Source organism: Citrobacter sp. VF227 (assembly GCF_052950715.1).
The window spans coordinates 115,343-172,116 of record NZ_JBRFVF010000006.1; the positions used below are offsets into that span (position 1 = coordinate 115,343).

Here is a 56,774-nt window from a genome sequence, read left to right on the forward strand (position 1 = left end):
AACTCTTTCTTTCGACCTTTACTTCACTTATTGATACCGCCGACTGGGCGACAGGAACGCAAGGAAAAATTGGCATCGGCATGCCCGGCCTTATGGACAGACATACCGGAAAGTTACTGTCATCTAACGTCCCTTGCTTGACTGGACGCCAGGTGATGAACGATCTGGCCCATCGCCTCAATCGTTCGGTTGAACTGGACAATGACTGCTGCTGTTTTGCACTCTCGGAAGCCCATACCCAGCAGGCTCGCCAGTTCTCCAGAATTTTTGGTGCCATTATTGGCACCGGCATGGGTGGAGGGTTAGTCATTGACGGTCAGCTGTATCGGGGCCGCAACAGAATGGCCAGTGAGTTTGGCCATTTACCGCTTCCAGCAACATTTATGCGTCGTTATCACTTGCCGGAACTGAAGTGCGGCTGTGGCTTACAAGGGTGCCTGGAACGCTATCAATCTGGCCCCGGTTTACTCTGGCTCCACAAACACTTCAGTGGTGAACAGCTTAAAATGGAGACATTGCTGGAGCGCTATCGTCATGGCAATGCCAGCGCCGTCACCACCGTAGAAGCATGGATAGATATGTTAGGTTGTACGCTGGCGCAATTGCAGTTGATTCTGGATGTCGATGCTTTTGTTCTCGGCGGTGGGGTTTCCAACATCGAAGAAATTTATACGTTGCTGCCGCAGGCCATGTCACGTTATTTGTTCCCGGGATTAGAACCTGCCCGCGTATTCCCGGCCATCCATGGCGCATCCAGCGGGGTTCGCGGTGCCGCATTGCTGCTGGTTGAACAGGGTACGCAGACCCACTAAAAAACTGCTGGCGGGGGAATCTCGCCAGCAATTTCAGTTATTCATCCGCAATCACCACATCCACCCCAAGCTGGATTAACGTCCGGTGGTAATTTTCTGGGATCCCGCTGTCGGTAATCACCCGGTCAATCCCGCTGATTTCGCTAATCATACAGAAACTTTTGCGGCCAAACTTGCTGGAGTCAGCGACCACCGTGACCTCCTGCGCAACTTCACACATTACCTGATTCAGATGCGCTTCTCCCGGATGTGGCGTGGTAATCCCCGCTTCCAGACAGAATCCGTCAACGCCTAAAAAAAGCTTATCAAACCGATATTGTCTGAGCTGGTGTTCTGCTGAAGGACCATACAATGAGTAGACGCTTTGCCTGACATTCCCTCCAAGAATCATGACATCTACGCGCTCAAAATTCGCCAGTTCCCAGGCAATGTTAAGCGCATTGGTCATCACCACCAGATCGCGGCGATTTTTTAACATGGGAGGAATAAGGGTAGTGGTCGATCCGGAATCGAGTATTAACGTGTCACCATCTTTCACAAAGCTGGCCGCTTTTTCGGCAATTCGCGATTTCACATCGCGGTTCAGCCGGTCCTTATCCTGCAGAGGCCGATCAAGGGCAAAGTGCTGATTGAGAACCGCCCCACCATAGGAGCGCATAACGCATCCCTTCTGCTCCAGATAACGTAAGTCGTTGCGGATCGTGACCGATGACACACCAAAATGGACGCTCAGTGGCTCGACACGAACGCTCCCCTGATCGCACAGCAAATCAATTATTTGCTCGCGACGTCTTAAGTTATCCAGCATTTCTATTGCTCCATCAAATATTCATGTTGTTTTGTTTTAGCGCTTTAGCACTTTCGTTTTCTTTTGAATATATTACATCAGAAGCAATAAGGGGAATTTGTGCGCACAGACTCAGTGTTTAATTTAACCAAAACCGATTATTTCCTTTCGTTTTAACAAATCGAAATAAAGAAAAACGAAAAAACGAAAAGGATAAAAATGGGGGGATGCCAGAAAGAGCCGGGAAGTCTGCAAAAAAACGAAAGCGAGCCTCTGAAAAAGCTCGCTTATGGTTTATTTTTGTTTAATTGTGTGGGATCACATTTTTGAATTTTAGAGTGGGACTACTCTACAATGATCACCTCAACACCGCTGCGGCGTAACTCCTGCAAGCTCTCCTCTGGGATGCCTTCATCAACAATGATGGTATGGATCCTTTGAGTATCAATGATCTTATGCAGACTGGAGCGGTCAAACTTCGTCGAGTCGGTAACGACGATAATGCGCTCAGCCACTTCACACATCCGGCGGTTGAGACGCGCTTCATCTTCGTTATGCGTGCTAACACCACGCTCCAAATCAATCGCATCAACGCCAAGGAACAGCATGTCGAAGTGATAATTTTGTAGCGATTGCTCAGCCTGATCGCCATAAAACGATTGCGACTGACGACGCAAATGGCCACCGGTCATCAGCAGTTCAACCCCTTCAGCTTCCAATAACGCATTGGCGACATTCATACCGTTGGTCATGGCAATGACGTTGGTATGCTGGCGCATCAGGCGGGCAATTTCATAGGTCGTGGTGCCGGAGTCAAGGATGACGCGGTGCCCCGGTTGAATTAACTCTGCGGCGGCTCTGGCAATACTGCGTTTTACTGCAGTATTAAGTGAACTCTTATCTTCAACAGAAGGCTCCACAACAGGCGCATTGCTCTCGCATATTAGCGCTCCGCCATAGGCACGTACCGCAATCCCCTGCTTTTCCAGAAAGGCGAGGTCGTTGCGAATAGTGACCGTGGAGACGCCAAAAAATAAGGAAAGATCGTTAACCTGAACGCTTCCCTGCTGCCGTAACCGCTGGATGATCTGCTCACGTCTTTCGCTGGTGCCAATAACGCGCTTGTCTGCAGAGGACTCGGTGTTACTCATAAGAAATCCTTTAGTTGAACCTTTCGTTTTATTTCGTTTTGTCTATTAACGCCTTTCTTTTACGCGAATGCAAGCCCCGCAAGCAGGGAAGAGCCAGACGAACTTACGCTGAAACCTTTCATTGCGTTTCTTTTGTGAAACAGATCGGAAAACTATTATCTTTCGTTTTATTTTTATAACACCATGATGCAGTATTAAATGAAACAAAACGAAAGATTGATGTCGAAGTTATCTGACCTGGAGAGGAAAGTGAAACATCTAACTAAAATGGTCGAGCAGCATAAACGGGGGAAGGCAAACGGTATTTATGCCGTTTGTTCCGCGCATCCAATCGTACTGGAAGCAGCAATACGCTACGCCCATGCAAACCATACACCGCTGTTGATCGAAGCAACCTCTAATCAGGTTGACCAGTTTGGCGGCTATACGGGTATGACACCAGCGGATTTTCGCAGCTTTGTCTGCCATTTAGCTGACTCGCTTAATTTTTCTCAGGATATGCTTATTCTCGGTGGAGACCATCTCGGACCAAACCGTTGGCAAAATCTACCTGCAGAACAGGCAATGGCCAACGCTGACGATCTGATCAAAAGCTATGTCACTGCAGGTTTTAAAAAAATCCACCTCGATTGCAGTATGTCTTGTGCTAACGACCCGGTTCCACTGACAGATGACATCGTCGCGGAACGCGCCGCGCGTCTGGCAAAAGTAGCCGAAGAAACCTGTATGGCACATTTTGGCGAGTCGGATCTGGTCTATGTGATTGGCACAGAAGTGCCGGTTCCAGGCGGCGCCCACGAAACGTTAACCGACCTGGCGGTAACAACCCCCGATGCCGCACGCGCAACGCTGCAGGCTCACTATCACGCCTTTGAAAAGCGCGGTCTGGAAGGTATCTGGCCGCGTATCATCGCCCTGGTAGTGCAACCTGGCGTTGAATTCGATCACACGCACATTATTGATTATCAACCGCAGAAAGCCGTGGCACTCAGCAAAATGGTGGAAGACTACGACACGCTGGTTTTTGAAGCGCATTCTACCGATTACCAAACACCACAGTCTTTGCGCCAACTTGTGATAGATCACTTCGCTATCCTGAAAGTGGGACCCGCGTTGACCTTCGCTCTGCGCGAAGCGCTGTTTTCACTGGCCGCGATTGAAGAAGAGTTACTGCCTGCAAAAGCCTGTTCAGGCCTGCGACATGTGCTGGAAAGCGTAATGCTTGATCGACCAGAGTACTGGCAGAGCCACTATCACGGCGATGGTAATGCACGCCGTTTGGCTCGCGGATATAGCTACTCCGATCGGGTTCGTTACTACTGGCCAGACAGCCAGATTGATGAGGCATTCGAACGGCTGGTGCGCAACCTGGCGGATGACGCTATTCCACTGCCGCTGATTAGCCAATATTTACCCTTGCAGTACGTAAAAGTGCGCGAGGGAGATCTCAGCGCCACACCGCGAGAACTCATCATTAACCATATTCAGGACATACTGCAGCAATATCACTGCGCCTGCCAGGGTGCTTCAGAGTGTAACGCATAACTAAAAAGAGAAAAAATACCATGCCAAACATTGTATTAAGTCGCATTGATGAACGTCTGATTCACGGTCAGGTTGGTGTGCAATGGGTTGGGTTTGCGGGGGCAAACCTGGTGCTGGTCGCCAATGATGAAGTGGCTGAAGACCCAGTGCAGCAAAACCTGATGGAAATGGTACTGGCAGAAGGGATCGCCGTGCGCTTCTGGTCGCTACAAAAAGTGATCGACAATATTCACCGTGCCGCCGATCGCCAGAAAATTCTGCTGGTCTGCAAATCACCTGCGGATTTCTTCCGTCTGGTCGAAGGCGGTGTTCCTGTTAACCGCATCAACGTTGGCAATATGCACTACGCCAACGGCAAGCAACAAATCGCCAAAACGGTTTCTGTAGACGCTGCCGATATCACGGCGTTCAACGGGCTAAAAGCCGCTGGGGTGGAATGCTTCGTTCAGGGCGTTCCAACAGAACCCGCCCAGGACCTCTATAAACTTCTCTGAGGGATTCACAATGGAAATCAGTCTGTTGCAGGCTTTTGCGTTGGGTATTCTCGCCTTTATTGCTGGGCTGGATATGTTCAACGGGTTAACGCATATGCACCGCCCGGTTGTTCTCGGGCCGCTGGTCGGTTTGATTCTGGGCGATCTACATACCGGTATTTTGACAGGGGGGACGCTGGAACTGGTGTGGATGGGTCTGGCTCCATTGGCTGGAGCTCAGCCGCCAAACGTGATTATCGGCACCATAGTAGGAACCACATTTGCCATAACGACCGGGGTGAAACCCGAAGTTGCCGTAGGTGTGGCGGTACCGTTCGCCGTAGCAGTTCAGATGGGGATCACCTTCCTGTTCTCTGTGATGTCAGGGGTGATGGCTCGGTGTGATCGCATGGCAGCGAATGCCGATACCGCAGGGATTGAGCGGGTCAACTATCTGGCGTTACTCGCACTGGGGACCTTCTACTTCTTATGCGCGTTCCTGCCGATTTATTTTGGAGCGGAACATGCCAAAACCGCTATAGATGTTCTGCCAGCTCGTCTGATTGATGGCCTCGGTGTGGCAGGCGGCATCATGCCCGCTATCGGCTTCGCCGTACTGCTAAAAATCATGATGAAAAACGTCTATATCCCCTACTTTATCCTGGGTTTTGTGGCAGCAGCCTGGCTCAAACTCCCGGTGCTAGCGATTGCCGCAGCTGCACTAGCCATGGCGCTGATCGATTTTCTGCGTAAATCACCTGAACCTACAGCTCCTGCAGCACAAAAAGAGGAATTCGAAGATGGCATCTAATCAAACGACTCTGCCGAACGTTTCCGAAACCGAAGAAACGCTGCAGTCTGGCACAAACGAAAACGTCTACGAAGACCAGAATATCGGTGCCGAGCTGACAAAAAAAGATATCAACCGTGTTGCCTGGCGTTCAATGTTGTTACAGGCCTCTTTTAACTACGAACGTATGCAGGCGTCAGGATGGTTGTACGGCTTGTTACCTGCACTGAAAAAGATCCATACCAATAAACGCGACCTGGCGCGTTCGATGACAGGTCATATGGGCTTCTTCAACACGCACCCTTTTCTGGTCACGTTTGTTATCGGGATTATCCTGGCGATGGAACGTTCGAAGCAGGATGTGAACAGTATTCAAAGCACTAAGATTGCCGTCGGGGCGCCGCTTGGCGGTATCGGTGATGCCATGTTCTGGTTAACGTTATTGCCTATTTGCGGCGGTATCGGGGCCAGTCTGGCGCTGCAAGGCTCTATTCTTGGCGCAGTTGTCTTTATTGTTATGTTTAACGTGGTTCATCTTGGTCTGCGCTTTGGCTTAGCACACTATGCTTATCGAATGGGCGTTGCTGCCATCCCGCTGATTAAAGCTAATACCAAAAAGGTTGGACATGCGGCATCCATCGTAGGGATGACGGTGATCGGCGCGCTGGTTGCAACCTATGTTCGCCTGAGCACTACCCTGGAAATCACGGCTGGTGATGCGGTTGTGAAACTGCAAACGGATGTTATAGACAAGCTGATGCCTGCTTTTTTGCCGCTGATCTACACATTAACCATGTTCTGGCTGGTCCGTCGTGGCTGGAGCCCTTTGCGCCTTATCGCCATTACCGTGGTGCTCGGCGTCGTGGGCAAGTTCTGTCATTTCCTGTAAATACGAGGGGTTGTAGATGTTAGGTATTATTTTGACGGGCCATGGCGGGTTTGCCAGCGGAATGGAAAAAGCGATGAAACAGATTCTGGGTGAACAATCACAGTTCATCGCCATCGACTTTCCGGAAACCTCAACCACCGCCTTACTCACCTCGCAGCTTGAACAGGCGGTGAGTGAACTGGATGCGCAGCAAGACATCGTGTTTCTGACAGACCTGTTAGGCGGAACGCCGTTTCGCGTCGCTTCCACGCTGGCTATGCAAAGGCAAGGCACTGAGGTGATCACCGGCACCAATCTGCAACTACTGCTGGAAATGGTGCTGGAGCGCGATGGCCTGAGCAGTGAAGAATTTCGCTTGCAAGCGCTGGAGTGCGGGCATCGTGGTTTAACTAGCCTGGTGGACGAACTGGGACGCTGTCGTGAGGAAAAGCCCGTTGAGGAAGGGATATGACACAGCTACTTCGCGCCAGACGTCTACTGACCGAACGGGGCTGGTTGGACGATCATCAAATTCACATTGAAGACGGCATCATTGCAGAAATAGAGCCAATTCCCTCCGGCGTTATGGCCCGCGATGCAGAGCTGCTTTGTCCGGCTTACATTGATATCCACGTGCACGGCGGTGCGGGCGTCGATGTGATGGATGAGGCACCGGATACGCTCAACAAACTGGCGATGCATAAAGCACGTGAAGGGGTAGCCAACTGGCTACCCACCACCGTCACCGCTCCACTACCGGATATTCACAAGGCGTTGGAGCGTATCGCGCATCGCTACCATTTCGGTGGACCTGGCGCGCAGGTGCTGGGCAGTTATCTTGAAGGCCCGTACTTTACCCCGCAGAACAAAGGGGCGCACCCGCCTGAGCTTTTCAGGGAACTGGAACTCAGTGAACTGGATGAACTGATTGCGATTTCCCAGCAAACATTGCGCGTCGTTGCGCTGGCACCAGAAAAACCCGGTGCATTGCAGGCCATTGAACATCTGAAGCAGCGCAACGTACGGGTGATGCTGGGACACAGCGCAGCTACCTGGGAACAAACCCGCGCGGCCTTTGACGCCGGTGCTGACGGACTGGTGCACTGCTATAACGGTATGACCGGCTTACATCATCGGGAGCCAGGAATGGTTGGTGCAGGGTTAACCGACCCTCGCGCCTGGCTGGAACTTATCGCTGACGGACACCATGTCCACCCAGCGGCCATGAAGCTCTGCTGCTGTTGCGCCAAAGACAGGCTGGTGCTGATCACCGATGCCATGCAGGCTGCAGGAATGCCAGACGGGCGCTATACGCTCTGTGGCGAGGAAGTGGAAATGTGCAGTGGTGTTGTGCGTACCGCTTCCGGTGGCCTGGCTGGTAGCACGCTCTCGGTTGATGCTGCCGTACGTAATATGGTCGAGCTCACCGGGGTAACGGCAGAAGAGGCCATTCATATGGCCTCTCTCCACCCCGCACGTCTGTTGGGTATCGATCGCCACCTGGGATCGTTAGCAGTGGGAAAACGTGCCGACGCGATCGCGCTTAATAGCGGGCTGCATTTACAACAGATCTGGATTCAGGGTCAGGCTCTCCCCCTTTGACCTTTCATTTTGTCTCGTGTTGGCCTGCGGTCTTCGATCGCAAGGCCTTTCTTTTCCTTTCGCTTATGGAAATACCGATCCACGTTGCAATCAATCTCTTCATTATATATCAACAAGATAACTGCAACCTTCGTTCTCACGATCACAAATTTCGTTTTATTTCATTTTGGATTATTGATCTTTCGATTTCTTTTCTATAGATTTTAATCAATCGACAAGATGAACAAGTGAAACGAAACGAAAGATAGCGACATTTTCGCCAGCGTCTTATGTGGAATTTACGAGACTAAGGACTTAAGTTATGCCAGAAACCTATACCTCTGTTACTGCGGTAACAGGCACCTGGACCGAAGAAGAGATCCGTCAACAGCCAGCCAGTTGGATCCGATCCCTCACGAATATCGACAACATTCGATCTGCCATTGACAACTTTCTCGCGCCATTGCTGCGCAAAAACGATCTGCGGATCGTACTGACCGGGGCAGGAACCTCAGCATTCATTGGCGACATCATTGCCCCCTGGCTGGCAAGCTATACCGGAAAAAACATCAGCGCTGTTCCGACCACTGACCTGGTCACCAATCCGATGGATTATCTGAATCCCTCGCATCCGCTGTTGCTAGTCTCTTTCGCTCGCTCAGGTAACAGCCCGGAAAGCGTTGCGGCAGTGGAGCTGGCTAATCAGTTTGTACCTGAGTGCTATCACCTGCCAATTACCTGCAACGAAGCAGGTAGCCTGTATCAAAACGCAGTCGCAAGCGACAACGCTTTTGCTCTGTTAATGCCTGCTGAAACACATGACCGTGGTTTCGCCATGACCAGCAGCATTACCACCATGATGGCCAGCTGTCTGGCAGTATTCGCCCCGGAGAAAATCAACAGTCAGACCTTCAGTGATGTGGCCGATCGGTGCCAGGCGATCCTGACTTCACTGGGCGATTTCAGCGACGGTGTGTTTGGCAATGAGCCCTGGAAACGGATCGTCTATCTCGGTAGCGGTGGATTACAGGGAGCTGCCCGAGAATCGGCACTGAAAGTCCTGGAACTGACAGCGGGTAAACTGGCCGCATTCTACGATTCCCCGACCGGCTTTCGTCACGGTCCAAAGTCGCTGGTTGATAACGAAACGCTGATCGTAGTCTTTGTTTCCAGTCATCCCTATACACGTCAATACGACCTCGATTTGCTAGCAGAGTTACGCCGCGATCGGCAGGCACTGCGGGTGGTCGCAATTTCCGCACAAACCCATGAAGTGATTGAAGCGGGTCCACATATTTTGCTGCCGCCAGCACGCTCTTTCATTGATATGGAATTGGCGTTCTGCTTCCTGATCTACGCCCAGGTCTTTGCTTTGACGCAATCCATCAATATCGGTAATACGCCGGATACACCTTCAGCCAGTGGCACAGTGAACCGTGTTGTACAGGGCGTTGTTATTCACCCCTGGAACGCCTAAGAGGATCGTTTTATGAGCATTATTTCCACAAAATACCTTCTGCTGGATGCGCAAAAAAAGGGCTACGCCGTCCCCGCCTTCAACATCCACAACGCCGAGACGATCCAGGCAATCCTTGAGGTGTGCCATGAAATGCGATCGCCAGTGATCCTCGCCGGAACGCCAGGCACCTTTAAGCATATTGCACTGGAAGAGATCTATGCGTTGTGCAGCGCTTATTCCACCAGCTACGACATGCCGCTGGCGTTACATCTCGATCATCATGAGTCTCTGGACGATATCCGACACAAAGTGAATGCTGGCGTTCGTAGCGCAATGATCGACGGTAGCCACTTCCCGTTTGAGGAAAACGTAAAGCTGGTGAAATCCGTCGTCGATTTTTGCCATGCCAAAGATTGCAGCGTGGAAGCAGAGTTAGGTCGCCTCGGTGGTGTTGAAGATGACATGAGCGTGGATGCCGAAAGCGCCTTCCTCACCGACCCACTAGAAGCCAAACGGTTTGTTGAGCGTACCGGCGTTGATAGCCTTGCCGTTGCCATCGGCACTGCGCACGGCCTGTACACCAAAACGCCTAAAATCGATTTCCAGCGCCTGGGTGAAATTCGTGAAGTGGTGGATATTCCGCTGGTGCTGCATGGCGCAAGCGATGTCCCTGACGAATATGTTCGCCGTACGATTGAGCTTGGCGTGTGCAAAGTTAACGTCGCCACTGAGCTGAAAATTGCCTTTGCCGACGCGGTCAAAGCATGGTTTGCAGAAAATCCGCAGGGCAACGATCCGCGCTACTACATGCGGGTCGGTATGGATGCAATGAAAGAAGTGGTGCGCAGCAAAATCAATGTGTGTGGCTCATATGAAAAGTTGCTAACTACATTAAATTGTTAATATATATTATTGGTCAAGATAAATAATAAATTAATTACTACTTACCTCTCAATTTATAAAGGTCATGATGAGATATTCATGACCTTCATGACTATACTGATAAAAATAATGGAGTACTCTACATGACACAGGAAAAGTCGTTTAAGTCACGGATATGGGAATTTTTCCAAAGTCTTGGCAAAACATTTATGTTTCCCGTATCGCTATTAGCATTTATGGGATTGTTATTGGGTGTCGGGAGTTCAATTACCAGCCCCTCTACTATAAAAAGTTTTCCATTTCTTGGAGGGGAACTAACGCAATTAACTTTTGGTTTTATTGCTATGGTAGGTGGTTTCGCATTTACCTATTTACCTGTAATGTTTGCTATAGCTATTCCATTAGGTATGGCTAAAAGAAATAAGGCTGTAGGTGCTTATTCTGGCTTTATCGGTTATATGCTGATGAACATGAGCATCAATTATTATCTGACAGTGACACATCAACTCGCGGATACAGCAACCATGAAACAGGTTGGGCAATCCGTTGTTTTGGGTATACAGACGCTAGAGATGGGGGTTTTGGGCGGCATCATTGCTGGCGTAATTACCTACTTCCTACATGAACGATTTCAGGATACGGTGTTACATGATGCCTTTGCATTTTTTAGTGGCATCCGCTTTGTGCCTATTATTACCTCCCTGACCCTGTCACTTGTCGGCCTTGCTATCCCGTTGCTCTGGACCTACGTAGCGATGGGCATCGCCGGAATCGGCCATATCATTCAAAGTACCAGCGTCTTTGGTCCCTTCCTCTACGGAGTCGGTGTACTGCTGCTCAAACCTTTCGGCCTGCACCATATATTGTTGGCGATGGTTCGCTTCACACCCGCAGGTGGTACAGAAATCGTGAATGGTCATGAAATTGCAGGCGCGTTGAATATCTTCTACGCCGAGCTAAAAGCTGGCCTACCATTTAGCCCTCACGTAACCGCATTTTTATCTCAGGGTTTTATGCCGACCTTTATTTTCGGTCTTCCGGCTGTAGCTTATGCTATTTATCGTACAGCAAAGCCTGAGAATCGCCCTATTATCAAAGGGCTATTGCTTTCTGGCGTGTTAGTTTCGGTTATTACCGGTATCTCTGAACCGATTGAATTCTTATTTCTGTTTATTGCACCTGCACTGTATGCTTTCCATATCGTTATGTCTGGTTTAGCACTCATGGTAATGGCAATCCTGGGGGTAACAATAGGTAATACTGACGGCGGGATTCTAGATCTTCTTATTTTCGGCGTGATGCAAGGCACATCAACGAAATGGTATCTATTATTCCCGGTTGGTATCGTTTGGTTTACTGTTTATTTCTTGGTTTTCCGTTGGTACATACTCAAACACGATATTAAAACACCGGGACGTGAAGATTCTACCGACGGCGCTGCGCAAGCCGTTGCTTCTAATACAAAAGCACGCGGGAAATCGAAATACGATCATGGCGTAATATTGAACGCACTTGGCGGTAAGGAAAATATTGATTCACTGGATAACTGCATTACCCGTCTACGCCTTGTAGTCAAAGATATGAGCAAGGTCGATCAACAAACGCTGAAAAGCGCCGGAGCACTTTCGGTCGTCGTTCTCGACGCACACAGCGTGCAGGTGATCATCGGACCGCAGGTACAAAGCGTCAAGACAGGCATTGAAGCCTTAATTTAAATAGGGGTTGGACATGTTCGATTTCGATAATATCATTGAGCGGAAAAGTGATAAATGCCGCAAGTGGGATCATCAGTTTGTATGTTCACGTTTTGGCCGGGTACAAGAGGACTTCATCCCCTTATGGATCGCCGATATGGATTTTACCTCACCGCCGGCGGTAATTGACGGATTTCAGCAGATCGTGAGCCACGGAACATTTGGCTACACCTACTGTTTCGACCAGTTTTACGACGCTGTGGTGGACTTTCAGCGTGAACGCCACCATGTCAACGTTGAACGCGACTGGATAACGCTCACCTACGGCACCGTTTCTACCTTGCATTATCTCGTGCAAGCCTTTTGCCTACCGGGCGACAGCGTCATGATGAATACGCCAGTCTATGATCCTTTCGCCATGGCAACGCAACGACAGGGAGTTACAGTACTGGCAAATCCGCTGCAGGCCACGGATAACCGCTATCAGTTGGATTTTTCGCTGGTTGAATCACAGCTGAAAACTCACAGGCCTAAGCTGTGGTTATTTTGCTCGCCGCATAATCCATCGGGAAGAATTTGGACACAGGCTGAAATACACCAGGTATCCGAGCTCTGTCAACGCTATGGCGTGATTCTGGTCGTCGATGAGGTTCACGCCGAGCACCTTCTTGAAGGGGAATTTACCAGTTGCCTGGCTCCGGGTGCAACGGCGCAGGATAACCTGATCCTACTCACCTCACCCAATAAAGCGTTTAACCTCGGCGGACTGAAAACCTCGTATTCCATCATTCCGGATAGCCGCCTGCGCCAGCGCTTTCGCCAGCAGTTGGAAAGGAACTCCATCACGTCCCCTAATATGTTTGGAGTTTGGGGGATTATTCTGGCCTACCAGCATGGGCTACCCTGGCTGGATGCGCTGAATGGCTATTTGCGGGGCAACTCCCACTACCTCGCCGACGCAATTCATACACATTTCCCAGACTGGAAGATGATGACGCCCGAGTCCTCTTATTTGGCATGGATAGACGTGAGCAGCGGTGGCAAAACGGCGACCGAGGTCGTCAACCATTTTGCCCATCGCGCTAGCGTAATTATTGAAGATGGCAGCCACTATGTTCAGGATGGTGAACGCTTTATCAGAATTAACTTTGGCACACAGCGATATTGGCTGGAACAAGCAATAGAACGGATGCAAAAAAGTTATTAATAACCCCAGCAGATAACTAACGTTATCTGCTTAATTCCACCGATCCTGATAAATAAAATTTACAGACCCGCCACATCCCTGTTTCGTCGCGCCAACGCGTTGCAGTTTGCCTTTTAGCTGCAACGCTTTCAGCGCGTTCTTCCGACATTTCTTCCAACAAACTGGCGATCAATCCAGACGCTCTTACTCTACCTGCTGTTCCAGCGCGTGCTTATACAGCGCATTCTTTTTCACGCCGTGGATTTCAGCGGCCAGCGCGGCGGCCTTTTTCAGCGGCAATTCGGCCTGCAGCAACGCCAGAGTTCGCAGCGCATCAGCAGGTAGATCGTCTTCTTGCGCTTTATGCCCTTCAACAATTAGCACCATTTCACCTTTGCGACGGTTTTCATCTTCCTTGACCCACGCCAGCAGCTCGCCGACCGGCGCACCGTGAATGGTTTCCCAGGTTTTCGTCAGTTCGCGCGCCAGCACCACGTAGCGGGATTCGCCCCAGACGGCGACCATATCTTCCAGGCTATCCAGTAAACGGTGAGTGGATTCATAAAAAATAAGCGTACGTGGTTCAGCCTCAATGGCTTTCATCGCATCACGACGCCCTTTCGATTTGGCAGGCAGAAAACCTTCATAGCAAAAGCGGTCTGAAGGCAGACCGGCAGCGCTCAGTGCCGCAATCGCTGCGCAAGGGCCCGGCAGAGGTACTACGCGGATCCCCGCTTCGCGACAGGTGCGCACCAGATGGTAACCAGGATCGTTAATCAGCGGCGTTCCGGCATCGGAAACCAGCGCAATGTTTTGCCCTTCTTTGAGTTTCGCCACCAGCGTTTCCGCTTTTTGTTGCTCATTGTGATCGTGTAATGCAAACAAACGAGCGTTAATCGCGAAGTGTTGTAACAATAACCCTGTATGACGGGTATCTTCAGCGGCAATCAAATCAACGGCTTGTAAAACTTCGAGCGCTCGTTGGGTAATATCAGCCAAATTTCCTATAGGAGTAGGTACAATAAAGAGTTGGCCTTGAGAATTATCCGCCGATTCGTGTTGTTTCATTGTGTCGTCCGTATTGCCGATTTAATATTGAGCATTGAGTAAAAAAATATCACTGGATACAGTATGGTACCCTCAACATTTTCTCGTTTGAAAGCCGCACGCGCGCTACCAGTCATTCTGGCAGCACTGATTTTCGCAGGCTGTGGCACCCAGGCGCCAGACCAGAGTGCAGCCCATATGCAGGGCACTGCGCAGGCTGATTCCGGCTTTTATCTGCAACAAATGCAGCAAAGCTCAGATGATAGCAAGACCAACTGGCAATTACTCGCCATTCGTGCACTGCTGAAAGAAGGCAAGAGCCAGCAGGCTATCGAGCTGTTCAACCAGCTACCGCAGAAACTCAGCGATACTCAGCGTCGTGAGCAGTCTCTGCTGGCCGTCGAAATCAAGCTCGCACAGAAAGATATCGCTGGCGCTCAGGCCCTGCTGGATGAACTTACTCCTGCCGATTTCGATCAAAACCAGCAGGCCAGATACTGGCAGGCGCAAATCGACGTCAACCAGGGTCGCCCATCGTTGACGCTATTGCGCGCCCTCATCGCCCAGGAACCGCTGCTGGCCGCGAATGCTAAGCAGAAAAACATCGACGCCACCTGGCAGGCGCTGTCATCCATGACCCAGGAGCAAGCGCAGGCGCTGGTTATCAATGCGGATGAAAACGTGCTGCAAGGCTGGCTGGATCTCCAGCGCGTCTGGTTCGATAACCGTAACGATCCGGACATGATGAAAGCCGGTATTGCTGACTGGCAGAAACGCTATCCGCAAAACCCTGGCGCAAAAATGCTGCCAACGCAGTTGGTTAACGTGCAGAGCTTTAAGCCCGCCTCCACCAGCAAAATTGCACTGCTGCTGCCGCTGAACGGTCAGGCCGCTGTATTTGGCCGGACTATTCAGCAAGGCTTTGAAGCGGCGAAAAATATGGGTACTCAACCCGTAGCGATCCCTGCTGTAGCTGCGCCTGCTGAGGATACAACAGCTGCGACAACTGTGGAGCAGCCGCAAACGACTGACGGTGTTGCCAGCCCTTCTCAGGCGTCTGTCAGCGACCTGACTAATGAGACGCCAGCACAGCCAGAAACACCTGCTGCGCAGCCCACAGCACCCGCTCAGCCAACAACCGCCAGCGCACCGGCGAATCCATCTGCAGAGCTGAAAATCTACGACACCTCATCACAGCCTCTGAACCAGATCCTGACTCAGGTTCAACAGGATGGCGCCAGCATCGTGGTTGGTCCGCTGTTGAAAAACAATGTTGAAGAGCTGATGAAAAGCAACACGCCATTAAACGTGCTGGCGCTTAATCAGCCGGAGTCGGTGAAAAACCTGCCGAACGTCTGCTACTTCGCTTTGTCGCCAGAAGATGAAGCGCGCGACGCCGCGCGTCACATCCACGACCAGGGCAAACAAACGCCGCTGCTGTTGATCCCACGCAGTTCGTTAGGCGATCGCGTTGCCAATGCCTTTGCTCAGGAATGGCAAAAACTGGGCGGCGGCGTGGTATTGCAACAGAAGTTCGGCTCCACCGCCGAGCTGAAAATGGGCGTCAACGGCGGCTCGGGGATTTCCCTGACGGGCAGCCCGGTGGCTTCCTCTGTGCCTGCGCAACCTGGCGTGACGATTGGCGGCCTGACGATTCCGGCTGCGCCAACCGATGCGCAGATCACCGGCGGCAGCGGTCGTGTTGATGCCGTGTATATTCTGGCAACGCCAGAAGAAATTGCCTTTATTAAGCCGATGATCGCTATGCGCAACGGCAGCCAGAGCGGAGCAACGCTGTACGCCAGCTCCCGTAGCGCGCAGGGAACTGCCGGCCCGGATTTCCGCCTGGAGATGGAAGGCTTGCAGTACAGCGAAATACCGATGCTGGCAGGGGCTAACGCGCCTCTCATGCAGCAAGCGCTTGGCGCAGTGCGTAATGACTACTCATTGGCGCGTATGTACGCGATGGGCGTCGATGCCTGGTCACTTGCCAACCACTTCTCGCAAATGCGTCAGGTACAGGGTTTCGAAATTAACGGCAACACCGGGGCCTTAACCGCAACGCAGGATTGTGTGATTAACAGGAAGTTATCATGGCTCAAATACCAGCAAGGACAAGTCGTCCCCGCCAGTTAACGAGTAAACAGACCGGTGACGCGTGGGAATCCACCGCGCGTGACTGGCTTCAGAGCAAGGGACTGCATTTTATCGCCGCTAACGTACGTGAACGTGGCGGCGAAATCGACCTGATAATGCGTGAAGGCAACACCACCGTCTTTGTTGAAGTCCGCTATCGGCGCTCGGCCCAGTTTGGCGGCGCAGCGGCGAGTGTGACCCGGAGCAAACAACACAAATTATTACAGACCGCCCGCTTGTGGCTTGCACGCCACAATGGGAGTTTTGATACTGTGGATTGCCGGTTCGATGTGTTAGCCTTCACCGGAAATGATGTTGAGTGGTTTAAGGACGCGTTCAACGACCGCTCATAGTTGAAGATTCAGAGCCTGGTTCTTAAGGATTAGCGTGTTAGATAGAATTAAAGTCTGCTTTACTGAAAGCATTCAAACTCAGATAGCTGCGGCTGAAGCACTTCCGGATGCGATCTCCCGTGCAGCCATGACGCTGGTTCAGTCCCTGCTCAATGGCAACAAAATTCTCTGTTGTGGTAATGGGACGTCCGCTGCCAACGCACAGCATTTTGCTGCCAGCATGATCAATCGTTTTGAAACAGAGCGCCCAAGTTTACCTGCGATTGCACTAAATACTGATAATGTGGTCTTAACTGCGATTGCCAACGATCGCCTGCACGATGAAGTTTATGCAAAACAAGTCCGTGCGCTGGGACATGCAGGTGATGTTCTGCTGGCAATCTCTACGCGTGGTAATAGCCGCGATATCGTAAAAGCCGTTGAAGCCGCCGTGACACGCGACATGACAATTGTCGCGCTGACCGGGTATGACGGAGGGGAGCTGGCCGGGTTACTGGGGCCGCAGGATGTCGAAATCCGTATCCCCTCACACCATAGCGCCCGCGTTCAGGAAATGCACATGCTGACGGTCAACTGCCTTTGCGATCTCATCGACAACACGCTTTTCCCTCACCAGGATGATTAAGGAGTACACATGAAGGCATTTTCGCCGCTTGCTGTGATTATCGCTGCACTGCTGCTGCAAGGCTGTGTCGCTGCTGCCGTTGTCGGAACTGCTGCTGTCGGCACCAAAGCCGCGACGGACCCTCGTAGTGTCGGCACCCAGGTAGATGATGGAACCCTGGAGTTACGCGTCAATACGGCGTTGTCGAAAGATGCCCAGATCAAGAAAGAAACGCGAATTAACGTGAGCGCGTATCAGGGTAAAGTGCTACTGGTCGGTCAGTCGCCAAATAGCGAACTGTCTGCGCGGGCAAAACAGATTGCGATGGGCGTAGAGGGTACGACAGAGGTCTTTAATGAGATCCGTCAAGGCCAGCCAATCGGCCTGGGCGATGCGTCCAACGATACCTGGATCACCACCAAAGTACGTTCACAATTGCTGACCAGCGATCAGGTGAAATCCACTAACGTGAAAGTCACGACCGAAAATGGGGAAGTCTTCCTGCTGGGTCTGGTGACCGAGCGCGAAGCGAAGGCGGCGGCGGACATCGCCAGCCGGGTAAGCGGCGTGAAACGCGTCACGACGGCCTTCACCTTTATTAAGTAAGATGATGACAGATGCCGGATGACGACGTCAGAGCACGTTATCCGGCATTTTATTTAGCCCGTTCGCGCAGCCCGGAAGAGGTCAGTATAGTAACACCTTCCGGTCCTGGTGCCAGCGCCTCTGCCAGCATAGCCCGCGCCACATCACGCGCTTCAATCGACTTCCAGTTACCCGGCAGCAACCGAAATAATGGCGCTAAAAACATTTCATTCGCCCGCTGTTTATCCCGATCCCCCAGAAGCATAGAAGGCCGGGCAATCGTCAGTCGCGGCCAATTCTGCGCAATCAGCGCCTGCTCCATTTCACCTTTCACCCGGTTATAAAAAAAGGGCGAATTGGCATTAGCGCCCATCGAACTCACCACCAACATGTGCTGGGCCCCCAGCCGACGCCCCGTCAGGGCCGTATCCACTACCAGCGTATAGTCAGCGTGGATAAATGCCTCTTTGCTGCCCGCTTCACGTCGGGTCGTTCCCAGACAACAAAAGACGAGATCGACCGGATCGGTAACCTGCGCCAGAGCATCGGTTAGCTGCGGATCGTGGGGATTATAGATGCCAGCCGTATCAGCCAGCGGTCGACGCGTCGGCGCCGTAATGGCATTGACCCGAGGTTCATTCAGCAACATACGCAATAAATGTCCACCCACCAGACCCGTTGCACCGGTTATTAACACCTGGCTCATCGTTTATTTTCCCCTGACGCTTCAATCACTCTTTTAACTATAGATCACGTAGCCAGTGCATCTTTTTACCGAAGCCCAGTGTGTTGTCCGTGAATTTGACTTCATCCAGTCGAATCTCCCACACGGGCGCTGGCAACATTCTGGCGACGGGGAAACGGCGGTTGTAGGCGTTACGCGCGGTGTCACTCTCCTGCCCTTCAAGACGGCGAATCTCCCCCTTAAACTGCACGCCACGAATCAGGGCGACCGTTTTGGGCTGACCATTTACCGTGCCGGCAATCGGCGCGCGCGGCCCGGACATTTGCGCATGGCGCGTTTTATCTTCGGTCAGCACATAGAATGCCATCTTTTGCGCATCAAACAGGTAAAACGCATTGGCGCACCACAATTCACCTTCATGATGAACGCACCAGGTCACGACATGCTGCTTTGCCAGCCAGCGGGTCACCGCAGTCAGTGTTTCCATTTCTGTTCTCTTTTATACTGTAGGCCTGAAAATTATCACGTCGATGGTGACAATGACACCCTGGTATCTGTACCTGATCCGTACTGCAGACAACGCCTTATACACCGGTATAACCACCGATGTGCAGCGCCGCTATAAGCAGCATCAAAGTGGGAAAGGTGCGAAGGCACTACGCGGAAAGGGGGAACTCACGTTGGCATTTGCGGCGCAGATCGGCGACCGTTCGCTGGCTCTGCGCATAGAGTATCGCGTCAAACAGCTCACCAAGCGGCAGAAAGAGCGCCTTGTAGACGGCGAAGGGCTTGAGGCGCTACTGAGCAGCCTGCAAACCCCGGAGCTTAAAAACGATTGAAGTGGTCGTGGTATTCCACAAGGCCCGTCACGCCTTCCAGCGCGTCATCCGCCAGGCGATGAACCTGGAATGCGCTTTCAGTGCCCGGCCAACGGCAATGCAGATCGTGATGCGCAGCCAGCTCAAAGCCAAAGCGGCTGTACAGTGCCGGATCGCCCAGCGTAACCACCGCGGCGTAGCCAAACTCGTTCAGGGAATCAAGCCCTTCATAGACCAGCTGACGCGCCAGGCCCTGCCCACGGTAGTTTTCATCCACGGCCAGCGGCGCCATGCCGACCCATTGCAGATCTTCGCCCTGGACATCGACAGGGCTGAACGCGACGTAACCCACGACCTGACCTTCGTCATCGGTAGCAACCAAACCCAGCGTTAAGAACCCGTCTTCACGCAGGTCGTGTACTAGTTTCGCTTCCGCATCGCTCTCAAACGAACGGCGCAGCAACGCATCAATACCAGGGGCATCAATGGGAATTTCAACTCGAATCAGCATGGCTCACCTACCGAAGTCTGTTTGGTTTCTGGCGTTGTTTTCATTCCCGCCTCAACAAAATCCGCCAACTGCATCAGCATGATGCGCAGCGCCTTAGGCATCTGCTCCAGTTCGATGGCGTCCATCAGATTTTTTACATACAGCCCTAATTCTGTATCACCTTCAATCACCAGGCGACGCTGGAAGAACAGCGTATCCGGATCCTGCTTACGTGCCGCGATCATCAGAAGATCGCTGGCATCCGCGCTAAAACTGACATCCGCATCTGCATTCTGGCTGACGATCAGTTTATCGTTTTGAACAGAGGTATACCATTTAAGGCCGATGTCACGCACATGAATGCTCAGCCAGCGACCGTCGAGAAACTCCAGCTCCCCATCGGCCAGCGCCTGACTAAACTGCCAGCTCAGGACCTGTTCCAGAACCTGGCGCTTCAGCGCAAAGGGCGTCAGTTTAACCGGTACACTCATCAAAGAAGGACCAAAATGTACTAAGCGTGAACGCAGTTTATCCAACACGAGCTTTACTCCCTGTTTCAATAGTCCTGCTATTTTGCCATATCAAATAAACGACATAGCGGCATAAATCAACAATTCGCTACGAAATTGTTACCTCTTTATTGGTGTCACCAATACGACTTTAACTGCCTTAAATCAAAAATTGTCTCATCAAGGTTAACTAAAATCCCTCTTCGTTAACATTTCTGCGCCCTACATGGCGCAACGTTCAGGATAAATTATGGAGCTGCTCTGCCCTGCCGGAAACCTCCCGGCGCTTAAGGCGGCCATCGAGAACGGCGCTGATGCTGTCTACATCGGGCTGAAAGATGATACCAATGCCCGTCATTTCGCCGGCCTTAATTTTACCGAGAAAAAATTGCAGGAAGCGGTGAATTTTGTCCATCAGCACCGCCGTAAGCTGCACATCGCGATTAACACCTTTGCGCATCCGGATGGTTACGCGCGCTGGCAACGTGCCGTGGATATGGCGGCGCAACTGGGTGCAGATGCGCTGATCCTCGCCGACCTCGCTATGCTTGAGTATGCCGCAGAGCGCTACCCGCATATTGAGCGCCATGTCTCTGTTCAGGCATCTGCAACCAATGAAGAGGCGATTAATTTCTACCATCGCAACTTTGACGTTGCCCGCGTGGTGCTGCCGCGCGTGCTGTCTATTCATCAGGTGAAGCAGCTCGCTCGCGTCACACCAGTTCCCCTGGAAGTGTTCGCCTTTGGCAGCCTGTGCATTATGGCGGAAGGCCGTTGCTATCTTTCGTCCTATCTGACAGGCGAATCTCCAAACACGGTTGGTGCCTGCTCTCCTGCTCGTTTTGTTCGCTGGCAGCAGACCCAACAAGGGCTGGAATCCCGCCTCAATGAAGTGCTGATCGATCGCTATCAGGACGGAGAAAACGCCGGTTATCCGACGCTGTGTAAAGGCCGCTATCTGGTTGATGGCGAGCGCTACCATGCGCTGGAAGAACCCACCAGCCTGAATACGCTGGAACTGCTGCCGGAACTGCTGGCGGCCAATATTGCTTCGGTAAAAATCGAAGGGCGTCAGCGTAGCCCGGCCTATGTCAGTCAGGTAGCGAAAGTGTGGCGTCAGGCAATCGACCGCTGTATGGCCGACCCGCAAAACTACGCCCCGCAGGGCGCGTGGATGGAAACGCTCGGTTCAATGTCCGAAGGCACGCAAACCACGCTTGGCGCCTATCACCGTAAATGGCAGTGAGAGAAGCAATGAAATATTCCTTAGGGCCAGTGCTATGGTACTGGCCGAAAGAAACGCTGGAAGACTTTTATCAGCAGGCCGCCGTAAGCCAGGCCGACATTATCTACCTTGGCGAAGCGGTATGCAGTAAACGCCGCGCCACCAAAGTGGGCGACTGGCTGGATATGGCGAAATCACTCGCTGGCAGCGGTAAACAGGTGGTGCTGTCGACGCTGGCGCTGGTGCAAGCCTCCTCTGAGCTGGGAGAGCTGAAGCGCTATGTTGAAAACGGCGACTTCCTGCTGGAAGCCAGCGATCTCGGCGTAGTAAACATGTGCGCCGAGCGTAAGCTGCCGTTTGTCGCTGGGCATGCGCTCAACTGTTATAACGCGGTAACCCTGCGTTTGCTGCTCAATCAGGGCATGGTGCGCTGGTGTATGCCGGTAGAGTTATCCCGTGACTGGCTGGTGAACCTGCTCAGCCAGTGTGATGAGCTGGGCATTCGCAATCAATTTGAAGTCGAGGTACTGAGCTACGGGCATCTGCCACTGGCGTACTCCGCCCGCTGCTTTACCGCACGCTCTGAAGATCGTCCAAAAGACGAATGTGAAACCTGCTGCATCAAATACCCGAACGGACGCGATGTGCTGTCGCAGGAGAATCAGCAGGTCTTTGTGCTCAACGGGATCCAGACCATGAGCGGTTATGTTTACAACCTCGGCAACGAGCTGACATCAATGCAGGGTCTGGTTGATATTGTGCGTCTGTCGCCCTCAGGCAGCGAAACGTTCGCCATGCTTGATGCGTTCCGCGCCAATGAAAATGGCGCGGCCCCATTACCGCTTGCCGCCCACAGTGACTGCAACGGCTACTGGAAGCGACTGGCGGGTCTGGAGCTGCAGGCGTAAAAAAGCTCACTTTGTTAACAACGGTAATCAAATTTTAATGCAGTATTAAAAGATTAACCGGTAACAAAGTGAGCCGTTATGACTGACAAAACTATTCCGTTCTCGGTGTTGGATCTGGCGCCGATCCCTGAAGGTTCTTCGGCGAAAGAGGCCTTCACGCACTCGCTTGATCTCGCCCGATTGGCCGAAAAGCGCGGCTACCACCGCTACTGGCTGGCAGAGCATCACAACATGACCGGCATCGCCAGCGCCGCAACTTCAGTGCTGATTGGCTATCTGGCAGCCAATACCACCACGCTGCATCTTGGTTCCGGCGGTGTTATGCTGCCTAATCATTCGCCGCTGGTGATCGCCGAGCAGTTCGGTACCTTGAATACGCTGTATCCGGGACGCATCGATCTTGGGCTTGGCCGCGCGCCGGGGAGCGATCAGCCAACGATGCACGCACTGCGCCGCCATATGAGTGGTGATATCGATAACTTCCCACGCGACGTAGCTGAACTGTTGGACTGGTTCGACGCCCGCGATCCTAACCCTCATGTGCGTCCGGTTCCCGGCTACGGCGAGCAGATCCCGGTCTGGTTATTAGGCTCCAGCCTGTACAGCGCACAGTTGGCAGCCCAGCTCGGCCTGCCGTTTGCCTTCGCCTCGCACTTTGCTCCGGATATGCTGCATCAGGCGCTGCATCTGTACCGCACCCAATTCAAACCCTCAGCGCGGCTGGCAAAACCGTACGCGATGGTGTGCATCAACATCATTGCCGCCGACAGCAATCGCGATGCCGAATTTCTTTTCACCTCAATGCAGCAAGCGTTTGTGAAACTACGTCGTGGCGAAACTGGCCAGCTACCGCCGCCGGTAGAGAATATGCATCAGCTGTGGTCCGCTTCTGAGCAATATGGCGTACAACAGGCGCTGAGCATGTCGCTCGTCGGCGATAAGGCGAAAGTCCGTCACGGCCTCGATGCCATTTTACGCGAAACCCAGGCTGATGAAATTATGGTTAACGGCCAGATTTTCGATCATCAGGCACGGCTACATTCGTTTGATTTGGCGATGCAGTTGAAAGAAGAATTGGCTGGGTAAGTTGTTGCCCTCTCCCGGTAGGGAGAGGGTGAAAAAAAGAGATTACTGATAGACCGGTAACAGATCCACGCTCGACAGAATATGGATAATCGCGTTGCCGATACCAAATACCAGGATTAGCGCAATCATCGGCTTGCCGCCCCAGACGCGGAATTTCGGGCTACCGAAACGCTCACGGGATTTACGTGCCAGCAGCGCCGGTACAATGGCGGCCCAGATGGTTGCCGCGAGTCCTGCATACCCAATGGCGTACAGGAAACCGTTCGGCCACAGCAAGCCACCCACAATTGGCGGGACAAACGTCAGCAATGCCGTTTTAAAACGCCCCATCGCCGAGTCATCAAAGCCAAACAGATCCGCCAGGTAGTCAAACAGACCGAGCGTAACGCCAAGGAATGAACTCGCCACTGCAAAGTTAGAGAACACCACTAACAGTAGATCAAGGCTGCGGCTGTTCAGTACGCCGCTCAGCGCCTGTACCAACACATCAATGTTACCGCCCTGCTGCGCAATACCGATAAACTCCGGACGTGGAATATTACCCATCGTTCCCAGCAACCATACAGTATACAGCACCAGCGCCAGCAGCGTGCCATACACCAGACATTTCACAATGGTCTTCGGATCTTTGCCGTAGTACTTCATCAGGCTAGGGACGTTACCGTGATAACCAAATGAGGCCAGGCAAAACGGCAGCGTCATCAGCAGGTACGGTGTATACGAAGCATTGCTTTGTGCCACATTAAACAGCGTAGTGGGCGTAACATGCCCCAGCAGACTACCAAAGGTCAGGAAAAAGGTAATCACCTTCGCGCCCAGCACAATCGCCGTCATGCGGCTAACCGCTTTGGTGCTTAACCACACCACAAATGCCACCAGCAGTGCAAAGCCAAGACCCGCCGCGCGCGCCGGAACATTCAGCGACATCTCGGAGAAAGTGTGATGCAGAATCGAGCCGCTCGCCGAAATATAGGCGTAGGTCAGGATATAGAGAACGAAGGCGATCGAGATGCCGTTCACCACGTTCCAACCTTTGCCCAGCAGATCTTTCGTGATGGTGTCAAAGCTGGAACCAATGCGGTAATTAAGGTTCGCTTCGAGGATCATCAGTCCGGAATGCAGCATACAGAACCAGGTGAAGATCAGCGCCGCCATTGACCAGAAAAACCACGCCCCGGACATGACCACTGGCAGAGAAAACATCCCCGCGCCAATAATGGTGCCGCCGATAATCACCACGCCGCCGAGCAGCGAAGGTGACGTTTGGGTGGTGGTTAGTGTTGCCATTTAGCCATCTCTCCAGTCATTTATATTGTGACTACATCTCAATGTGCTGCACTGTACCAGTACACGAGTACAAATGAAATAAAAAAAGCCCCGATTGTTGAGATCGGGGCTGTATATATTACTTTACGCAGTGAAACTTATGCGTCACCGCCGAAACGACGACGACCAGCGGAGTCATCACGACGCGGAGCAGAAGAATCGTCACGACGCGGACCACGGTTGCCTTCACGGCGTTCGCCGCTGAAACGACGACCATCGCCACGACCGCCTTCACGACGCTCACCGCTGAAATTACGACCTTCGCCACGACCACCTTCACGACGCTCGCCGCTGAAGCGGCCACCGCCACGACGCTCACCACCGGTGTGCGGAACTGCATCGCCAACCAGCTGCATGTTCATCGGTTTGTTCAGGATGCGAGTACGGGTAAAGTGCTGCAGCACGTCGCCCGGCATACCTTTCGGCAGCTCGATGGTGGAGTGGGAAGCAAACAGCTTGATGTTACCGATGTAACGGCTGCTGATATCGCCTTCGTTAGCAATCGCGCCAACGATATGACGAACTTCAACACCGTCATCACGGCCCACTTCAATGCGGTACAGCTGCATATCGCCAACGTCACGACGTTCACGACGCGGACGATCTTCACCACCACGGTCATTACGCGGGCCACGATCGTTGCGGTCACGCGGACCACGATCGTCACGGTCGCGGAATTCGCGTTTCGGACGCATCGGTGCATCTGGCGGCAGGATCAGCGGACGTTCGCCCTGAGCCATTTTCAGCAGTGCGGCTGCCAGCGTTTCGATATCCAGCTCTTCTTCCGGCTGCATTTTCGCCAGCAGAGCACGGTACTGATCCAGATCGCTGCTTTCCAGCTGCTGCTGTACTTTAGCGGCGAATTTTTCCAGACGGCGTTTACCCAGCAGTTCTGCATTCGGCAGTTCTACTTCCGGAATCGTCAGCTTCATGGTGCGTTCGATGTTACGCAGCAGACGACGCTCACGGTTCTCAACGAACAGCAGCGCACGGCCAGCACGACCCGCACGACCAGTACGGCCGATACGGTGAACGTAAGACTCGGAATCCATCGGGATGTCGTAGTTAACAACCAGGCTGATACGCTCAACGTCCAGGCCACGGGCCGCAACGTCGGTTGCAATCAGAATGTCCAGACGGCCATCTTTCAGACGTTCCAGAGTCTGCTCACGCAGGGACTGGTTCATGTCGCCGTTCAGTGCAGCGCTGCTATAACCGCTACGCTCCAGCGCTTCTGCCACTTCCAGGGTCGCATTTTTGGTACGAACGAAGATAATCGCCGCATCAAAATCTTCTGCTTCCAGGAAACGCACCAGCGCTTCATTTTTACGCATGCCCCAGACAGTCCAGTAGCTCTGGCTGATGTCAGGACGTGTGGTAACGCTGGACTGAATGCGTACTTCCTGCGGCTCTTTCATAAAGCGGCGGGTAATACGACGAATCGCTTCCGGCATAGTCGCGGAGAACAGAGCGGTCTGATGACCTTCCGGGATCTGCGCCATGATGGTTTCAACGTCTTCGATGAAGCCCATACGCAGCATTTCGTCTGCTTCGTCCAGTACCAGACCGCTCAGTTTAGAGAGGTCCAGAGTCCCGCGCTTCAGGTGATCCAGCAGACGGCCCGGCGTACCGACGACGATCTGTGGTCCCTGACGCAGGGCACGTAATTGCACGTCATAACGCTGGCCGCCGTACAGGGCAACCACGTTCACGCCGCGCATGTGTTTAGAGAAATCCGTCATGGCTTCTGCAACCTGAACCGCCAGTTCGCGGGTCGGTGCCAGCACCAGAATCTGAGGTGCCTTCAGCTCAGGATCAAGATTGTTGAGCAGCGGTAAAGAGAACGCTGCAGTTTTGCCGCTACCCGTCTGGGCCATACCCAGAACATCGCGACCGCCCAGCAGATGCGGAATGCACTCTGCCTGGATTGGAGATGGTTTTTCGTAACCCAGATCGTTAAGGGCTTCAAGGATAGGAGCCTTCAGGCCCAGATCTGCAAAAGTGGTTTCGAATTCAGCCATGTAGTACGTGTGCCTCAAAATTAATGGCGGCCAGTCTACATAACTCATCATGAAATTGATCTGCAATTTTCATTGAAAAGTGTGAACCGGCTCAAAGTAGGTGTATTAACGAACAACAACGCCCTCACCCGTGAAGGTGATGGCAATCAAAAAAGATTACGGGCTGATGTGTACGTCAGCTATTGCTGGTCCGATTCTGCCAGGTCATCTTGGTCCTGGCCCAGGAGCGATAATTCCAACAATGCGTATCGGTGCTCAACAAAGTTATGCACGTTGTTAGCCACCGCCAGTTTGAACAATGCCGTAGCGTTGTCCAAATCCCCCAGACTTAGGTAGTACTTACCTAAATAGAAGTTGGTTTCACTGAGATGCTCAGCGAGCGAGGTGTTATCCGTTGCGTCCGCCTTCAGGCGTTCCATCAGCGTTGCTTCGCTAATGTTGCCCAGGTAGAACTCGACAATGTTCCATCCCCATTGCTCTTTATCCGATTTTTCAAAGCGTTGCTTTAACGCTTCTTTAGCCTGCTTCTCATCGAGCTTCTGCTCGGCGAGATAAAGCCACAGACTACGGAAAGGATCATTGGGATCGTCTTGATAAAACGCTAGCAGATCATCTTGCGCTAACTTGTCGCGACCGCCGTAATACAATGCGATACCGCGATTTAAGTGCGCGTAGTTGTAAGTTGGATCAAGCTCAAGTACAGAATCAAACGCTTCATAGGCAGCATCAAAATTGCCTGCCTGCGTTAAATATATACCTAAGTAATTGAATACTTCAGGCATATCTGGTCGGATTGCCAGCGCTTGTGAAAAATCATTCCGCGCTAGTGCCCTCAGACCGAGACTATCATACAACACTCCGCGCTCATATAAAAGCTGTGCGCGTTCGTCATCGGTTAAAGCCCGACTGGCAAGAATTTGTTCCATACGTGCCAGAATCACTTCCTGCTGCAAAGTCGGTTGCAATGGTACTGCGAGGACTTCACTCTTACGCCAGGCGGAATTACTGCATCCAGCCAGCGTGAGTGCTGTCGCAACGAAACACCAGCGCAAAAAAGGCTTCATTTCCCACTCCCGAAGACAACGATTGAATGAACGTCCAGGTTCCCCGGTTGCTAACAAGGCGTCCTGCCGGGTTAAAGGCCCTCCGCTTTCACGGAGGGCAATGGCAACCTTACTCGCCCTGTTGGCTTACCGGAGCTTCCGGTTCGCCTGCAGGTTGAGACTGCTCAGTTGCTTCTTTAATGCTCAGACGTACACGGCCCTGGCGATCAACTTCCAGAACTTTGACCGGTACTTCCTGGCCCATCTGCAGGTAATCGGTCACTTTCTCAACGCGCTTATCAGCGATCTGAGAGATGTGGACCAGACCTTCTTTACCGCCACCGATGGCAACGAACGCGCCAAAGTCAACGATACGGGTCACTTTACCATTGTAGATACGGCCTACTTCGATCTCTGCGGTGATCTCTTCGATACGACGGATAGCATATTTCGCTTTTTCGCCGTCGGTCGCAGCAATCTTCACGGTACCATCATCTTCGATTTCAATGGTGGTGCCGGTTTCTTCGGTCAGGGCACGGATAACAGAACCGCCTTTACCGATAACGTCTTTGATCTTGTCCGGGCTGATCTTGATGGTGTGGATACGCGGAGCAAATTCAGAGATATCGCCACGCGGTGCGTTGATCGCTTGTTCCATCACACCCAGGATGTGCAGACGCGCACCTTTAGCCTGGTTCAGAGCAACCTGCATGATCTCTTTGGTGATACCTTCAATTTTGATATCCATCTGCAGTGCAGAGATACCGTCGCGGGAACCCGCCACTTTGAAGTCCATATCGCCCAGGTGGTCTTCGTCGCCCAGGATGTCAGACAGCACAACATAGTTGTCGCCTTCTTTCACCAGACCCATCGCGATACCCGCAACGGCCGCTTTGATTGGCACGCCTGCGTCCATCAGCGCCAGGGAAGCGCCACATACGGAAGCCATGGAAGAAGAACCGTTAGATTCGGTGATTTCAGAAACCACACGCACGGTGTACGGGAATTTATCCAATTCCGGCATTACTGCCAGCACGCCACGCTTCGCCAGACGACCGTGACCAATCTCACGACGCTTCGGAGAACCGACCATGCCGGTTTCACCTACGCAGTACGGAGGGAAGTTGTAGTGGAACAGGAAGTTGTCAGTACGCTCGCCCATCAGTTCGTCGAGGTTCTGCGCATCACGGGTGGTGCCCAGGGTCGCAGTAACCAGCGCCTGAGTTTCACCACGGGTGAACAGTGCGGAACCGTGGGTACGCGGCAGAACGCCAGTACGCACGTCCAGACCACGGATCATGTCTTTTTCACGGCCGTCGATACGCGGCTCGCCTGCCAGTACGCGGCTACGAACAACGTTTTTCTCGATAGCGTGCAGGATTTCACCCAGTTCGTTAGCGTCCAGGGTTTCGTCTTCAGCCACCAGAGTCGCGATGGTTTCAGATTTGATCACGTCAACCTGAGCGTAACGCTCTTGTTTGTCGGTGATGCGGTAAGCATCGCTCAGGCGAGCTTCTGCCAGTGCGGCAACGCGCGCGTTCAGCGCTTCGTTTACGGCTTCTGGCTGCCAGTCCCAACGCGGTTTGCCAGCTTCTTTCGCCAGCTCGTTGATCGCCTGAATAACAACCTGCTGCTGTTCGTGACCGAATACCACAGCGCCCAGCATCTGGTCTTCGCTCAGCAGTTCAGCTTCAGATTCAACCATCAGTACGGCAGCTTCTGTACCAGCAACCACCAGGTCCAGCTTGCTTTCTTTCAGTTCGTCCTGGGTCGGGTTCAGTACGTACTGGTCATTGATGTAACCAACACGTGCAGCACCGATCGGGCCGTTGAATGGGATGCCAGACAGAGTCAGTGCAGCAGATGCACCAATCATCGCCACGATGTCCGGGTTAACCTGCGGGTTAACAGAAACAACAGTCGCGATAACCTGAACTTCGTTAACGAAGCCTTCCGGGAACAGTGGACGAACCGGGCGGTCAATCAGACGCGCGATCAGGGTTTCGCCTTCACTCGGACGGCCCTCACGGCGGAAGAAGCTACCCGGGATACGGCCAGCAGCGTAGGTACGCTCCTGATAGTTAACGGTCAGCGGGAAGAAATCCTGGCCTGGTTTCGCTTTTTTCTGGCCAACAACGGTAACGAATACCGCAGTGTCATCCATGCTAACCATAACAGCGGCAGTCGCCTGACGCGCCATCATGCCGGTTTCCAGCGTAACGGTATGCTGACCGTACTGGAATTTACGAACGATCGGATTAAGCAAAATAATATCCTTTCTCTATTTTTTGACGGCACATTTTTGCGCCATCGTTAATACCCGATCTTCTGCGCATCCTCGCGACTAATGACAACCCTAACCCATAAGCATGAGTAAAGCCTCTCATTAGCCGCGCGAACCTCTGCAACGGAAGATCATTCATAGCAACAATACATTAGTTTCCAGCGAATTGCTGCCATCTGCTGGAAAAAAGGGGCCATGAAGGCCCCCTCTTTCTGAAACTCGAAAGAATTAGCGACGCAGACCCAGACGCTCGATCAGCGCGGTGTAACGTGCAACATCTTTACGTTTCAGGTAGTCGAGCAGTTTACGACGCTGAGAAACCATGCGCAGCAGACCACGACGGCTGTGGTGATCTTTTTTGTGCTCTGCAAAGTGGCCCTGCAGGTGGTTAATCTGTGCAGTCAACAGAGCAACCTGAACATCGGTAGAACCGGTGTCGTTTGCATCACGACCAAACTCAGAAACGATTTTAGCGGTAGCTTCAGTACTTAGAGACATTTTAAAACTCCAAAGTGTTAAGAATGAAAGGATGCCGATCTCTAATTCAGCTATCCCAGTGTATACACTTTATCCTTCAAACTGACTCTGCGTTGGCTGCGTCCGCTCACCTCAGTCACTTACCTAAGTAAGCTCCTAAGGATTCTCAGACTTGCCGCCTTGATGCAGCTCGAATGATTTTGTGTATACGCCACGCACATTGTTAAACAATTTACGCGACGTTAAGCGGCAGTATTCTACTCGCAGCGCCCTTTTATCGCAAGACAGAGAGCGTTATGCCGGATATTCAACCACCAGGCGACGGGGGGCGACGCGACCTTCATCGTCGATCTCCCCCATGCCAATAAATTTACCGTCATCGCCTTCCGTCACACGCACCAGGCCTTCCAGCGGGGCACCTGTCGTACGTACCGGATTACCATTTTTAAAGTAAACCGACGATGTTAAAGGCAAATTAACCACCGGATAGTCCGATGCCGGACTGTCCATTGGCATCAGCAAAGGATCAAGCAACTGCGCCGCCGGAATATTTTGCTGTTCGGCCTGTTCAGCCAGTTCACGCAAATGCTCCAGCGTGACCATACGATCCACCGGATACTTGCTGACCGTCAGACGACGCAGATACGTTACGTGTGCACCGCAGCCCAGTTTTTCACCGAGATCGTCAACGATGGTGCGAATATAGGTGCCTTTAGAGCAGTGAACTTCCAGTTCCAGCTCGTTACCTTCGTGGCGAATAAACAACAGCTCATAGACGGTAATCGGTCGCGCTTCACGCGGAACTTCAATACCCTGACGCGCATATTCGTACAGCTTCTTACCCTGATACTTCAGCGCCGAATACATTGAGGGAATCTGCTCGATATCGCCGCGGAAAGTCTCCAGCGCACTTGCAAGCTGCTCAGCGGTGAAAGTTACCGGACGTTCCTGCACGATTTTCCCATCGGCATCAGAGGTATCAGTACGCTGACCCAGACGGGCAACCACACGATAGCGTTTATCAGAATCCAGCAAGTACTGTGAAAATTTCGTCGCTTCACCGAGGCAGATAGGCAGCATGCCTGTCGCCAGCGGATCCAGCGCGCCGGTATGTCCCGCGCGGTTGGCATTATAGATGCGCTTTACTTTTTGCAGTACGTCATTGCTGGACATGCCTTGCGGTTTGTCCAGCAGCAGAACACCGTGAATGTCGCGACCACGACGACGAGGACGACTCATCAGTCCTCCTTGCTGTCGTCCGCTGGGTTCACACGACGCTCATCGTCATGTTTCACCACGCTGGTCACCAGGTTGGACATGCGCATCCCTTCTACCAGCGAGTTGTCGTAGAAGAAGGTCAACTCAGGCACGATTCGCAGACGCATGGCTTTACCTAGCAGAGAGCGGATAAAACCAGAGGCTTCCTGCAGTGCCTTAATGCCGTTTTTCACGGCCGCTTCGTCCTGGTCGTTAAGGAAGGTCACGAACACTTTGGCATAGGCCAGATCACGGGACATCTCAACACCAGACACGGTAGTCATCATGCCCACGCGTGGGTCTTTGATTTCGCGTTGCAGGATGAGTGCGATTTCTTTCTGCATCTCCTGCGCGACACGCTGTGGGCGACCAAATTCTTTCGCCATAATAAATTCTCCAGAATAAAGACAAAAAAGGGGCAATAAGCCCCTTTTTAAATTTCTTGCCGGGTGGCGCTTCGCTTACCCGGCCTACGCTTATTCATCTTCTCAGGATTTTGGGCTGCAAGTTGCGGCCCAAAAGACGACGAAGATTATGCGATGGTACGTTTGATCTCGATGATCTCGAACACTTCGATCATATCGCCAACGCGAACATCGTTGTAGTTCTTAACGCCGATACCACATTCCATGCCGTTACGGACTTCGTTGACGTCATCTTTGAAGCGGCGCAGGGATTCCAGCTCGCCTTCATAGATAACCACGTTATCGCGCAGTACGCGGATTGGGTTGTGACGTTTAATCGTACCTTCGGTAACCATACAGCCTGCGATAGCGCCGAATTTCGGTGATTTGAACACATCACGAACTTCAGCCAGACCGATGATCTGCTGTTTCAGCTCCGGAGACAGCATGCCGCTCATCGCCGCTTTCACTTCGTCGATCAGATGATAGATGACGGAGTAGTAACGCAGATCCAGGCTTTCAGATTCGATAACTTTGCGTGCAGAGGCATCAGCACGGACGTTGAAGCCAACCAGAATCGCGTTGGATGCCGCAGCCAGGGTCGCGTCGGTTTCGGTGATACCACCCACGCCGGAACCGATGATCTTCACTTTTACTTCGTCGGTAGACAGTTTCAGTAAAGAGTCGGAAATCGCTTCGACAGAACCCTGCACGTCGGCTTTCAGGACGATGTTCACTTCGTGAACTTCACCATCAGTCATGTTAGCGAACATGTTTTCAAGTTTAGATTTCTGCTGACGAGCCAGTTTAACTTCACGGAATTTGCCCTGACGATACAGTGCAACTTCACGGGCTTTCTTCTCGTCACGAACCACGGTGACTTCGTCACCGGCCGCCGGAACACCGGACAGACCGAGGATTTCCACCGGAATGGACGGACCTGCTTCCAGGACTTCCTGACCCAATTCGTTACGCATCGCACGAACGCGACCGTATTCAAAACCACAGAGTACGATGTCGCCTTTGTGCAGCGTACCTTCACGCACCAGTACGGTAGCAACCGGACCACGACCTTTATCCAGGAAGGATTCGATAACCGCACCGCTCGCCATACCCTTACGGACAGCCTTCAGTTCCAGAACTTCAGCCTGCAGCAGAATAGCATCCAGCAGCTCATCGATACCGGTACCCGCTTTCGCAGAAACGTGGACGAACTGGCTCTCGCCGCCCCACTCTTCCGGCATGATGCCGTACTGGGACAGTTCGTTTTTAACGCGATCAGGATCCGCTTCTGGTTTATCGATCTTGTTGACTGCAACCACTACCGGCACACCTGCCGCTTTCGCGTGCTGGATTGCTTCGATAGTCTGCGGCATCACGCCGTCGTCTGCTGCAACAACCAGAACAACGATATCCGTTGCCTGAGCACCACGAGCACGCATGGAGGTAAACGCGGCGTGACCCGGAGTATCCAGGAAGGTGATCATACCGTTGTCAGTTTCAACGTGGTACGCACCGATGTGCTGAGTGATGCCGCCTGCTTCGCCAGAGGCCACTTTCGTAGAACGAATGTAGTCCAGCAGAGACGTTTTACCGTGGTCAACGTGACCCATGATGGTGACTACCGGTGCGCGCGGTTCAGCCGCTGCGCCGGTGTCACGGTCGCTCATTACTGCTTCTTCCAGCTCGTTTTCACGACGCAGGATAACTTTATGGCCCATCTCTTCGGCAACCAGCTGTGCGGTTTCCTGGTCGATGACCTGGTTGATGGTCGCCATTGCACCCAGTTTCATCATCGCTTTGATGACCTGAGAACCTTTAACTGCCATCTTGTTCGCCAGATCGCCAACGGTGATGGTTTCGCCGATCACAACGTCACGGTTAACGGCCTGAGCCGGCTTCTGGAAGCCCTGCTGCAGAGCGGAACCTTTACGCTGCTTACCGCCTTTACCACCGCGAACCGCTGCACGCGCTTCTTCACGGTCAGCTTTAGATTCAGCGTGTTTGTTGCCTTTTTTCGCCGGACGCGCGGCTTTCGCGCTGCGAGTACGACCACGACCGCCTTCAACTTCACGATCGTTCTCGTCTTCAGCCTGGCGAGCATGCTGGGAAGTGGTGACGTGATAATCGCTGGTATCTTCAACAGGTTCAGCGTTATTCACACCATTTTTCTCGTTTTCTTCCGCCATACGGCGAGCTTCTTCCGCTACGCGGCGCGCTTCTTCTTCAAGCTTGCGACGTGCTTCTTCTTCCGCTTTACGCTTCAGTTCAGCGGCTTCATTTTCACGGCGGGCTTTTTCGGCCTGGGCGGTTTTAGTCATATCGTCGGTCTGTTGATTGCTCACTTTGTCTTTTTCCGCAGCTTCACGTTTCGCTTTATCAGCGGCTTCACGCTTAGCTTGTTCTGCGGCCTCACGTTCGGCTTTTTGTTGCGCCTCGCGTTTGGCAGCTTCTTCTGCCTCACGACGGGCTTGCTCTTCCGCTTCACGCTGCGCCTGCTCTTCCGCGGCCAGGCGTTCAGCCTCTTGCGGATCGCGTTTCACAAAGGTGCGTGTCTTGCGGACTTCGATTTGTACCGATTTGCTTTTCCCACCGGTACCTGGAATATTGAGAGTACTGCGCGTTTTACGCTGCAATGTCAACTTATCCGGCGCTGAGCCGTTTTCACGGTTCAGGTGCGCCAGTAAGGTTTGTTTCTCTTGTGCGGATACAGAGTCGTCAGCAGACTTCGGGATACCTGCATCAGCAAATTGCTGTACCAGGCGATCCACGGAGGTCTGTATCTCTGCAGCCAGCGTTTTTACGGTTACATCTGTCATACTGTTCCTTCCTGCTACAGTTTATTACGCTTCGTCGCCGAACCAGCAAATATTACGGGCAGCCATAATCAGCTCACCGGCTTTTTCGTCGGTCAACCCTTCGATATCAGCCAGATCATCAATGCCCTGTTCAGCGAGATCTTCCAGCGTACAAACACCACGGGCAGCCAGTTTGAAGGCCATCTCACGATCCAATCCTTCCAGATTCAGCAGATCGTCAGCCGGTTTGTTATCACCGAGGCTTTCTTCCTGGGCCAGTGCCAGAGTGGTCAGTGCGTTTTTAGCACGCTCGCGCAGCGCTTCAACGGTCTGTTCATCCAGGCCGTCAATTTCCAGCAGCTCTTTCATTGGCACGTAGGCCAGTTCTTCCAGCGTCGCAAAACCTTCTTCCACCAGAACTGTCGCGAAATCTTCATCGATATCGAGATATTTGGTGAAGGTGTCAATGGCTGCATGTGCTTCAGCCTGATGCTTCGCCTGCAGGTCATCAACGGTCATCACGTTGAGTTCCCAACCGCTCAGTTGTGAAGCCAGGCGGACGTTCTGACCATTACGTCCAATCGCCTGCGCCAGGTTACCGGCTTCAACCGCGATATCCATGGTGTGTTTGTCTTCATCCACCACGATAGAAGCGACGTCTGCTGGTGCCATTGCGTTAATCACGAACTGCGCCGGGTTATCATCCCACAGGACGATATCAATACGCTCGCCACCCAGTTCGGTAGAAACCGCCTGAACGCGCGCACCGCGCATACCCACACACGCACCGACCGGATCAATACGCTTGTCGTTGGTCTTAACGGCGATTTTCGCACGCGATCCAGGATCGCGGGCTGCCGCTTTAATTTCGATCACTTCTTCGCCAATTTCCGGCACTTCGATGCGGAACAGTTCAACCAGCATTTCCGGTTTGGAACGGGTTACGAACAGTTGCGCACCGCGCGCTTCCGGGCGTACAGAGTACAGAACGCCACGAATACGGTCACCTGGACGGAAGTTTTCACGCGGCAGCATGTCTTCACGCAGGATCACGGCTTCAGCATTGCTGCCCAGATCCAGAGAAATGTTGTCGCGGTTTACTTTCTTCACCACGCCAGTAACGATTTCGCCTTCGTGCTCGCGGAATTGATCAACAACCATTGCACGTTCAGCTTCACGTACTTTCTGTACGATAACCTGTTTCGCGGTCTGGGTGGTGATACGGTCAAAGGTGACAGACTCAATCTGATCTTCAACATATTCGCCCACGTTCAGACTTTCGTCTTCGAAACGTGCTGCTTCCAGCGTAATTTCTTTAGTCGGCTGAGTAACTTCTTCTACGATTACCCAACGACGGAAGGTATCGAAATCACCGCTTTTACGATCGATTTCTACGCGAACGTCGATCTCTTGCTCATATTTTTTCTTTGTTGCTGTAGCCAGCGCACTTTCCAGCGCTTCAAAAATTTTCTCGCGTGGCAGCGCTTTTTCGTTGGATACGGCTTCAACAACAGCCAAAATTTCTTTGTTCATCGCGGGCTTTTCACCTCAATCCAGACTGTTAAAAGTGGGGAACCAGGTTCGCCTTCTGGATATTACTCAGCGCGAACACTTCATCTTTACCGTCGACTGTGACCGTGATCATCTCACCGTCCACCGCTTTGATAACGCCCTGCCATTTACGGCGGTTTTGTACAGCCATACGAAGAACCAGCGTGACTTCTTCACCCAGGAAACGCACGTAGTGTTCAGCGGTGAACAAAGGACGGTCGAGACCCGGAGAGGAGACTTCCAGGTTATAGGCAACGGTGATCGGGTCTTCGACATCCATCACGGCGCTTACCTGATGGCTCACATCAGCACAATCATCAACATTGATGCCATCTTCACTATCAATATAGATGCGCAGTGTGGATGTGCGACCGCGAATAAATTCGATGCCGACTAGTTCGTAGCCCAGAGCTTCAACTGGCGCTGTAATCATCTCTGTTAATTTTTGCTCTAATGTGGACAAGCCCACCCCCAAGACATAAAAAAAGGGCCTAAAGCCCAGTTATTCTGTAGTCAGATAACAAAAAACCCCGATAAATCGGGGCTTTAGATAACTGAACCCTATAACCGCACCTGCGGTTCGGAGAACCTTCCGAAAGAATTTTTTTCAAATCCAGCTACGAAGGCCTAAGTCTTCACAGTATATTTGAAAAAGAACTCTAAGGGAAAGTGGTTGCGGGGGCCGGATTTGAACCGACGACCTTCGGGTTATGAGCCCGACGAGCTACCAGGCTGCTCCACCCCGCGCCTGAAACGTGGCAAATTTTACGCGTTTTGGGTAAAAAATGCAAATACTGCTGGGATTTGGTACCGAGGACGGGACGTAAAATCTGCGCACAGTATATTGATTCACTATGCGGTATGTCAACCTTGTTACGACTATGCAAATCAATGAATGCTGGCCCGCGGATGTTCAGCAAGATAAATATGCTATCCACGCCGTTATTTAACGAAATTATCACTAAACTCTTCCTGTTACCCAGAAAAGATGATTAAATGAAAACTCATTTATTTTGCATAAAAATGCAATCAGTATAATAAGCCGACCTCTTCACCAGTCTATCAAGCAGGGTTTTATTTTATGACGACGATTCTCAAGCATCTCCCGGTAGGTCAACGTATTGGTATCGCTTTTTCCGGCGGCCTGGACACCAGTGCAGCACTGCTGTGGATGCGACAAAAAGGGGCTGTCCCATATGCATATACTGCGAATTTGGGCCAGCCAGATGAGGATGACTATGACGCCATCCCTCGCCGTGCAATGGAATATGGTGCTGAGAATGCTCGCCTGGTAGATTGCCGTAAGCAGCTGGTTGCCGAAGGGATCGCAGCCATTCAGTGCGGTGCATTCCACAATACCACCGGCGGACTAACCTATTTCAATACCACTCCGCTGGGCCGTGCAGTCACTGGCACCATGCTGGTTGCTGCCATGAAAGAAGATGGCGTAAATATCTGGGGTGACGGCAGCACCTATAAAGGGAACGATATTGAACGTTTCTATCGTTACGGTCTGCTGACCAACGCCGAACTGCAGATTTACAAACCATGGCTGGATACCGACTTCATCGACGAACTCGGTGGTCGCCATGAGATGTCTGAATTTATGATTGCCTGTGGTTTCGACTACAAAATGTCCGTTGAGAAAGCGTACTCCACAGACTCCAATATGCTCGGCGCGACCCACGAAGCTAAAGATCTCGAGTTCCTGAACTCCAGCGTCAAAATCGTCAATCCGATTATGGGCGTGAAATTCTGGGATGAGAGCGTGAAGATCCCAGCAGAAGAAGTTACCGTACGTTTTGAGCAGGGTCATCCGGTTGCACTGAACGGTAAAACCTTCAGCGACGACGTTGAGATGATGCTGGAAGCCAACCGTATCGGTGGCCGTCACGGTCTGGGTATGAGCGATCAGATTGAAAACCGTATTATTGAAGCGAAGAGCCGCGGCATTTACGAAGCCCCGGGGATGGCGTTGCTGCATATCGCCTACGAGCGTCTGCTGACCGGTATTCACAACGAAGACACCATCGAGCAGTATCACGCGCACGGTCGCCAGTTGGGTCGTCTGTTGTATCAGGGCCGCTGGTTCGACTCTCAGGCGCTGATGCTACGTGATGGTCTACAGCGTTGGGTTGCCAGCCAGATTACGGGTGAAGTTACGCTGGAACTGCGTCGCGGTAATGACTACTCAATCCTCAACACCGTGTCAGACAATCTGACTTACAAACCAGAACGTCTGACCATGGAAAAAGGCGATTCGGTATTCTCTCCGGACGATCGTATCGGTCAGTTGACCATGCGTAATCTGGATATCACCGATACCCGCGAGAAGCTGTTTGGCTACGCGCAGTCTGGCCTGCTCACCGCCTCTTCCGCAACCGGCCTGCCGCAGGTTGAGAATCTGGAAAACAAAGCGAAATAAACATTCATCATCTTAAGGCCGCGAAAGCGGCCTTTTTTATGCGCGGAATATGAGAGATATGGCTTGTAATAATGTCGGATGGCGGCGTAAACGCCTTATCAGACCTACAGCACAGCTACAAATGACAGACGAAAAAAAAGACGCTTTTCAGCGTCTTTTTTTCGGAATTTGGTACCGAGGATGGGACTCGAACCCACAAGCCCGTTAGGGCACTACCACCTCAAGGTAGCGTGTCTACCAATTCCACCACCTCGGTACAGAATACTTAGCGTGGGATGTCGCTGGTCGGCTGAGCCGGAGCAGCTGGCTGAGTTTGTTCGGTTTTCACCGGTGCGCTCAGATTTTCCCACTCACTTCCTTTATTGGTCTTGTTGCTGTTCATGTTACCCAGCACCAGACTGATAATGAAGAACAAGGTTCCTAATACAGCTGTCATACGGGTCATGAAGTTACCAGAACCACTTGAACCAAACAGAGTACCAGAAGCGCCTGCGCCAAAAGAGGCTCCCATATCAGCGCCTTTGCCTTGCTGCAGCATGATCAAGCCTACCAGGCCAATTGCCACAATAAGGAAAACTACTAAAAGAGCTTCGTGCATAATCAACCTGTTCCTTGCGGAGTTGCCGCGTACAATGCTTCGACCATTAAAGCGGGAATATTTACTGTTTCCCACTGAAGCGGGTGTGAATACTAACCAAAGCGAATAACCTTCGCAAGGGCAATTTGTTAGCATTGTATCAACTGCGGAAAAAATCGCCACATCAATCAAAAACGCAGCAACTTCTCCCAGCATCTCTGCATGACGGCACGTTGATCGTCAAGATTCGCCCATACCACAACGGGGATTTCACAAATCAGATCTGCGTTTTCCGGCCAGCAATGAATAATTTGCTGATTCACCAGCTCCTCCGCCACCATCGACTCGGGTAACCATGCCATCCCCATATGGCGTAGAACCATTTCTCGTATTGTTTCGCTTAAACCACTCTCAAACACTTTTTTCAGACGTGGGCGAACACGCTGTTCAGCTGGCTCAATAATGCGTCTGACAAAGGTGTAATCGCTGTAGCAAAGCCACGGGATCTGTGCATGCAGATCGTTAAGCACATTAGCAAGTTGCGCAGAAATAACCGGTATAAATCGCTCATATCGCCATAGCGAACGCTTTAATCCTCCGGCGATCTCCAGCCCCGGCTGCGCAGACGGCAAATCATATGTCACCAGCAGATCGATTTGCCGGTCTATCAGGGCGTTAAAGTGGTTGTCTATCCCCTGAATGCTGGCATTTACCGTGAAATTTAACTGCGGTTCACTTTGTCGCAGATAGTTGATCATATCCGGCAAGATATTCACCGACAGCGTATGCAGGCTAACCATTACCAGCGTATTGTCCGTTGCTGGCATCATCGCCGCCAGCTCGTGGCGCGCCTCTGTTAACGTGCTGAGGACGTGCCGGGCATACGGTTCAAAGCGCTCACCATAATGCGTCAGCGTAACGGGAGTCGTGGTCCGGTCAAACAATGGCACCCCCAACACCTCTTCCAGCGCCTTTATACGGCGACTGAGCGCTGGTTGAGTAATATGCCGCTGCGCTGCGGCCTGAGAGTAGTTTCCATGCTGACTCAATGCCAGAAAATCTTCCAGCCACTTACAATCCACGTTGAACTCTCCACCATGCCATAACCGCATCCTCCAATAACAAATCGGTAATAGTCATAGTTATAGTAATGGCTTTATGGTGGGCATCATAACAACAATATTCCGTTCACCAACCCATGTTGCGAGAACAGAGCCCTTGTTTGAACAGGCAATTGCTTTCGCCCATCGCGGCGGCCATATTGACGTGACATCCGGTGGTAGTCGCTTCATGCCTCAGGAACAGGCGATCCTCCATGCTCTGGAAGCCCAGGTCCCGGCCGATCGCATCACGATCAGCTCTGATGGTAATGGTAGCGTTCCGCGGTTTAACGCTCAGGGGATCGTGGAAGGTTTAAGCGCAGCACCGGTCGCAGGTAACCTTAATCTGCTTCCTCGCCTGATTGATGTGGGGATTCCGGTGCCACAGGCGATTGCGATGTTGACGGCAAACGTGGCGCGCTCGCTGGGTATTTCCGGTGGTGTACTCTGCGCCGGGGAACGTGCCGATATTTGTGTACTCAACGATGACCTCTCGCTGGCCCATCTGTTTGCTGCGGGTAAGCCGTTGCTACGGAATGGCGAGTGCCAGGTTACCGGCAACTTCGAGTAAGGGGGCGAGAATGTCATTATTATTGGCGCTACTCGCCATCATTTTTGCCGGACGTCTGATCCTCAAAAAATATCACCCCCAGTCGGTGCTGCTCCTGACCGGGATTGTGCTGCTGCTCATCGCGCATTTTAGCGGGATGACCACGCTCAGCAGCCTGGTGAAAAAGAGCACCGGATTTGGTCCCTTTGACGCCTTTGAGTTTATCCGCGATACCCTGAGCGTGCGTCTCGGCGGCCTCGGGCTGCAAATTATGCTGATCGGTGGGTTCGCCACCTATATGTCAGCCATTGGCGCAAGCCAGGTGCTGGTTCGGGTAACGTCTCGTCCTTTGCAGCGTCTGAACTCACCGTACCTGCTGTTGGGCCTGGCGTTACTACTGGGCCAATTCCTGTCGCTGTTTATCAGCAGCGCCACCGGACTTGGCCTGCTGTTGATGGCGACGCTTTACCCGTTACTGACCCGTCTTGGCTGTAGTCGCGCCGCCGTTGCCGCCGTTATCGCCAGCACCTGTGCGGTTGAATTTGGTCCGGGTTCCGGCAACTCAGTTCTCGCCGCTAAAACCGCCGGCATTGAGGTGGTGAATTATTTCGTGCAGGATCAGTTGCCAATCGTTGTCCCCGTTATTCTGTTCATCGCCCTGCTGCATATTGTTGTACAACGCTTTTTCGACCGTCGTGAAATTGGTGACAATGTGGCTCAGCAAATGCAAACACTAACGTCTTCCGATGAAGCCGATGCACCGATCGCCTGGCTGTTTCTGCCCATGCTCCCACTGGTGTTGATGCTGGTGTGCAGCGATTTAGTATTCAGCTCGCTCAAAATTACGCTCGATACCGCCGTACTGATAAGTCTTGCCATTACCCTGATCTTTGAGTACTGCCGCCACCGTAAGGCACGCGACGTGATGGCCGGCGTACAAAAAGTTTTCGACAGCATGGGCAGCGTATTTGCCACCGTGGTGACGCTGATTATCGCCGGTGAAGTTTTTTCTGCCGGACTGAAAGCCATTGGCGCCGTCGACGCACTACTGTCGCTTTCTGGTGAATTTGGCCTCAGCGCCGCCTCGATTATCCTGCTAATGACGCTGATCACCTTTGCGATTTCCGCCCTGATGGGCTCCGGGAATGCGGCATTTTTCTCATTCGCCCCAATGGTACCGGACATCAGCCGTCATATCGGTAGCGACATCGCAGTCATGATGTTGCCTATCCAGATCTCGGCGGGCATTGGTCGTACGTTATCCCCCATTGCCGGCGTCATCATTGCTATCGCGGGAATCGCTGGCGTTTCGCCAGTCGATATTGTTAAGCGCACCGCAATTCCGATGCTGGGCGGTTGGTTACTGATGATTGCGTTGACTTTTGCCCGGTCAGGGCATTTGCTGGCAATACTGCCGTGGCTGGCAGTCCTTGTACTGCTGATGGTCGCCGGTTACTTCTGGCAGCGCAGACGTAAACAGCCGCTTGCCGTACAGTAAAAAAAAGCCGGAGTCTCTGACTCCGGCTTTCGCTGTTTAAGTGATTACACTGCTTTCACGGCATCTGCAATACGGTGTGCGAATTCAGTCACCTGCGCTTCGTCTTCACCTTCAACCATCACGCGAATCAACGGTTCAGTACCTGATTTACGCAGCAGGACACGTCCACGATTGCCCAGCGCCGTTTCAACTTCGGTCATCACCGCTTTTACGTTTTCATGCTCCAGCGGATCGCCGCCACCTGCGGTGTAACGTACGTTAACCAGCAGTTGTGGGAACATTTTCATGCCGCTGCACAGGTCGTGCAAACTCATATGGTTGCGCACCATCGCCGCCAGGACCTGCAAACCCGCCACGATGCCGTCACCAGTGGTGGTTTTGTCCAGCAGGATCACATGGCCTGAGTTTTCGGCACCGATACGCCAGCCTTTTTCCTGCATTTTTTCCAGTACGTAGCGGTCGCCGACTTTCGCGCGGGCAAACGGAATACCCAGCTGTTTCAACGCCAGCTCGAGGCCCATGTTGCTCATCAGTGTGCCTACCGCGCCACCGCGCAACTGCCCCTGACGCAGGGCTTCACGAGCGATGATGTACATGATCTGATCGCCATCGACCTTATTACCTTCGTGGTCAACCATAATGACACGGTCGCCATCGCCGTCCAGCGCTATCCCCAGATCGGCTTTTTCCGCAATCACGCGCGCCTGCAGGGCACGGACGTCGGTGGCGCCAACTTCTTCATTGATGTTCACGCCGTTTGGCTCACAGCCAATAGCAATCACGTTCGCACCCAGCTCGCGCAGTACATTTGGCGCAATGTGGTACGTCGCACCGTTGGCGCAATCCACCACGATTTTAAGCTCACTCAGGCTTAGCTCATTCGGGAAGGTGCCTTTGCAAAACTCGATATAGCGACCAGCAGCATCAACGATACGGGTAGCTTTACCCAGCTCAGCCGAATCTACACAGGTGATCGCTTTTTCCATTTCGGCTTCGATAGCTTCTTCAACGGCATCCGGCAGTTTAGTCCCGTCGATGGAGAAGAATTTAATCCCGTTGTCATAGTACGGGTTGTGCGAAGCAGAGATAACAATCCCGGCCTCAGCACGGAAAGCGCGAGTCAGATAAGCAACAGCAGGAGTTGGCATTGGGCCCGTGAAAGAGGCAGAAAGACCGGCAGCAGCCAGACCCGCTTCCAGCGCAGACTCCAGCATATAGCCAGAGATACGCGTATCTTTACCGATAATAATTTTACGTGACCCATGACGTGCCAGCACTTTACCTGCAGCCCACCCCAGTTTAAGGACAAAGTCAGGAGTAATAGGGGCGTCGCCTACGCGTCCGCGAATTCCATCAGTGCCAAAATATTTACGATTACTCATAGCGTTTTTTTTCCTTTGCAGACAATGTGGCTTCCACCACACGCATCGCTTCTACGGTTTCTTTGACGTCATGGACACGAACAATCTGCGCCCCCTGCATTGCGGCAATGACCGCGCACGCCAGACTGCCGCTCAGGCGTTCGGATGGCCCCACATTCAGCAGTTGGCCAATCATTGATTTTCGTGACATTCCAACCAGCAGCGGCAGATTAAAATGATGAAACTCCGCCAGACGTGCCAGTAATGTGTAGTTGTGGGTGAGATTTTTACCGAATCCGAACCCGGGGTCGAGCAACAATTTATCTTTTGTGATTCCAGCCCGTTCACAACGCGCTATTTGCTCAACAAAATAACGATTTACATCAGCAAAAACATCCTCGTATTTTGGTGCTTCCTGCATGGTTTTCGGCTGCCCCTGCATATGCATCAGGCAAACTGGCAATCCGGATTCCGCTGCAGCTTCCAGCGCTCCGGGTTCCGAGAGTGAGCGAATGTCATTAATGATATGTGCGCCGGCTCTGGCGCTTTCGCGAATCACTTCCGGTTTTGAGGTATCGACAGAAATCCACACTTCAAAACGCTGAGCAATCGCCTCCACCACCGGGATCACTCGCTGCAACTCTTCTTCGACGCTCACATCGGCAGCACCTGGACGCGTGGATTCACCACCCACATCAATGATAGTCGCCCCGGCGTTAATCATCAGGTTGGCGTGTTTCACCGCCTCAACCAGAGAATTGTGCGCCCCGCCATCGGAAAAAGAATCTGGCGTGACGTTCAAAATCCCCATGACATGTGGATGGCTGAGATCCAGTGAAGAACCCTGAGCAAAGAGTTTCATAGCTTTATCCCTGAAAAAATCTTGAATATGCAGATAAGAAAAACCCCGGAGCAAGCCCCAGGGTTTTCAATTAAAACACGGTCATCATCAACGATAACTTATTTGTCGCCCAGTTGCTCTGACATGGTGCCAGAGTCCGGCGCACGCGGTTCATCAACCGGACGCGGTGCGCTAGGCTTACCGGTGCTGCCAGAGTTGTTGTTAGAAGAACCCGGTTCTTCCCAACCCGCTGGCGGACGCACGTCGCGGCGAGCCATCAAATCGTCAATCTGCGGTGCATCGATGGTCTCATATTTCATGAGCGCATCTTTCATCGAGTGCAGAATATCCATGTTTTCATTCAACAGACGACGCGCACGGTCATAGTTACGTTCAATCAGCAGTTTAACTTCCTGATCGATAATGCGAGCCGTTTCATCGGACATATGTTTAGCTTTCGCCACAGAACGTCCCAGGAACACTTCGCCTTCTTCTTCAGCATACAGCAACGGTCCGAGTTTCTCGGAGAAGCCCCACTGAGTAACCATGTTACGCGCCAGATTGGTCGCGACCTTAATGTCGTTCGACGCACCGGTAGAAACGTGCTCAACACCGTAGATGATCTCTTCCGCCAGACGACCGCCGTACAGCGTGGAGATCTGGCTTTCCAGTTTCTGACGGCTGGCGCTAATTGCGTCGCCTTCAGGCAGGAAGAAGGTCACACCCAGTGCACGACCGCGCGGGATAATCGTCACTTTGTGCACCGGATCGTGTTCCGGTACCAGGCGACCGATAATCGCGTGGCCTGCTTCGTGGTACGCGGTAGATTCTTTCTGCGCTTCCGTCATCACCATGGAGCGACGTTCCGCACCCATCATGATTTTGTCTTTCGCTTTCTCGAACTCAACCATCGACACGACGCGCTTGTTGCCGCGAGCAGCAAACAGCGCCGCTTCGTTCACCAGGTTCGCGAGGTCCGCACCAGAGAAGCCTGGCGTACCACGTGCAATGATTGCCGCATCGATATCCGGAGACAGCGGTACGCGACGCATATGCACTTTCAGGATCTGTTCACGACCGCGAACGTCCGGCAGACCAACCACAACCTGACGGTCGAAACGGCCTGGACGCAACAGCGCAGGGTCAAGTACGTCCGGACGGTTAGTTGCCGCGATAACGATAATACCTTCGTTACCTTCGAAGCCGTCCATCTCAACCAGCATCTGGTTCAGCGTCTGCTCACGTTCATCGTGACCACCGCCCAGACCTGCGCCACGCTGGCGACCTACGGCGTCGATTTCATCGATAAAGATGATGCACGGTGCCGCTTTCTTGGCTTGTTCGAACATGTCACGCACACGAGATGCACCGACACCGACGAACATTTCCACGAAATCAGAACCGGAAATTGTGAAGAAAGGAACCTTCGCCTCACCTGCGATAGCTTTTGCCAGCAGAGTTTTACCTGTACCCGGAGGACCGACCATCAGGACGCCTTTCGGGATTTTACCGCCCAGCTTCTGGAAACGGCTCGGTTCGCGCAGATACTCAACCAGTTCAGCAACTTCTTCTTTTGCTTCGTCACAACCGGCAACGTCAGCAAAAGTGGTTTTGATCTGATCTTCCGTTAGCATGCGCGCTTTGCTCTTACCGAACGACATGGCACCTTTGCCACCACCGCCCTGCATTTGACGCATGAAGAAGATCCAGACACCAATCAGCAGCAGCATTGGGAACCAGGAAATGAAGATAGAAGCCAGCAGGCTCGGCTCTTCAGGCGGTTCGCCAACAACCTTGACGTTTTTGGTCAGCAGGTTATCAAGCAGCTTCGGATCGTTAACCGGAATGTAGGTCGTGTAACGGTTACTATCTTTCTTGGTAACGTTAATCTCACGTCCGTTGATCTTCGCTTCACGAACCTGGTCCTGATTGACCTCTTGCAGGAAGGTAGAGTAATCAACCTTACGGCCATTAGACTCGCTGGGCCCAAAGCTCTGGAATACTGACATCAGCACAACGGCAATGACCAGCCAGAGAATTAGGTTTTTCGCCATGTCACTCAAGGGATTAACCTCATATTACAACTGTGTTAAAAACAGCGTCAGGATACTCTATATCCAGTTTCTTTCAAACTTTCGTTTGAAATCTACCGGTTATGGTTTACGCCCGGTCGCTACAATATACACTTCACGCGAACGGGCGCGAGAAGAGTCCGGCTTACGAACTTTGACCTTCGTAAACAGGGAGCGAATCTCTCTTAGATACTCATCGAAGCCTTCGCCCTGGAACACCTTCACTACAAAACTACCACCTGGCGCTAATACATCACGAGCCATTCCAAGCGCCAGCTCTACCAGATACATGGCCCGGGGAATGTCCACCGCCGGTGTTCCACACATATTTGGTGCCATATCAGACATGACAACTTGTACTTTACTGTCACCTACGCGCTCAAGTAACGCTTTCAGGACTAATTCATCACGAAAGTCGCCCTGAAGGAAGTCCACACCAACGATTGGATCCATAGGTAAAAGATCGCAAGCGATAATGCGGCCAGTGTTGCCGATCTGCGTAACCGCATATTGCGACCAACCACCGGGTGCAGCACCGAGATCAACAATCGTCATCCCCGGTTTAAAAATTTTGTCACTTTGCTGTATTTCATCAAGTTTAAACCAGGCACGGGAACGTAACCCCTTTTTCTGCGCCTGTTGAACATATTTATCGCTAAAGTGTTCCTGAAGCCAGCGACTCGAGCTGGCAGAACGCTTTTTACCTGTCATTTCACATTCCCAAAGGGCAGTTCATCGTAACCAATGGTGTAAATTTCTACACAGCTATTTGGCGATATATGGGAGATGGCGGTAGAATGACCCGTTTTCAATCCCAACGTAAGCAAAAATATACGATGAATCTGAGTACTAAACAAAAACAGCACCTGAAAGGTCTGGCACATCCGCTCAAGCCTGTAGTTATGCTTGGCAACAATGGTTTGACCGAAGGGGTACTGGCCGAGATTGAACAAGCGTTAGAGCACCATGAACTTATCAAGGTGAAAATCGCCTCGGAAGATCGCGATACCAAAACCTTGATCGTGGAAGCTATCGTACGCGAAACCGGCGCCTGTAACGTACAGGTCATCGGCAAAACGCTGGTACTGTATCGCCCGACTAAAGAACGTAAAATCTCGCTGCCACGCTAAGAATATCCCAAAGTTGCACACGAAGTTTGTGTAAAACGCGGGATTTTCCGCTAGCAGGAGAGCAAAATGCCACGCTCTCTTCGTTGATAAAAGGCCGCTATGCGGCCTTTTTCCTTTCTTTACAATACATCAACATCTTGAGTATTGGGAAATTCTTACAGGTATTCGACCTTCGTCACTTCATATTCAACTTCACCGCCCGGCGTTTTGATAACCACCACGTCATCCTGCTCTTTGCCAATCAGGCCACGAGCGATAGGCGAGTTCACCGAAATCAGGTTCTGTTTAAAATCGGCTTCATCATCGCCGACAATACGCCAGGTCTGCTCTTCGTCGTTATCAAGATTCAGCACGGTAACCGTCGCACCGAAAACGACGCGGCCATTGTTCGGCATTTTAGTGACGTCGATAACCTGCGCGTTGGACAGTTTAGCTTCGATATCTTTGATGCGCCCTTCGCAGAACCCCTGTTGTTCACGCGCCGCGTGGTACTCCGCATTTTCTTTCAGGTCGCCATGCTCACGCGCATCTGCAATAGCGGCAATGATTTCAGGACGGCGCACAGATTTCAGAAAATCCAGCTCTTCGCGCAGTTTTTCAGCACCACGTAAGGTCATCGGGATAGCTTGCATTTGTTATACCTCTTGAACATTCCTGTAGGGGGCGGTTGCTCTCACCCCGGCTGCTAAGCACACTCTGGCATACGCCATGCCAGAGTCAGAAGCAAAAAAATACCGACCCGGGGCTCAGGGTCCCAGGTCAGCTACAATTCTCTATTTGATGATCATTTTACCCTGGAGTTCCCGATGGGTCATCGTTTACTTTTTGGGGCGTTGCGCCGTAGTATGACGGCCTGTTTCCAGGTTGTTAGCGCGAGATTATGCGATTTTCCAGATTTACCATTGGATTGACTGCCAGTATAGCGTTCAGCGTTCAGGCCGCGAACGTCGACGAGTATATCAATCAGCTCCCTGCCGGAGCCAACCTCGCCCTCATGGTACAGAAGGTTGGCGCACCTGCTCCTGCTATTGATTTTCATAGCCAGCAGATGGCACTCCCCGCCAGTACCCAGAAAGTGATCACCGCGCTGGCGGCATTGATTCAGCTCGGGCCTGACTTTCGTTTTACCACCACGCTTGAGACAAAAGGCAACGTGGAAGGCGGGGTATTAAAAGGTGACTTAGTGGCGCGATTTGGTGCCGATCCGACGCTAAAACGTCAGGATATCCGCAATATGGTGGCAACCCTGAAAAAATCAGGCGTGACGCAAATTGCCGGAAATGTCCTGATCGATACCTCTATTTTCGCCAGTCATGATAAAGCTCCTGGCTGGCCCTGGAACGACATGACGCAGTGTTTTAGCGCGCCGCCCGCAGCAGCCATTGTCGATCGTAACTGTTTCTCTGTTTCACTCTACAGCGCGCAAAAACCTAACGATCTCGCGTTTATCCGCGTGGCATCTTATTACCCGGTCACCATGTTCAGCCAGGTGCGAACTCTCGCTCGAGGCTCTGCCGAAGCGCAATATTGTGAACTGGACGTGGTGCCTGGCGATCTCAACCGCTTTACGTTGACCGGATGTCTGCCACAACGTGCCGATCCGCTGCCGCTGGCGTTCGCCATTCAGGACGGCGCCAGTTATGCCGGGGCGATTCTCAAAGATGAGCTAAAACAAGCAGGGATCACTTACAGCGGTACTCTGCTGCGCCAGACGCAGGTCAACACACCGGGAACCGTGGTCGCCAGTAAGCAGTCAGCGCCGCTGCATGACCTGCTTAAGATTATGCTGAAAAAATCGGACAACATGATTGCCGATACCGTTTTCCGCATGATTGGTCATGCGCGATTTAACGTGCCGGGCACCTGGCGAGCAGGTTCTGATGCCGTACGCCAGATTTTGCGTCAGCAAGCGGGCGTTGATATCGGCAACACGATTATTGCCGATGGTTCTGGACTCTCCCGCCATAACCTGATTGCTCCTGCGACCATGATGCAGGTACTGCAATATATTGCTCAGCACGATAACGAGTTGAACTTTATCACCATGTTGCCGCTGGCGGGCCATGATGGCTCTTTGCAATATCGTGCGGGTCTGCATCAGGCTGGTGTGGATGGCAAAGTATCGGCGAAGACAGGCTCTTTGCAGGGGGTCTATAACCTTGCGGGCTTTATCACTACGGCAAGCGGTCAACGTATGGCATTTGTGCAGTATTTGTCTGGTTATGCGGTAGAGCCGGCTGACCAACGTAATCGCCGAATTCCGCTAGTACGCTTCGAGAGCCGGTTGTACAAGGACATTTATCAGAATAACTAGATTTTGAAGATGGCGGATGGCGCTTGCGCTTATCCGGCCTACGCAAACTGGAAACAAAAACCCCGGCAGCATGGCCGGGGTTTTTAATGCGATTAACGCTTGTAGATGAACTCAACGCCTTCTTCGTCGTCTTCGTCCCAATCGTCATCCCAGTCATCTTCCGCTTCGTCTTCGACTTCAGCGAGCTGCTGGCGATGGTAATCATCCCACATGAACTCAACTTTCTCTGGCTGTTTCGCTTCTTCAGCCTGAACAATCGGGTTCTCGATGATAAAGGTCATCACATCCCAGCAAAGATCCTTCACGCCCAGCTGGCTGGCGGCAGAGATCAGATAATATTTACCTTCCCAGCCCAACGCTTCGGCGATCGCTTTCGCTTTCTCTTCCGCTTCAGACTTGTCCATCAAATCAATTTTGTTGAACACTAACCAGCGCGGTTTAGACGCCAGATCCTGACTGTATTTTTCCAGTTCGCCAATAATGATACGGGCGTTTTCTACCGGATCGGAACCGTCAATCGGATCGATATCGATGAGGTGCAGCAACACGCGGCAACGTTCCAGATGTTTCAGGAAGCGGATGCCCAGACCAGCGCCTTCAGCCGCACCTTCAATAAGCCCCGGGATATCGGCAACCACGAAGCTCTTTTCATTGTCCATACGCACTACACCCAGGCTTGGTACCAGGGTGGTGAACGGATAATCAGCGACTTTCGGCTTCGCCGCAGATACTGCACGGATAAACGTCGATTTACCGGCGTTTGGCATACCCAGCATACCCACGTCTGCCAACAGCATCAGCTCGAGCATCAGATCGCGCTTATCGCCCGGCGTCCCCATTGTTTTCTGACGCGGAGTACGGTTGACCGAGGATTTGAAACGGGTGTTACCCAGACCGTGCCAGCCGCCTTTAGCGACCATCAGACGCTGACCATGTTTAGTCATGTCACCCATGGTTTCGCCCGTGCCCTGGTCGATAACACGTGTACCGACAGGCACTTTAATCGTGACATCTTTACCACGCTTACCGGTGCAATCACGACTCGCGCCATTCTGACCACGTTCCGCACGGAATGATTTTTCAAAACGGTAATCAATCAGCGTGTTCAGGTTCTCGTCGGCTTCCAGCCAAACGTCACCGCCATCACCGCCGTCACCACCGTCCGGACCGCCTTTTGGGATGTATTTTTCGCGGCGGAAACTGACGCAACCATTACCGCCATCACCTGCAACGACCAGAATCGATGCTTCATCAACAAACTTCATTTTACTCTCCGTAAATCATTCGCCTGAGCGGGGTTGCGAAACCACCGTTTCATGCTTACGTAAACCGCCCCAAATTCGATGACCAATGGCGGAATACATCGCGCCCGCAACCACGATAAACGCACCGAGATAACCTAATAGGTTTAGCATCGGTCTGGCGAAGAAATCGGGCCAGGCCAGTGATAATAAATCTGAAAATAACAACGTAAACAGCGGTGTGAGCGTAATAATGGCACTCACCTGCGCCGCCTGCCAACGCGCCATCGCTTCCGCGAGAGCACCGTATCCTACCAGCGTATTCAGGCCGCAGAATACAAGGCATGCCAGCTGCCAGTCGCTGAGCTGCGTGATGACACCGGGTTTAGCCAGCGGCAATAACGCAATCGTACATAAAGTGTACAGCAAAAACAGGATCTGCGGTGATGCCAGCCGACGCAATAACACCTTTTGCGCGACCCCATAGCTCACCCAAACCATTGCCGCACCGACACCAAAGATAACGCCCCAGGTGTAATCGGTGAGCCGGGTAAAAATTTCGATCAGACTAGTATTAAAAAACAGGACCAGTCCGCTCAGAAGCATAATGGCGCCAATCACCTGCGTGCCGCGCATCTTTTCTTTCAGGATAAAGACGCTGGCGATCATCATACCAACCGGTGACAGTTGACCGATAACCTGCGAAGCCGTTGGGCTCAAATATTGCAAGGATGAACTAAACAGAATGAAGTTACCGAACAGCCCACCGGTAGCGATAGCCAGCAGTACCAGCCAACGCGCTTTGCGAAAAATACGCAATGGAGGGAGCTTTTTTTTAACCGCAAGAATAGCGCCAAGGCCAATACTTGCCATTAAAAAACGGTAAAACACCACGGTAGGAGGCTCCATCACCTCCAGCACTTGCTTCATTGCTATTGGCAAAGCCCCCCAACATACTGCCGTTGTGAGTGCTAACAGAATACCAATGCCTGCCTGCTGCTTCATACCGTATTCCCTGCAAGGGCTCGTTTCCGGGTTGTCACGGCGCGACGAGCGTATTTACCGGCCGTCGAATGTAAAAAGCCCCGCAACGTGTTGCGGGGCTTTTATCCGTTACCGGGACGCGAAAAACTTATTCAGCAACGATGCTGATGAATTTACGGTTTTTCGGGCCTTTCACTTCAAATTTCACTTTACCGTCTGCTTTAGCAAACAGAGTGTGGTCTTTGCCGCAACCAACGTTGGAGCCAGCGTGGAATTTAGTACCACGTTGACGAACGATGATGCTACCAGCCAGAACTGTTTCACCGCCGAAGCGTTTTACGCCCAGACGTTTAGCTTCTGAATCGCGACCGTTACGAGTCGAGCCGCCAGCCTTTTTATGTGCCATTTAATCTGCTCCCCTTAACTTAAGCGCTGATGCCAGTGATTTTCACATCAGTGAACCACTGACGATGGCCCTGCTGCTTACGGTAGTGTTTACGACGACGAAACTTAACAATTTTAACTTTCTCGCCACGACCGTGAGCAACAACTTCAGCTTTGATAACGCCGCCATCAACGAAAGGAACGCCGATTTTGACTTCTTCACCGTTTGCGATCATCAGAACTTCAGCGAATTCAACAGATTCGCCAGTTGCGATGTCCAGCTTTTCCAGGCGAACGGTCTGACCTTCGCTTACTCGGTGTTGTTTACCACCACTTTGGAAAACCGCGTACATAAAAAACTCCGCTTCCGCGCACACCTTTTTGATGATTCAGAGTGCGCTATAAATATTCACAATAGGGCGCGAATATTACGCAAAACGCGAGCCTTTGACAAGTGCTACCGTCAATACATGAAGAAAAAAAACACAACACGTACGGTAACGTTTATCTACGGCGTTTTTTCAGTACAATCAGCATATATTTATAACCCTAAACCCGACGTTACCTTTTCATACAGTAAGGTAATCGGGGCGAGAAGCCCGGCTTTTGCGATGAATTTAGAAAAAATCAATGAGTTAACCGCGCAAGATATGGCGGGGGTCAATGCGACAATCCTTGAACAGCTCAATTCCGACGTCCAGTTGATCAATCAACTGGGGTACTACATCGTTAGCGGCGGCGGAAAACGCATTCGCCCAATGATCGCCGTACTCGCCGCGCGTGCCGTTGGCTACCAGGAAAATGCACACGTTACGATTGCGGCCCTGATCGAGTTTATCCACACCGCGACCCTGTTACACGACGATGTTGTGGATGAATCTGACATGCGTCGCGGGAAAGCCACGGCGAATGCGGCCTTTGGTAATGCGGCCAGCGTGCTGGTCGGCGATTTTATCTATACCCGTGCTTTTCAGATGATGACCAGCCTCGGTTCGCTGAAAGTGCTGGAAGTCATGTCGAAAGCGGTCAACGTCATCGCCGAAGGTGAAGTCTTACAGTTGATGAACGTCAACGATCCGGACATCACCGAAGAAAACTATATGCGCGTCATCTACAGTAAGACCGCGCGTTTGTTTGAGGCAGCGGCCCAATGCTCTGGCATTCTGGCTGGTTGCAGCGAAGAACAAGAGAAAGGATTGCAGGATTACGGCCGTTATCTCGGTACAGCTTTCCAGTTAATTGACGATTTGCTGGATTACAGCGCTGATGGCGAGCAACTGGGTAAAAACGTTGGTGATGACCTCAACGAAGGCAAACCTACGCTGCCGCTGCTGCATGCCATGCGCCACGGTACGCCAGAACAAGCGCAAATGATCCGCCAGGCCATTGAGCAAGGTAATGGCCGTCACCTTCTGGAGCCGGTTCTGGAAGCGATGAACGCCTGTGGTTCTCTGGAGTGGACTCGCCAACGTGCAGAAGAAGAGGCTGATAAAGCCATCGCTGCGTTACAGGTGCTACCAGATACGCCGTGGAGAGAAGCGCTGATTGGTCTGGCGCATATCGCCGTACAGCGCGACCGTTAATTCCTTCCAGCCCCCTCCTTTATCATCCCGTGCCTTGCACGGGATGTTCTTATAAACTCCAATACCAAATATAACCTTCCTAAAAACAACAAATAACCTTGATATATTCTGAATGTACACGCTCTTTAAGTGAACATTTTAGAACATTCATTCTCCGGGCGTTATAGTGTTGCCACAACCGATCGTGGAACCGTAAGTCGTTAACCAAAGGAGAGATGAATTTATGGAAAGCAAGCTGATTGACTGGCATCCGGCCGACATCATCGCCGGACTGCGCAAGAAAGGAACCTCAATGGCCGCTGAATCACGTAAGAATGGGTTGAGCTCATCAACGCTGGCCAATGCGTTAACCAGGCCATGGCCAAAAGGTGAGTTGATTATCGCCCGGGCACTGGGAACTGATCCCTGGGTGATTTGGCCGTCACGCTATCACGATGCCAAAACGCATGAGTTCATTGACAGAACGCGGATGATGAGGAGTCGCAGAGAGAAACAGAATCCGGAATGAACATTGAGCAGTAACCCCCGGCCAACTGAACTGGGGGTTACAAGAGACGTAGACGATTACTCGCCTTTCACGCGCTCAATGTTTGCGCCCAGCGCGCGCAGCTTATCTTCGATACGCTCATAGCCGCGATCGATATGATAAATACGGTCGACTACCGTCGTCCCTTCAGCAATACATCCTGCGAGGACCAGGCTTGCGGATGCACGCAGATCGGTCGCCATAACCTGTGCGCCAGAGAGCGTTTCCACGCCGTGGCAAATCACAGTATTGCTTTCGATTTCTGCATGAGCGCCCATACGGCTCAGCTCAGGCACATGCATAAAGCGATTCTCAAACACGGTTTCCGTGATGAAGCCCGTCCCTTCTGCCACCAGGTTCAGCAGCGTGAACTGAGCCTGCATATCGGTTGGGAACGCCGGATGCGGCGCAGTGCGCACATTGACCGCTTTCGGACGTTTACCGTGCATATCGAGGCTTATCCAGTCGTCGCCGACTTCGATATCCGCCCCCGCATCACGCAGCTTCGCCAGAACGGCATCCAGCGTGTCTGGCTGTGCATTACGGCAGATGATTTTGCCACGAGAAATTGCCGCTGCGACCAGGAAGGTACCGGTTTCGATACGGTCTGGCAGAACGCGGTAAACGCCGCCACCAAGACGTTCTACGCCTTCGATAGTAATGCGATCGGTACCCTGACCGGTGATCTTCGCACCCAGCGCAATCAGGAAATTCGCGGTATCGACAATTTCCGGCTCACGTGCGGCGTTTTCGATGATGGTCGTGCCTTCGGCAAGCGTTGCTGCGCACATGATAGTAACAGTCGCACCGACGCTTACTTTGTCCATGACGATGTGCGCGCCTTTCAGGCGGCCATCAACGGACGCTTTCACATAGCCTTCTTCGAGCTTGATTGTCGCGCCTAACTGCTCCAGACCGGTAATGTGCAGGTCAACCGGACGCGCACCGATGGTGCAGCCGCCCGGCAGTGAAACCTGGCCCTGGCCAAAGCGAGCAACCAGCGGCCCGAGCGCCCAGATGGACGCACGCATGGTTTTCACCAGATCGTACGGCGCACAGAAAACGTTCACGTCGCGCGCATCAATGTGCACCGAACCATTACGTTCAACTTTCGCACCCAGCTGGCTCAGCAGCTTCATTGAGGTGTCAACGTCCTTAAGTTTCGGGACGTTTTGGATCTCTACAGGTTCTTCAGCCAGCAGCGCCGCAAACAGGATCGGCAGTGCAGCATTTTTTGCGCCTGAAATTGTGACTTCGCCCTGGAGCTTGGTTGGCCCCTGAACACGAAATTTATCCATTATTCTGTTCTCTGTTAAGAATTTATCTTCGCTACCGGCACATCACCCGTAGCTC

57 protein-coding genes and 2 tRNA genes (2 of these 59 running past the window's edge) are annotated in these 56,774 nt (G+C 52.3%); 26 read left to right on the forward strand and 33 right to left on the reverse strand.

Annotated elements, in window-relative coordinates:
* A protein-coding gene (locus tag ACU8YC_RS18280) for an ROK family protein (RefSeq protein WP_187253314.1) crosses the window boundary here: on the forward strand, positions 1–812 show its 3' portion. The gene continues 109 nt to the left of window position 1, outside the view; the window shows 812 of its 921 coding nt (coding positions 110–921); the start codon falls outside the window, past its left edge; its stop codon occupies positions 810–812.
* A gap of 37 nt (positions 813–849) precedes the next feature.
* On the opposite strand, the gene agaR is transcribed toward ACU8YC_RS18280, so the two are convergent.
* Entirely contained in the window at positions 850–1,620 is a 771-nt protein-coding gene (agaR, locus tag ACU8YC_RS18285; RefSeq protein ID WP_151217835.1) for a transcriptional repressor AgaR, read from the reverse strand.
* Positions 1,621–1,943: 323 nt separating this feature from the next.
* Positions 1,944–2,750, reverse strand: coding sequence for a DeoR family transcriptional regulator (locus ACU8YC_RS18290; RefSeq protein WP_187253315.1), 807 nt, complete (start codon positions 2,748–2,750; stop codon positions 1,944–1,946).
* A gap of 219 nt (positions 2,751–2,969) precedes the next feature.
* On the opposite strand from ACU8YC_RS18290, the gene kbaZ reads away from it, so the two are divergent.
* From kbaZ to ACU8YC_RS18340, 10 genes are all read left to right on the forward strand, one after another.
* Positions 2,970–4,295, forward strand: coding sequence for a tagatose-bisphosphate aldolase subunit KbaZ (kbaZ, locus tag ACU8YC_RS18295; RefSeq protein ID WP_446895633.1), 1,326 nt, complete (start codon positions 2,970–2,972; stop codon positions 4,293–4,295).
* A gap of 20 nt (positions 4,296–4,315) precedes the next feature.
* The gene (gene agaV / locus ACU8YC_RS18300; RefSeq protein ID WP_003024925.1) at positions 4,316–4,789 is read left to right on the forward strand and encodes a PTS N-acetylgalactosamine transporter subunit IIB; all 474 of its coding nucleotides are present in this window, start codon (positions 4,316–4,318) and stop codon (positions 4,787–4,789) included.
* A gap of 10 nt (positions 4,790–4,799) precedes the next feature.
* The gene (gene agaW / locus ACU8YC_RS18305) at positions 4,800–5,579 is read left to right on the forward strand and encodes a PTS N-acetylgalactosamine transporter subunit IIC (protein ID WP_151217837.1); all 780 of its coding nucleotides are present in this window, start codon (positions 4,800–4,802) and stop codon (positions 5,577–5,579) included.
* On the forward strand, positions 5,569–6,447 hold the full coding sequence (gene agaE / locus ACU8YC_RS18310) for a PTS N-acetylgalactosamine transporter subunit IID (RefSeq protein WP_446895634.1): 879 nt from the start codon (positions 5,569–5,571) through the stop codon (positions 6,445–6,447). Before agaW ends, agaE begins: the two co-directional genes overlap by 11 nt.
* Positions 6,448–6,463: 16 nt before the next feature.
* Positions 6,464–6,898 (forward strand): PTS galactosamine/N-acetylgalactosamine transporter subunit IIA, encoded by a 435-nt coding sequence (gene agaF / locus ACU8YC_RS18315; RefSeq protein WP_151217838.1) that lies wholly within the window; start codon positions 6,464–6,466, stop codon positions 6,896–6,898.
* On the forward strand, positions 6,895–8,028 hold the full coding sequence (nagA, locus tag ACU8YC_RS18320) for an N-acetylglucosamine-6-phosphate deacetylase (protein WP_187260116.1): 1,134 nt from the start codon (positions 6,895–6,897) through the stop codon (positions 8,026–8,028). The genes agaF and nagA overlap by 4 nt, the downstream gene beginning before the upstream one ends.
* Positions 8,029–8,329: 301 nt before the next feature.
* The gene (locus tag ACU8YC_RS18325; protein ID WP_151217840.1) at positions 8,330–9,484 is read left to right on the forward strand and encodes an AgaS family sugar isomerase; all 1,155 of its coding nucleotides are present in this window, start codon (positions 8,330–8,332) and stop codon (positions 9,482–9,484) included.
* A 12-nt stretch (positions 9,485–9,496) separates the two neighbouring features.
* On the forward strand, positions 9,497–10,369 hold the full coding sequence (gene kbaY / locus ACU8YC_RS18330) for a tagatose-bisphosphate aldolase subunit KbaY (protein ID WP_252838719.1): 873 nt from the start codon (positions 9,497–9,499) through the stop codon (positions 10,367–10,369).
* 122 nt (positions 10,370–10,491) lie between these two features.
* Positions 10,492–12,063 carry a maltose/glucose-specific PTS transporter subunit IIBC gene (malX, locus tag ACU8YC_RS18335; protein ID WP_151217841.1) on the forward strand — a complete coding sequence of 524 codons (1,572 nt, stop codon included), beginning with the start codon at positions 10,492–10,494 and terminating at the stop codon, positions 12,061–12,063.
* A gap of 13 nt (positions 12,064–12,076) precedes the next feature.
* Positions 12,077–13,249 (forward strand): MalY/PatB family protein, encoded by a 1,173-nt coding sequence (locus tag ACU8YC_RS18340; protein ID WP_252838718.1) that lies wholly within the window; start codon positions 12,077–12,079, stop codon positions 13,247–13,249.
* Positions 13,250–13,432: 183 nt separating this feature from the next.
* On the opposite strand, the gene rsmI is transcribed toward ACU8YC_RS18340, so the two are convergent.
* On the reverse strand, positions 13,433–14,296 hold the full coding sequence (gene rsmI, locus ACU8YC_RS18345) for a 16S rRNA (cytidine(1402)-2'-O)-methyltransferase (protein ID WP_151217843.1): 864 nt from the start codon (positions 14,294–14,296) through the stop codon (positions 13,433–13,435).
* A 63-nt stretch (positions 14,297–14,359) separates the two neighbouring features.
* Here rsmI and ACU8YC_RS18350 point away from each other — a divergent pair, with 63 nt between their 5' ends.
* Genes ACU8YC_RS18350 through dolP form a run of 4 tightly spaced genes read left to right on the forward strand, consistent with a single transcriptional unit; the run spans position 14,360 to position 17,974 of the window.
* Complete coding sequence (locus ACU8YC_RS18350; protein WP_446895635.1) at positions 14,360–16,411, forward strand: penicillin-binding protein activator; 2,052 nt, start codon at positions 14,360–14,362, stop codon at positions 16,409–16,411.
* Complete coding sequence (locus tag ACU8YC_RS18355; RefSeq protein WP_016157561.1) at positions 16,369–16,764, forward strand: YraN family protein; 396 nt, start codon at positions 16,369–16,371, stop codon at positions 16,762–16,764. Before ACU8YC_RS18350 ends, ACU8YC_RS18355 begins: the two co-directional genes overlap by 43 nt.
* Positions 16,765–16,798: 34 nt before the next feature.
* On the forward strand, positions 16,799–17,389 hold the full coding sequence (gene diaA, locus ACU8YC_RS18360; RefSeq protein ID WP_003024948.1) for a DnaA initiator-associating protein DiaA: 591 nt from the start codon (positions 16,799–16,801) through the stop codon (positions 17,387–17,389).
* Between the two features lie 9 nt (positions 17,390–17,398).
* Positions 17,399–17,974 carry a division/outer membrane stress-associated lipid-binding lipoprotein gene (dolP, locus tag ACU8YC_RS18365; protein ID WP_151224405.1) on the forward strand — a complete coding sequence of 192 codons (576 nt, stop codon included), beginning with the start codon at positions 17,399–17,401 and terminating at the stop codon, positions 17,972–17,974.
* Positions 17,975–18,023: 49 nt separating this feature from the next.
* Here dolP and ACU8YC_RS18370 read toward each other — a convergent pair whose 3' ends face one another.
* Together ACU8YC_RS18370 and ACU8YC_RS18375 are read right to left on the reverse strand one after the other, a co-directional pair.
* Positions 18,024–18,659 carry an NAD(P)H-binding protein gene (locus ACU8YC_RS18370; protein ID WP_446895636.1) on the reverse strand — a complete coding sequence of 212 codons (636 nt, stop codon included), beginning with the start codon at positions 18,657–18,659 and terminating at the stop codon, positions 18,024–18,026.
* Between the two features lie 37 nt (positions 18,660–18,696).
* Positions 18,697–19,125, reverse strand: a complete 429-nt coding sequence (locus tag ACU8YC_RS18375; RefSeq protein ID WP_151224406.1) for a YhbP family protein — start codon at positions 19,123–19,125, stop codon at positions 18,697–18,699.
* A gap of 43 nt (positions 19,126–19,168) precedes the next feature.
* Between ACU8YC_RS18375 and ACU8YC_RS18380 the strand changes: the two genes are divergently transcribed.
* Positions 19,169–19,477 (forward strand): GIY-YIG nuclease family protein, encoded by a 309-nt coding sequence (locus ACU8YC_RS18380; protein WP_276577183.1) that lies wholly within the window; start codon positions 19,169–19,171, stop codon positions 19,475–19,477.
* Here the strand turns inward: ACU8YC_RS18380 and ACU8YC_RS18385 are convergent.
* Both ACU8YC_RS18385 and ubiT read right to left on the reverse strand, forming a co-directional pair.
* Positions 19,464–19,967 (reverse strand): GNAT family N-acetyltransferase, encoded by a 504-nt coding sequence (locus tag ACU8YC_RS18385; protein ID WP_003844854.1) that lies wholly within the window; start codon positions 19,965–19,967, stop codon positions 19,464–19,466. The genes ACU8YC_RS18380 and ACU8YC_RS18385 overlap by 14 nt on opposite strands.
* Entirely contained in the window at positions 19,961–20,485 is a 525-nt protein-coding gene (ubiT, locus tag ACU8YC_RS18390) for a ubiquinone anaerobic biosynthesis accessory factor UbiT (RefSeq protein WP_151224408.1), read from the reverse strand. Before ubiT ends, ACU8YC_RS18385 begins: the two co-directional genes overlap by 7 nt.
* Before the next feature lie 220 nt (positions 20,486–20,705).
* Here ubiT and ubiU point away from each other — a divergent pair, with 220 nt between their 5' ends.
* The 3 genes from ubiU to ACU8YC_RS18405 all read left to right on the forward strand — a co-directional run bounded on the left by ubiU (position 20,706) and on the right by ACU8YC_RS18405 (position 23,674).
* Complete coding sequence (gene ubiU, locus ACU8YC_RS18395; protein WP_187260111.1) at positions 20,706–21,701, forward strand: ubiquinone anaerobic biosynthesis protein UbiU; 996 nt, start codon at positions 20,706–20,708, stop codon at positions 21,699–21,701.
* A gap of 8 nt (positions 21,702–21,709) precedes the next feature.
* On the forward strand, positions 21,710–22,588 hold the full coding sequence (locus ACU8YC_RS18400; protein ID WP_414237122.1) for a U32 family peptidase: 879 nt from the start codon (positions 21,710–21,712) through the stop codon (positions 22,586–22,588).
* Positions 22,589–22,666: 78 nt separating this feature from the next.
* Positions 22,667–23,674 carry a luciferase-like monooxygenase gene (locus ACU8YC_RS18405; protein ID WP_446895637.1) on the forward strand — a complete coding sequence of 336 codons (1,008 nt, stop codon included), beginning with the start codon at positions 22,667–22,669 and terminating at the stop codon, positions 23,672–23,674.
* Between the two features lie 42 nt (positions 23,675–23,716).
* Here ACU8YC_RS18405 and mtr read toward each other — a convergent pair whose 3' ends face one another.
* From mtr to ACU8YC_RS18465, 12 genes are all read right to left on the reverse strand, one after another.
* A complete protein-coding gene (gene mtr / locus ACU8YC_RS18410) occupies positions 23,717–24,961 on the reverse strand; it encodes a tryptophan permease (RefSeq protein WP_151217852.1) in 1,245 nt (414 codons plus the stop codon).
* 137 nt (positions 24,962–25,098) lie between these two features.
* Positions 25,099–27,021 carry an ATP-dependent RNA helicase DeaD gene (gene deaD, locus ACU8YC_RS18415; RefSeq protein WP_061068683.1) on the reverse strand — a complete coding sequence of 641 codons (1,923 nt, stop codon included), beginning with the start codon at positions 27,019–27,021 and terminating at the stop codon, positions 25,099–25,101.
* Positions 27,014–27,094 (reverse strand): protein YrbN, encoded by an 81-nt coding sequence (gene yrbN, locus ACU8YC_RS18420; RefSeq protein WP_010723222.1) that lies wholly within the window; start codon positions 27,092–27,094, stop codon positions 27,014–27,016. Before yrbN ends, deaD begins: the two co-directional genes overlap by 8 nt.
* A gap of 106 nt (positions 27,095–27,200) precedes the next feature.
* On the reverse strand, positions 27,201–28,085 hold the full coding sequence (gene nlpI, locus ACU8YC_RS18425) for a lipoprotein NlpI (RefSeq protein WP_003024982.1): 885 nt from the start codon (positions 28,083–28,085) through the stop codon (positions 27,201–27,203).
* 109 nt (positions 28,086–28,194) lie between these two features.
* A complete protein-coding gene (gene pnp / locus ACU8YC_RS18430; RefSeq protein ID WP_005131812.1) occupies positions 28,195–30,330 on the reverse strand; it encodes a polyribonucleotide nucleotidyltransferase in 2,136 nt (711 codons plus the stop codon).
* 246 nt (positions 30,331–30,576) lie between these two features.
* Positions 30,577–30,846, reverse strand: coding sequence for a 30S ribosomal protein S15 (gene rpsO / locus ACU8YC_RS18435; RefSeq protein WP_000059465.1), 270 nt, complete (start codon positions 30,844–30,846; stop codon positions 30,577–30,579).
* Positions 30,847–31,119: 273 nt separating this feature from the next.
* Positions 31,120–32,064, reverse strand: coding sequence for a tRNA pseudouridine(55) synthase TruB (truB, locus tag ACU8YC_RS18440; RefSeq protein WP_446895638.1), 945 nt, complete (start codon positions 32,062–32,064; stop codon positions 31,120–31,122).
* Positions 32,064–32,468, reverse strand: a complete 405-nt coding sequence (gene rbfA, locus ACU8YC_RS18445) for a 30S ribosome-binding factor RbfA (protein WP_003024988.1) — start codon at positions 32,466–32,468, stop codon at positions 32,064–32,066. Before rbfA ends, truB begins: the two co-directional genes overlap by 1 nt.
* 146 nt (positions 32,469–32,614) lie before the next feature.
* Entirely contained in the window at positions 32,615–35,305 is a 2,691-nt protein-coding gene (gene infB / locus ACU8YC_RS18450; protein ID WP_151217854.1) for a translation initiation factor IF-2, read from the reverse strand.
* A gap of 24 nt (positions 35,306–35,329) precedes the next feature.
* Positions 35,330–36,817, reverse strand: a complete 1,488-nt coding sequence (gene nusA / locus ACU8YC_RS18455; protein WP_043017784.1) for a transcription termination factor NusA — start codon at positions 36,815–36,817, stop codon at positions 35,330–35,332.
* A 28-nt stretch (positions 36,818–36,845) separates the two neighbouring features.
* On the reverse strand, positions 36,846–37,298 hold the full coding sequence (rimP, locus tag ACU8YC_RS18460; protein ID WP_061068860.1) for a ribosome maturation factor RimP: 453 nt from the start codon (positions 37,296–37,298) through the stop codon (positions 36,846–36,848).
* Positions 37,299–37,505: 207 nt separating this feature from the next.
* Positions 37,506–37,582 (reverse strand) — tRNA-Met (locus ACU8YC_RS18465).
* Positions 37,583–37,916: 334 nt separating this feature from the next.
* Here ACU8YC_RS18465 and argG point away from each other — a divergent pair.
* Positions 37,917–39,260: an argininosuccinate synthase gene (gene argG, locus ACU8YC_RS18470; RefSeq protein WP_005131837.1), complete on the forward strand. Its 1,344-nt coding sequence runs from the start codon at positions 37,917–37,919 to the stop codon at positions 39,258–39,260.
* Between the two features lie 169 nt (positions 39,261–39,429).
* On the opposite strand, the gene ACU8YC_RS18475 is transcribed toward argG, so the two are convergent.
* From ACU8YC_RS18475 to ACU8YC_RS18485, 3 genes are all read right to left on the reverse strand, one after another.
* Positions 39,430–39,516, reverse strand: a tRNA-Leu gene (locus ACU8YC_RS18475).
* A gap of 9 nt (positions 39,517–39,525) precedes the next feature.
* Positions 39,526–39,858 (reverse strand): preprotein translocase subunit SecG, encoded by a 333-nt coding sequence (gene secG / locus ACU8YC_RS18480; protein WP_151217855.1) that lies wholly within the window; start codon positions 39,856–39,858, stop codon positions 39,526–39,528.
* A 167-nt stretch (positions 39,859–40,025) separates the two neighbouring features.
* Positions 40,026–40,919, reverse strand: coding sequence for a LysR family transcriptional regulator (locus ACU8YC_RS18485; RefSeq protein WP_446895639.1), 894 nt, complete (start codon positions 40,917–40,919; stop codon positions 40,026–40,028).
* 79 nt (positions 40,920–40,998) lie between these two features.
* On the opposite strand from ACU8YC_RS18485, the gene ACU8YC_RS18490 reads away from it, so the two are divergent.
* The gene (locus ACU8YC_RS18490) at positions 40,999–41,508 is read left to right on the forward strand and encodes an amidohydrolase family protein (protein WP_446895646.1); all 510 of its coding nucleotides are present in this window, start codon (positions 40,999–41,001) and stop codon (positions 41,506–41,508) included.
* Between the two features lie 10 nt (positions 41,509–41,518).
* Entirely contained in the window at positions 41,519–42,985 is a 1,467-nt protein-coding gene (gene dcuC, locus ACU8YC_RS18495) for a C4-dicarboxylate transporter DcuC (protein ID WP_151217858.1), read from the forward strand.
* A gap of 44 nt (positions 42,986–43,029) precedes the next feature.
* On the opposite strand, the gene glmM is transcribed toward dcuC, so the two are convergent.
* The 4 genes from glmM to rlmE all read right to left on the reverse strand — a co-directional run bounded on the left by glmM (position 43,030) and on the right by rlmE (position 47,970).
* Positions 43,030–44,367 carry a phosphoglucosamine mutase gene (gene glmM / locus ACU8YC_RS18500; RefSeq protein WP_151217859.1) on the reverse strand — a complete coding sequence of 446 codons (1,338 nt, stop codon included), beginning with the start codon at positions 44,365–44,367 and terminating at the stop codon, positions 43,030–43,032.
* Positions 44,360–45,208 (reverse strand): dihydropteroate synthase, encoded by an 849-nt coding sequence (folP, locus tag ACU8YC_RS18505; RefSeq protein ID WP_187260107.1) that lies wholly within the window; start codon positions 45,206–45,208, stop codon positions 44,360–44,362. The genes glmM and folP overlap by 8 nt, the downstream gene beginning before the upstream one ends.
* Before the next feature lie 98 nt (positions 45,209–45,306).
* Positions 45,307–47,241 (reverse strand): ATP-dependent zinc metalloprotease FtsH, encoded by a 1,935-nt coding sequence (gene ftsH / locus ACU8YC_RS18510; protein ID WP_043017790.1) that lies wholly within the window; start codon positions 47,239–47,241, stop codon positions 45,307–45,309.
* Between the two features lie 99 nt (positions 47,242–47,340).
* Positions 47,341–47,970: a 23S rRNA (uridine(2552)-2'-O)-methyltransferase RlmE gene (rlmE, locus tag ACU8YC_RS18515; RefSeq protein ID WP_003025015.1), complete on the reverse strand. Its 630-nt coding sequence runs from the start codon at positions 47,968–47,970 to the stop codon at positions 47,341–47,343.
* Positions 47,971–48,095: 125 nt separating this feature from the next.
* On the opposite strand from rlmE, the gene yhbY reads away from it, so the two are divergent.
* Entirely contained in the window at positions 48,096–48,389 is a 294-nt protein-coding gene (gene yhbY / locus ACU8YC_RS18520; RefSeq protein WP_003025016.1) for a ribosome assembly RNA-binding protein YhbY, read from the forward strand.
* Between the two features lie 155 nt (positions 48,390–48,544).
* Here yhbY and greA read toward each other — a convergent pair whose 3' ends face one another.
* Positions 48,545–49,021 carry a transcription elongation factor GreA gene (gene greA / locus ACU8YC_RS18525; RefSeq protein WP_016154674.1) on the reverse strand — a complete coding sequence of 159 codons (477 nt, stop codon included), beginning with the start codon at positions 49,019–49,021 and terminating at the stop codon, positions 48,545–48,547.
* Positions 49,022–49,269: 248 nt separating this feature from the next.
* On the opposite strand from greA, the gene dacB reads away from it, so the two are divergent.
* Positions 49,270–50,703, forward strand: a complete 1,434-nt coding sequence (dacB, locus tag ACU8YC_RS18530; RefSeq protein ID WP_151224425.1) for a serine-type D-Ala-D-Ala carboxypeptidase — start codon at positions 49,270–49,272, stop codon at positions 50,701–50,703.
* Positions 50,704–50,795: 92 nt separating this feature from the next.
* Here dacB and cgtA read toward each other — a convergent pair whose 3' ends face one another.
* The 4 genes from cgtA to rplU form a co-directional block, all read right to left on the reverse strand.
* The gene (cgtA, locus tag ACU8YC_RS18535) at positions 50,796–51,968 is read right to left on the reverse strand and encodes an Obg family GTPase CgtA (RefSeq protein ID WP_151224426.1); all 1,173 of its coding nucleotides are present in this window, start codon (positions 51,966–51,968) and stop codon (positions 50,796–50,798) included.
* Positions 51,969–51,983: 15 nt separating this feature from the next.
* The gene (locus tag ACU8YC_RS18540) at positions 51,984–52,949 is read right to left on the reverse strand and encodes a DMT family transporter (protein WP_003025028.1); all 966 of its coding nucleotides are present in this window, start codon (positions 52,947–52,949) and stop codon (positions 51,984–51,986) included.
* 127 nt (positions 52,950–53,076) lie between these two features.
* Positions 53,077–53,334, reverse strand: coding sequence for a 50S ribosomal protein L27 (rpmA, locus tag ACU8YC_RS18545; protein ID WP_003025030.1), 258 nt, complete (start codon positions 53,332–53,334; stop codon positions 53,077–53,079).
* 19 nt (positions 53,335–53,353) lie between these two features.
* Complete coding sequence (gene rplU / locus ACU8YC_RS18550) at positions 53,354–53,665, reverse strand: 50S ribosomal protein L21 (protein ID WP_003025032.1); 312 nt, start codon at positions 53,663–53,665, stop codon at positions 53,354–53,356.
* Positions 53,666–53,923: 258 nt separating this feature from the next.
* On the opposite strand from rplU, the gene ispB reads away from it, so the two are divergent.
* A complete protein-coding gene (ispB, locus tag ACU8YC_RS18555) occupies positions 53,924–54,895 on the forward strand; it encodes an octaprenyl diphosphate synthase (RefSeq protein ID WP_003025033.1) in 972 nt (323 codons plus the stop codon).
* Positions 54,896–55,118: 223 nt separating this feature from the next.
* Complete coding sequence (gene sfsB / locus ACU8YC_RS18560; protein ID WP_151217863.1) at positions 55,119–55,403, forward strand: DNA-binding transcriptional regulator SfsB; 285 nt, start codon at positions 55,119–55,121, stop codon at positions 55,401–55,403.
* A 56-nt stretch (positions 55,404–55,459) separates the two neighbouring features.
* Here the strand turns inward: sfsB and murA are convergent, their stop codons facing one another.
* Both murA and ibaG read right to left on the reverse strand, forming a co-directional pair.
* Positions 55,460–56,719, reverse strand: a complete 1,260-nt coding sequence (gene murA / locus ACU8YC_RS18565) for a UDP-N-acetylglucosamine 1-carboxyvinyltransferase (protein WP_003839949.1) — start codon at positions 56,717–56,719, stop codon at positions 55,460–55,462.
* 53 nt (positions 56,720–56,772) lie between these two features.
* Positions 56,773–56,774, reverse strand: a 2-nt sliver of a protein-coding gene (ibaG, locus tag ACU8YC_RS18570) for a BolA family iron metabolism protein IbaG (RefSeq protein WP_151217864.1). The gene runs 253 nt beyond the window's last position; only 2 of the gene's 255 nt are visible here; the start codon falls outside the window, past its right edge; only part of the stop codon is in view: it crosses the right edge, with 2 bases visible at positions 56,773–56,774.

Bases quoted from the DNA above. Each gene is read 5' to 3' on its own strand.
- agaR (WP_151217835.1), bottom strand. From the start codon at position 1,620: ATGCTGGATAACTTAAGACGTCGCGAGCAAATAATTGATTTGCTGTGC.
- ACU8YC_RS18290 (WP_187253315.1), bottom strand. From the start codon at position 2,750: ATGAGTAACACCGAGTCCTCTGCAGACAAGCGCGTTATTGGCACCAGC.
- kbaZ (WP_446895633.1), top strand. From the start codon at position 2,970: ATGTCGAAGTTATCTGACCTGGAGAGGAAAGTGAAACATCTAACTAAA.
- agaV (WP_003024925.1), top strand. From the start codon at position 4,316: ATGCCAAACATTGTATTAAGTCGCATTGATGAACGTCTGATTCACGGT.
- agaW (WP_151217837.1), top strand. From the start codon at position 4,800: ATGGAAATCAGTCTGTTGCAGGCTTTTGCGTTGGGTATTCTCGCCTTT.
- agaE (WP_446895634.1), top strand. From the start codon at position 5,569: ATGGCATCTAATCAAACGACTCTGCCGAACGTTTCCGAAACCGAAGAA.
- agaF (WP_151217838.1), top strand. From the start codon at position 6,464: ATGTTAGGTATTATTTTGACGGGCCATGGCGGGTTTGCCAGCGGAATG.
- nagA (WP_187260116.1), top strand. From the start codon at position 6,895: ATGACACAGCTACTTCGCGCCAGACGTCTACTGACCGAACGGGGCTGG.
- ACU8YC_RS18325 (WP_151217840.1), top strand. From the start codon at position 8,330: ATGCCAGAAACCTATACCTCTGTTACTGCGGTAACAGGCACCTGGACC.
- kbaY (WP_252838719.1), top strand. From the start codon at position 9,497: ATGAGCATTATTTCCACAAAATACCTTCTGCTGGATGCGCAAAAAAAG.
- malX (WP_151217841.1), top strand. From the start codon at position 10,492: ATGACACAGGAAAAGTCGTTTAAGTCACGGATATGGGAATTTTTCCAA.
- ACU8YC_RS18340 (WP_252838718.1), top strand. From the start codon at position 12,077: ATGTTCGATTTCGATAATATCATTGAGCGGAAAAGTGATAAATGCCGC.
- rsmI (WP_151217843.1), bottom strand. From the start codon at position 14,296: ATGAAACAACACGAATCGGCGGATAATTCTCAAGGCCAACTCTTTATT.
- ACU8YC_RS18350 (WP_446895635.1), top strand. From the start codon at position 14,360: ATGGTACCCTCAACATTTTCTCGTTTGAAAGCCGCACGCGCGCTACCA.
- ACU8YC_RS18355 (WP_016157561.1), top strand. From the start codon at position 16,369: ATGGCTCAAATACCAGCAAGGACAAGTCGTCCCCGCCAGTTAACGAGT.
- dolP (WP_151224405.1), top strand. From the start codon at position 17,399: ATGAAGGCATTTTCGCCGCTTGCTGTGATTATCGCTGCACTGCTGCTG.
- ACU8YC_RS18370 (WP_446895636.1), bottom strand. From the start codon at position 18,659: ATGAGCCAGGTGTTAATAACCGGTGCAACGGGTCTGGTGGGTGGACAT.
- ACU8YC_RS18375 (WP_151224406.1), bottom strand. From the start codon at position 19,125: ATGGAAACACTGACTGCGGTGACCCGCTGGCTGGCAAAGCAGCATGTC.
- ACU8YC_RS18380 (WP_276577183.1), top strand. From the start codon at position 19,169: ATGGTGACAATGACACCCTGGTATCTGTACCTGATCCGTACTGCAGAC.
- ACU8YC_RS18385 (WP_003844854.1), bottom strand. From the start codon at position 19,967: ATGCTGATTCGAGTTGAAATTCCCATTGATGCCCCTGGTATTGATGCG.
- ubiU (WP_187260111.1), top strand. From the start codon at position 20,706: ATGGAGCTGCTCTGCCCTGCCGGAAACCTCCCGGCGCTTAAGGCGGCC.
- ACU8YC_RS18400 (WP_414237122.1), top strand. From the start codon at position 21,710: ATGAAATATTCCTTAGGGCCAGTGCTATGGTACTGGCCGAAAGAAACG.
- ACU8YC_RS18405 (WP_446895637.1), top strand. From the start codon at position 22,667: ATGACTGACAAAACTATTCCGTTCTCGGTGTTGGATCTGGCGCCGATC.
- mtr (WP_151217852.1), bottom strand. From the start codon at position 24,961: ATGGCAACACTAACCACCACCCAAACGTCACCTTCGCTGCTCGGCGGC.
- deaD (WP_061068683.1), bottom strand. From the start codon at position 27,021: ATGGCTGAATTCGAAACCACTTTTGCAGATCTGGGCCTGAAGGCTCCT.
- yrbN (WP_010723222.1), bottom strand. From the start codon at position 27,094: ATGAAAATTGCAGATCAATTTCATGATGAGTTATGTAGACTGGCCGCC.
- nlpI (WP_003024982.1), bottom strand. From the start codon at position 28,085: ATGAAGCCTTTTTTGCGCTGGTGTTTCGTTGCGACAGCACTCACGCTG.
- rpsO (WP_000059465.1), bottom strand. From the start codon at position 30,846: ATGTCTCTAAGTACTGAAGCTACCGCTAAAATCGTTTCTGAGTTTGGT.
- truB (WP_446895638.1), bottom strand. From the start codon at position 32,064: ATGAGTCGTCCTCGTCGTCGTGGTCGCGACATTCACGGTGTTCTGCTG.
- rbfA (WP_003024988.1), bottom strand. From the start codon at position 32,468: ATGGCGAAAGAATTTGGTCGCCCACAGCGTGTCGCGCAGGAGATGCAG.
- infB (WP_151217854.1), bottom strand. From the start codon at position 35,305: ATGACAGATGTAACCGTAAAAACGCTGGCTGCAGAGATACAGACCTCC.
- nusA (WP_043017784.1), bottom strand. From the start codon at position 36,817: ATGAACAAAGAAATTTTGGCTGTTGTTGAAGCCGTATCCAACGAAAAA.
- argG (WP_005131837.1), top strand. From the start codon at position 37,917: ATGACGACGATTCTCAAGCATCTCCCGGTAGGTCAACGTATTGGTATC.
- secG (WP_151217855.1), bottom strand. From the start codon at position 39,858: ATGCACGAAGCTCTTTTAGTAGTTTTCCTTATTGTGGCAATTGGCCTG.
- dcuC (WP_151217858.1), top strand. From the start codon at position 41,519: ATGTCATTATTATTGGCGCTACTCGCCATCATTTTTGCCGGACGTCTG.
- glmM (WP_151217859.1), bottom strand. From the start codon at position 44,367: ATGAGTAATCGTAAATATTTTGGCACTGATGGAATTCGCGGACGCGTA.
- folP (WP_187260107.1), bottom strand. From the start codon at position 45,208: ATGAAACTCTTTGCTCAGGGTTCTTCACTGGATCTCAGCCATCCACAT.
- ftsH (WP_043017790.1), bottom strand. From the start codon at position 47,241: ATGGCGAAAAACCTAATTCTCTGGCTGGTCATTGCCGTTGTGCTGATG.
- rlmE (WP_003025015.1), bottom strand. From the start codon at position 47,970: ATGACAGGTAAAAAGCGTTCTGCCAGCTCGAGTCGCTGGCTTCAGGAA.
- yhbY (WP_003025016.1), top strand. From the start codon at position 48,096: ATGAATCTGAGTACTAAACAAAAACAGCACCTGAAAGGTCTGGCACAT.
- greA (WP_016154674.1), bottom strand. From the start codon at position 49,021: ATGCAAGCTATCCCGATGACCTTACGTGGTGCTGAAAAACTGCGCGAA.
- dacB (WP_151224425.1), top strand. From the start codon at position 49,270: ATGCGATTTTCCAGATTTACCATTGGATTGACTGCCAGTATAGCGTTC.
- cgtA (WP_151224426.1), bottom strand. From the start codon at position 51,968: ATGAAGTTTGTTGATGAAGCATCGATTCTGGTCGTTGCAGGTGATGGC.
- ACU8YC_RS18540 (WP_003025028.1), bottom strand. From the start codon at position 52,949: ATGAAGCAGCAGGCAGGCATTGGTATTCTGTTAGCACTCACAACGGCA.
- rpmA (WP_003025030.1), bottom strand. From the start codon at position 53,334: ATGGCACATAAAAAGGCTGGCGGCTCGACTCGTAACGGTCGCGATTCA.
- rplU (WP_003025032.1), bottom strand. From the start codon at position 53,665: ATGTACGCGGTTTTCCAAAGTGGTGGTAAACAACACCGAGTAAGCGAA.
- ispB (WP_003025033.1), top strand. From the start codon at position 53,924: ATGAATTTAGAAAAAATCAATGAGTTAACCGCGCAAGATATGGCGGGG.
- sfsB (WP_151217863.1), top strand. From the start codon at position 55,119: ATGGAAAGCAAGCTGATTGACTGGCATCCGGCCGACATCATCGCCGGA.
- murA (WP_003839949.1), bottom strand. From the start codon at position 56,719: ATGGATAAATTTCGTGTTCAGGGGCCAACCAAGCTCCAGGGCGAAGTC.